This window comes from Bradyrhizobium sp. CCBAU 51745, assembly GCF_028128715.1.
GTDB lineage: Bacteria > Pseudomonadota > Alphaproteobacteria > Rhizobiales > Xanthobacteraceae > Bradyrhizobium > Bradyrhizobium manausense.
The window spans coordinates 111,822-168,827 of the sequence record NZ_LBJP01000083.1; the positions used below are offsets into that span (position 1 = coordinate 111,822).

Annotated in this window: 49 protein-coding genes, 1 tRNA gene and 1 pseudogene (2 of these 51 running past the window's edge); 25 read left to right on the plus strand and 26 right to left on the minus strand. The window is 64.4% G+C overall.

Going from position 1 to position 57,006, the window contains the following annotated elements:
• The 4 genes from XH98_RS24260 to XH98_RS24275 all read right to left on the minus strand — a co-directional run.
• Positions 1–1,146, minus strand: partial view of a caspase family protein gene (locus XH98_RS24260; RefSeq protein ID WP_271620142.1) — the 5' portion only. 276 nt of this gene lie to the left of the window's left edge; 1,146 of the gene's 1,422 nt are visible here — the first part of the coding sequence; the start codon lies at positions 1,144–1,146; the stop codon falls past the left edge of the window.
• Between the two features lie 304 nt (positions 1,147–1,450).
• A complete protein-coding gene (locus XH98_RS24265; protein ID WP_271620143.1) occupies positions 1,451–1,999 on the minus strand; it encodes a hypothetical protein in 549 nt (182 codons plus the stop codon).
• The gene (locus XH98_RS24270) at positions 1,944–2,294 is read right to left on the minus strand and encodes a hypothetical protein (RefSeq protein ID WP_271601225.1); all 351 of its coding nucleotides are present in this window, start codon (positions 2,292–2,294) and stop codon (positions 1,944–1,946) included. Before XH98_RS24270 ends, XH98_RS24265 begins: the two co-directional genes overlap by 56 nt.
• A gap of 197 nt (positions 2,295–2,491) precedes the next feature.
• A complete protein-coding gene (locus tag XH98_RS24275; protein WP_057755630.1) occupies positions 2,492–3,079 on the minus strand; it encodes a formyltransferase family protein in 588 nt (195 codons plus the stop codon).
• 352 nt (positions 3,080–3,431) lie between these two features.
• On the opposite strand from XH98_RS24275, the gene XH98_RS24280 reads away from it, so the two are divergent.
• Positions 3,432–3,650 carry a hypothetical protein gene (locus XH98_RS24280; protein ID WP_271620144.1) on the plus strand — a complete coding sequence of 73 codons (219 nt, stop codon included), beginning with the start codon at positions 3,432–3,434 and terminating at the stop codon, positions 3,648–3,650.
• 4 nt (positions 3,651–3,654) lie between these two features.
• Here XH98_RS24280 and XH98_RS24285 read toward each other — a convergent pair whose 3' ends face one another.
• Together XH98_RS24285 and XH98_RS24290 are read right to left on the minus strand one after the other, a co-directional pair.
• Positions 3,655–3,957 (minus strand): hypothetical protein, encoded by a 303-nt coding sequence (locus XH98_RS24285; RefSeq protein WP_011087444.1) that lies wholly within the window; start codon positions 3,955–3,957, stop codon positions 3,655–3,657.
• A gap of 109 nt (positions 3,958–4,066) precedes the next feature.
• The gene (locus XH98_RS24290) at positions 4,067–6,109 is read right to left on the minus strand and encodes an acetoacetate--CoA ligase (RefSeq protein ID WP_271620145.1); all 2,043 of its coding nucleotides are present in this window, start codon (positions 6,107–6,109) and stop codon (positions 4,067–4,069) included.
• A gap of 266 nt (positions 6,110–6,375) precedes the next feature.
• Between XH98_RS24290 and XH98_RS24295 the strand changes: the two genes are divergently transcribed.
• Positions 6,376–6,621, plus strand: coding sequence for a hypothetical protein (locus XH98_RS24295; protein ID WP_271601229.1), 246 nt, complete (start codon positions 6,376–6,378; stop codon positions 6,619–6,621).
• Positions 6,622–6,635: 14 nt separating this feature from the next.
• On the opposite strand, the gene XH98_RS24300 is transcribed toward XH98_RS24295, so the two are convergent.
• Positions 6,636–6,863, minus strand: a complete 228-nt coding sequence (locus tag XH98_RS24300) for a hypothetical protein (RefSeq protein WP_220004323.1) — start codon at positions 6,861–6,863, stop codon at positions 6,636–6,638.
• Positions 6,864–7,119: 256 nt separating this feature from the next.
• On the opposite strand from XH98_RS24300, the gene XH98_RS24305 reads away from it, so the two are divergent.
• Complete coding sequence (locus tag XH98_RS24305; protein WP_271620146.1) at positions 7,120–8,226, plus strand: AI-2E family transporter; 1,107 nt, start codon at positions 7,120–7,122, stop codon at positions 8,224–8,226.
• Positions 8,227–8,366: 140 nt separating this feature from the next.
• Positions 8,367–8,759, plus strand: a complete 393-nt coding sequence (locus XH98_RS24310) for an NUDIX hydrolase (RefSeq protein ID WP_057755621.1) — start codon at positions 8,367–8,369, stop codon at positions 8,757–8,759.
• A gap of 682 nt (positions 8,760–9,441) precedes the next feature.
• Here the strand turns inward: XH98_RS24310 and XH98_RS24315 are convergent.
• Complete coding sequence (locus tag XH98_RS24315) at positions 9,442–9,684, minus strand: hypothetical protein (RefSeq protein WP_271601231.1); 243 nt, start codon at positions 9,682–9,684, stop codon at positions 9,442–9,444.
• Positions 9,685–9,767: 83 nt separating this feature from the next.
• Positions 9,768–9,938 carry a hypothetical protein gene (locus tag XH98_RS24320; protein ID WP_167354010.1) on the minus strand — a complete coding sequence of 57 codons (171 nt, stop codon included), beginning with the start codon at positions 9,936–9,938 and terminating at the stop codon, positions 9,768–9,770.
• A 390-nt stretch (positions 9,939–10,328) separates the two neighbouring features.
• On the opposite strand from XH98_RS24320, the gene XH98_RS24325 reads away from it, so the two are divergent.
• The 4 genes from XH98_RS24325 to XH98_RS24340 all read left to right on the plus strand — a co-directional run bounded on the left by XH98_RS24325 (position 10,329) and on the right by XH98_RS24340 (position 15,313).
• Complete coding sequence (locus XH98_RS24325) at positions 10,329–10,898, plus strand: hypothetical protein (RefSeq protein WP_333932687.1); 570 nt, start codon at positions 10,329–10,331, stop codon at positions 10,896–10,898.
• 426 nt (positions 10,899–11,324) lie between these two features.
• On the plus strand, positions 11,325–11,549 hold the full coding sequence (locus XH98_RS24330) for a hypothetical protein (RefSeq protein WP_271601234.1): 225 nt from the start codon (positions 11,325–11,327) through the stop codon (positions 11,547–11,549).
• 217 nt (positions 11,550–11,766) lie between these two features.
• Positions 11,767–13,662: a hypothetical protein gene (locus tag XH98_RS24335; RefSeq protein WP_271620148.1), complete on the plus strand. Its 1,896-nt coding sequence runs from the start codon at positions 11,767–11,769 to the stop codon at positions 13,660–13,662.
• 10 nt (positions 13,663–13,672) lie between these two features.
• Positions 13,673–15,313 (plus strand): hypothetical protein, encoded by a 1,641-nt coding sequence (locus tag XH98_RS24340; RefSeq protein WP_271620149.1) that lies wholly within the window; start codon positions 13,673–13,675, stop codon positions 15,311–15,313.
• Between the two features lie 72 nt (positions 15,314–15,385).
• On the opposite strand, the gene XH98_RS24345 is transcribed toward XH98_RS24340, so the two are convergent.
• The 3 genes from XH98_RS24345 to XH98_RS24355 all read right to left on the minus strand — a co-directional run bounded on the left by XH98_RS24345 (position 15,386) and on the right by XH98_RS24355 (position 19,249).
• A tRNA-Lys gene (locus tag XH98_RS24345) sits at positions 15,386–15,461 on the minus strand.
• A gap of 314 nt (positions 15,462–15,775) precedes the next feature.
• On the minus strand, positions 15,776–18,442 hold the full coding sequence (locus XH98_RS24350; RefSeq protein WP_271601237.1) for a glycosyltransferase: 2,667 nt from the start codon (positions 18,440–18,442) through the stop codon (positions 15,776–15,778).
• Between the two features lie 210 nt (positions 18,443–18,652).
• Positions 18,653–19,249: a beta-1-3, beta-1-6-glucan biosynthesis protein gene (locus XH98_RS24355; protein WP_271601238.1), complete on the minus strand. Its 597-nt coding sequence runs from the start codon at positions 19,247–19,249 to the stop codon at positions 18,653–18,655.
• Between the two features lie 329 nt (positions 19,250–19,578).
• On the opposite strand from XH98_RS24355, the gene XH98_RS24360 reads away from it, so the two are divergent.
• Positions 19,579–21,138, plus strand: a complete 1,560-nt coding sequence (locus tag XH98_RS24360; RefSeq protein ID WP_271620150.1) for a glycoside hydrolase family 17 protein — start codon at positions 19,579–19,581, stop codon at positions 21,136–21,138.
• On the opposite strand, the gene XH98_RS24365 is transcribed toward XH98_RS24360, so the two are convergent.
• The gene (locus XH98_RS24365) at positions 21,098–21,478 is read right to left on the minus strand and encodes a hypothetical protein (RefSeq protein WP_027534560.1); all 381 of its coding nucleotides are present in this window, start codon (positions 21,476–21,478) and stop codon (positions 21,098–21,100) included. The two genes, XH98_RS24360 and XH98_RS24365, sit on opposite strands and share 41 nt — an antisense overlap.
• A 395-nt stretch (positions 21,479–21,873) precedes the next feature.
• Positions 21,874–23,337, minus strand: coding sequence for a hypothetical protein (locus tag XH98_RS24370; RefSeq protein WP_271620151.1), 1,464 nt, complete (start codon positions 23,335–23,337; stop codon positions 21,874–21,876).
• Between the two features lie 180 nt (positions 23,338–23,517).
• Here XH98_RS24370 and glmU point away from each other — a divergent pair, with 180 nt between their 5' ends.
• Positions 23,518–24,873 carry a bifunctional UDP-N-acetylglucosamine diphosphorylase/glucosamine-1-phosphate N-acetyltransferase GlmU gene (gene glmU, locus XH98_RS24375; protein ID WP_271601322.1) on the plus strand — a complete coding sequence of 452 codons (1,356 nt, stop codon included), beginning with the start codon at positions 23,518–23,520 and terminating at the stop codon, positions 24,871–24,873.
• A gap of 6 nt (positions 24,874–24,879) precedes the next feature.
• Here glmU and XH98_RS24380 read toward each other — a convergent pair whose 3' ends face one another.
• Positions 24,880–25,101 carry a hypothetical protein gene (locus tag XH98_RS24380; protein ID WP_057755420.1) on the minus strand — a complete coding sequence of 74 codons (222 nt, stop codon included), beginning with the start codon at positions 25,099–25,101 and terminating at the stop codon, positions 24,880–24,882.
• Between the two features lie 223 nt (positions 25,102–25,324).
• Between XH98_RS24380 and glmS the strand changes: the two genes are divergently transcribed.
• The 4 genes from glmS (at position 25,325) to panE (ending at position 29,953) form a co-directional block, all read left to right on the plus strand.
• Positions 25,325–27,151: a glutamine--fructose-6-phosphate transaminase (isomerizing) gene (gene glmS / locus XH98_RS24385; protein WP_271620152.1), complete on the plus strand. Its 1,827-nt coding sequence runs from the start codon at positions 25,325–25,327 to the stop codon at positions 27,149–27,151.
• A 79-nt stretch (positions 27,152–27,230) separates the two neighbouring features.
• A complete protein-coding gene (locus tag XH98_RS24390) occupies positions 27,231–28,001 on the plus strand; it encodes a DUF502 domain-containing protein (protein ID WP_271601242.1) in 771 nt (256 codons plus the stop codon).
• Between the two features lie 108 nt (positions 28,002–28,109).
• On the plus strand, positions 28,110–28,964 hold the full coding sequence (locus tag XH98_RS24395; RefSeq protein WP_271601243.1) for an NAD(P)-dependent oxidoreductase: 855 nt from the start codon (positions 28,110–28,112) through the stop codon (positions 28,962–28,964).
• Between the two features lie 59 nt (positions 28,965–29,023).
• A complete protein-coding gene (gene panE / locus XH98_RS24400; protein ID WP_271620153.1) occupies positions 29,024–29,953 on the plus strand; it encodes a 2-dehydropantoate 2-reductase in 930 nt (309 codons plus the stop codon).
• Here panE and recG read toward each other — a convergent pair.
• A complete protein-coding gene (recG, locus tag XH98_RS24405; RefSeq protein WP_271620154.1) occupies positions 29,950–32,055 on the minus strand; it encodes an ATP-dependent DNA helicase RecG in 2,106 nt (701 codons plus the stop codon). The genes panE and recG overlap by 4 nt on opposite strands.
• A 192-nt stretch (positions 32,056–32,247) precedes the next feature.
• Between recG and XH98_RS24410 the strand changes: the two genes are divergently transcribed.
• From XH98_RS24410 to XH98_RS24420, 3 genes are all read left to right on the plus strand, one after another.
• On the plus strand, positions 32,248–32,538 hold the full coding sequence (locus XH98_RS24410; protein ID WP_271601246.1) for an FAD assembly factor SdhE: 291 nt from the start codon (positions 32,248–32,250) through the stop codon (positions 32,536–32,538).
• The gene (gene mfd / locus XH98_RS24415; RefSeq protein ID WP_271620155.1) at positions 32,535–36,053 is read left to right on the plus strand and encodes a transcription-repair coupling factor; all 3,519 of its coding nucleotides are present in this window, start codon (positions 32,535–32,537) and stop codon (positions 36,051–36,053) included. The genes XH98_RS24410 and mfd overlap by 4 nt, the downstream gene beginning before the upstream one ends.
• 296 nt (positions 36,054–36,349) lie before the next feature.
• Positions 36,350–37,480, plus strand: a complete 1,131-nt coding sequence (locus XH98_RS24420; protein ID WP_271620178.1) for an acyl-CoA desaturase — start codon at positions 36,350–36,352, stop codon at positions 37,478–37,480.
• 127 nt (positions 37,481–37,607) lie between these two features.
• Here the strand turns inward: XH98_RS24420 and XH98_RS24425 are convergent, their stop codons facing one another.
• The 4 genes from XH98_RS24425 to XH98_RS24440 form a co-directional block, all read right to left on the minus strand.
• Positions 37,608–37,961 carry a hypothetical protein gene (locus XH98_RS24425; protein ID WP_271620156.1) on the minus strand — a complete coding sequence of 118 codons (354 nt, stop codon included), beginning with the start codon at positions 37,959–37,961 and terminating at the stop codon, positions 37,608–37,610.
• 677 nt (positions 37,962–38,638) lie between these two features.
• A complete protein-coding gene (locus tag XH98_RS24430) occupies positions 38,639–39,862 on the minus strand; it encodes a GGDEF domain-containing protein (RefSeq protein WP_271601249.1) in 1,224 nt (407 codons plus the stop codon).
• A gap of 85 nt (positions 39,863–39,947) precedes the next feature.
• Complete coding sequence (locus XH98_RS24435; protein WP_271620157.1) at positions 39,948–41,450, minus strand: AMP-binding protein; 1,503 nt, start codon at positions 41,448–41,450, stop codon at positions 39,948–39,950.
• A 4-nt stretch (positions 41,451–41,454) separates the two neighbouring features.
• Positions 41,455–43,299, minus strand: coding sequence for an extracellular solute-binding protein (locus XH98_RS24440; RefSeq protein ID WP_271620158.1), 1,845 nt, complete (start codon positions 43,297–43,299; stop codon positions 41,455–41,457).
• 259 nt (positions 43,300–43,558) lie between these two features.
• Here XH98_RS24440 and XH98_RS24445 point away from each other — a divergent pair.
• Positions 43,559–44,378 (plus strand): annotated as a pseudogene (locus XH98_RS24445) (invasion associated locus B family protein).
• Between the two features lie 161 nt (positions 44,379–44,539).
• Here the strand turns inward: XH98_RS24445 and hspQ are convergent.
• Entirely contained in the window at positions 44,540–44,872 is a 333-nt protein-coding gene (gene hspQ / locus XH98_RS24450; RefSeq protein ID WP_057755286.1) for a heat shock protein HspQ, read from the minus strand.
• A 107-nt stretch (positions 44,873–44,979) separates the two neighbouring features.
• On the opposite strand from hspQ, the gene XH98_RS24455 reads away from it, so the two are divergent.
• The gene (locus XH98_RS24455; RefSeq protein ID WP_271620159.1) at positions 44,980–45,933 is read left to right on the plus strand and encodes an AEC family transporter; all 954 of its coding nucleotides are present in this window, start codon (positions 44,980–44,982) and stop codon (positions 45,931–45,933) included.
• An 18-nt stretch (positions 45,934–45,951) separates the two neighbouring features.
• Here the strand turns inward: XH98_RS24455 and XH98_RS24460 are convergent, their stop codons facing one another.
• On the minus strand, positions 45,952–47,136 hold the full coding sequence (locus tag XH98_RS24460) for a UbiH/UbiF family hydroxylase (protein WP_271620160.1): 1,185 nt from the start codon (positions 47,134–47,136) through the stop codon (positions 45,952–45,954).
• A gap of 140 nt (positions 47,137–47,276) precedes the next feature.
• On the opposite strand from XH98_RS24460, the gene pcsA reads away from it, so the two are divergent.
• From pcsA to XH98_RS24475, 3 genes are all read left to right on the plus strand, one after another.
• Entirely contained in the window at positions 47,277–48,002 is a 726-nt protein-coding gene (gene pcsA, locus XH98_RS24465) for a phosphatidylcholine synthase (RefSeq protein WP_228749685.1), read from the plus strand.
• The gene (locus tag XH98_RS24470) at positions 47,999–48,727 is read left to right on the plus strand and encodes a TerC family protein (RefSeq protein WP_271601255.1); all 729 of its coding nucleotides are present in this window, start codon (positions 47,999–48,001) and stop codon (positions 48,725–48,727) included. Before pcsA ends, XH98_RS24470 begins: the two co-directional genes overlap by 4 nt.
• 75 nt (positions 48,728–48,802) lie before the next feature.
• Positions 48,803–49,777, plus strand: coding sequence for a quinone oxidoreductase family protein (locus XH98_RS24475; RefSeq protein WP_271620161.1), 975 nt, complete (start codon positions 48,803–48,805; stop codon positions 49,775–49,777).
• A 92-nt stretch (positions 49,778–49,869) separates the two neighbouring features.
• Here the strand turns inward: XH98_RS24475 and XH98_RS24480 are convergent, their stop codons facing one another.
• The 3 genes from XH98_RS24480 to XH98_RS24490 all read right to left on the minus strand — a co-directional run bounded on the left by XH98_RS24480 (position 49,870) and on the right by XH98_RS24490 (position 53,219).
• Complete coding sequence (locus tag XH98_RS24480) at positions 49,870–51,066, minus strand: acetylornithine transaminase (RefSeq protein WP_271620162.1); 1,197 nt, start codon at positions 51,064–51,066, stop codon at positions 49,870–49,872.
• Between the two features lie 256 nt (positions 51,067–51,322).
• Positions 51,323–51,964: a hypothetical protein gene (locus XH98_RS24485; protein ID WP_271620163.1), complete on the minus strand. Its 642-nt coding sequence runs from the start codon at positions 51,962–51,964 to the stop codon at positions 51,323–51,325.
• Between the two features lie 106 nt (positions 51,965–52,070).
• Positions 52,071–53,219 carry a tetratricopeptide repeat protein gene (locus XH98_RS24490; protein WP_271620164.1) on the minus strand — a complete coding sequence of 383 codons (1,149 nt, stop codon included), beginning with the start codon at positions 53,217–53,219 and terminating at the stop codon, positions 52,071–52,073.
• A gap of 126 nt (positions 53,220–53,345) precedes the next feature.
• Here XH98_RS24490 and XH98_RS24495 point away from each other — a divergent pair, with 126 nt between their 5' ends.
• A complete protein-coding gene (locus tag XH98_RS24495; RefSeq protein WP_271620165.1) occupies positions 53,346–54,287 on the plus strand; it encodes a hypothetical protein in 942 nt (313 codons plus the stop codon).
• A gap of 263 nt (positions 54,288–54,550) precedes the next feature.
• Positions 54,551–54,979 carry a GNAT family N-acetyltransferase gene (locus XH98_RS24500; protein ID WP_442868628.1) on the plus strand — a complete coding sequence of 143 codons (429 nt, stop codon included), beginning with the start codon at positions 54,551–54,553 and terminating at the stop codon, positions 54,977–54,979.
• A gap of 41 nt (positions 54,980–55,020) precedes the next feature.
• Here the strand turns inward: XH98_RS24500 and rimO are convergent, their stop codons facing one another.
• Positions 55,021–56,346, minus strand: coding sequence for a 30S ribosomal protein S12 methylthiotransferase RimO (rimO, locus tag XH98_RS24505; protein ID WP_271620167.1), 1,326 nt, complete (start codon positions 56,344–56,346; stop codon positions 55,021–55,023).
• 111 nt (positions 56,347–56,457) lie between these two features.
• On the opposite strand from rimO, the gene XH98_RS24510 reads away from it, so the two are divergent.
• A protein-coding gene (locus tag XH98_RS24510) for an ANTAR domain-containing response regulator (RefSeq protein ID WP_271601262.1) crosses the window boundary here: on the plus strand, positions 56,458–57,006 show its 5' portion. Its footprint extends 42 nt past the window's final position; 549 of the gene's 591 nt are visible here — the first part of the coding sequence; its start codon is at positions 56,458–56,460; the stop codon falls past the right edge of the window.

A 57,006-nucleotide genomic window follows, 5' to 3' on the forward strand; every position in this document is an offset into this window, starting at 1 on the left:
GTCATTGAAGACACCGGTGACCTTGGTGTCGAAGCCGAGGCCGGTGAGGCGGCGCTGCACGTCGCGGCGCTGACCCTTGTCGAGGCCGATCTGGTCCTCGGTGAGCTGGGTAGCGTCGTCGGTGAAAGTTGCGGGATCGACGCCGGCATTGAGGTTGCGGGTCGTGGTCGACGGACCGTTCTGGATCGCCGCGAGCCGCGCCATTGCCAGCGGCTTGAACTGGCCGTTGGGATAAGCGGAGAGGTAGGCGTTGAGCTCTTCCGGCTTGTTGGATTCCTTCACCGAGCGCCAGAACTCGACTTCAGCCTCGGAGTTGCCGGCCGCTGCGGCTGGCGCGGCGGTTGCCGTCGGCGCCGCGTTGGCAACCTGGGTCGTCGGCGCCTGGTTGAGATAGACCGCGCCGATCAAATTGGTGTGGCCCCACGGCAGCTGGCCCTTGTGGGTCTCTTCATTGACCTGCGCGCGCACGGAGGTCATCGCCTGCTGGATCTCGACGCCGGGCTTGGTGATGTTGTCGATCAGCGCGCGGGTGAACGGGCTGTTGTTGCCCTCCTGGCCGTCGAGCGCGGTCTGGCCCGGGCCGGTGGCGAACGCGATCAGCGTGCCTTCGCCCGACTTCATCTCGGCTAGGCCGCTGCCGACATTGACGCTGCGGGTGGCCGAGTTCGACTTGATCTTGGCGGCGAACGGGTTGTCGCGGCAGGCGTCGAGGAACACCAGCTTGACCTTGGCATCGCCCATGGTCTGGTCGAGCGTCAGGTCGACGTTGATGGCGGCGCCAAGCTTGACGTCCATCTCCGACTTGATGTCGGCATCGACGGGCAGGAGATAGTTGGTGCCGCTGACGGCGATGCCGTGGCCGGCATAATAGAACACTGCGATATCGGAGCCTTGGGCCTTGCGGCCGAAATCGAGCAGCTTCTCGGTCATCTGGTCGCGGGTGAGGTTGGAGCCTTCGATCACCTCGAAGCCGACATTGCGCAGCGTCGATGCCATCGCCTTGGCGTCGATCGGCGGGTTCGGCAATTGCGCGACGTTCTTGTAGGCGCCGTTGCCGACGACAAAGGCGACGCGGCGGTCGGCCTTGGCGGCGCTGACCGACAGCGCGATGCACATCAGCGAAACGATGATGGTGAGAGTGCGCATCTGAAATCCCCAACAGAATCGAATGACAGGCAGCAACAGATTAGTGTCGAACCTACACGAAACCGCCTGGCCTCGCGCTAGCAAAACGACTGACTCAACCCGCAGCTCTGTGATCGAATGTGCACGATGGAATGCCCCTCCAACGTGATCCAAATCACGCTCGACCACCTGGATTTGTCGCCTCAAGCCGCGCGGTGGTTCACCGGGCGCGGGCGCGAATCGGGGCAGGGCGTTCGTGCCGGGCCCATAAAAAATCGACCCGGCGAGGTCGCCGGGTCGATGGTCGTATCGCCGTGCTGTCGTCCTATTTCGACAGCGAGATATTGGCGCCGCGGAACTGGCTGTCCGCGCGCATCGTAACGCTCTGCTTGTTGCCGCTCGTTCTCAACGCGATGTTGGCGTTGAATCCAGCGGCAGAGGCCACCACTTCGAAGTTCCCGCCGCCGCCGCGTCCCTGAAGCGAGCCGCTGATATTGCGGCTGGCCTCGGACCAGCTACCGGTGATGGCACTCCCCTCGGCCTTGACGCTGGCAGCCAGGTTGAACTTGTAGGCGTCGCTGGCACAGGTCAGCGACATCTCCATGGTCGGTCCGATCGGGGCGTATTTGGCCCGGCAGCGGATCCGCTCGGTCGAGCCGTCATCCAGCGTCACCGTGCCGCCGCCGCTCCAGCTGCCCGCCAGCGGTGCGAAGGGACCGGCTTGGGCCTTGCTCTCCGAGCTGGTGGCAACAGCTGTCACCAACAAAACGGCGGCCGCCGTGAGCAGCCGCCGATTGAGGACACCAGGTCCGAATTGCTTATTGGCGCGATGCTTCCCACCGCCCGCTGCACGGTATACCTGCAGATGCTCCATTCCACTTCCCCGATCCGGCATTGCCGCTGAGTTGACCGTTGGCATATGCACCATTGATCGAAACTTTCACAAGACCCCCACTGCCGATGGTGCCGGAAACGTTAGCGCCGGGTGCGGTGATCTTGCCGTCGGCGACCGTCAGCATGGAGCTTGCGGTCGGCTCGCACGAACCGGTCTTGGTCACGATGGTGACCTGCCAATTGCCGTCATAGGGAGTCTGGGCGAAAGCGGGAGCGGCGAGGCTGGCAGTAACAATTGAAGCGGCACAGAACGCCGCAATGCGACCAAAACGCATGAATTCCGTCCTTGAATGTGTCTGATATGCTGACTGTTATTCGGGCCAAATGTGACGGAAATTTGGTGCGATGCAATTGCGAAAATTGTTCCTGTGGAAACAATGGTTTATTTGCGATTTTGGCTCCGATTTTTGAAGCAGAATCAATGCGGCCTCACGTTCATCCTTAACGCGAGAAGCGACTCAGGAAAGACCTCCTAGGAAAGACTTGGCGCTGAGGTCGCGAACTGCTCGTCCTGAGTCTTGGCCGGCAACGCCTTGTGGACCTTGGCGTAGTCGATCACGTCGGCGAGCAGCTTGAGCCCCAGCGGGGCCAGCGCACGCTCCCAAAGCTCGCGAGCGGTCTCGCCCTTCTTCACGAAGCACCAGTCCTGAGCAGCGATGGCGCCGGCGTCCATACGGTCGGCGAGGTGATAGATGGTGCCGCCGGCGATCGGGTCGCCTTCCTTGATGGTCCATTCCACCGCGGCCTTGCCGCGATGGCGCGGCAGCAGCGAGGGGTGGTAGCCGATCCCGCCGAGCTTGCTGGCTGCGAGCGCGTCCTTGCCAACCCGGGCATGACTGTGGGCGGTGATGATCAGATCGGTGTCGGGGGCAATCTCGGAGGCCACCACCAGCTTGGGATTGGCCTGCACCACCACCTCGATGCCGGCGGCCTTGGCCGTCGCGGCCAGGCGGTCGTCCGCGTCAGCCACCACGACCCGCACGACCCCGACGCCGTGTTCGCGAAGCATGTTCAGGGTGGTCACGCCGAAATGGCGGGAGCCGACGAGGGTAATGCGCATGGGTGTCTGATCCGTCTCGCAACTGCGTCATCCCCCGATAACACGTCCGGGCGCCCTGTCACCACCCGCGCGGCGTTTGCACCGGTTATCAACAATGCAGGGGTGCACAGGACCGATGAACGCGGCGAACGCATCATTGGCCGTTCCGGTGCTTCCATAACCGCACTGTGACCTTGGGCCGGAGCAGCGGCCTTTTCGTTGTCCGCCGCACCGGATCATCAAACGGTAATACGTTCTCAACCCAGTTGTCGTATCGACGAATCCGTCGCGGATTTGTATTGCGTACCGCGACACCAAAAATGTCCCGCCGGCGTGGGTGCGCCGCGCGGGCATTTTTGCAGGGACCGATGTCATGTCGAACGCAATTGCGCAGATCGTGGACGCCTATGTGCGGCTGAAGAACCGCCGTGGCCTCGACGAGCTGATGATGCACAGGCAGCGGCTCGCCGTTGACCTGAAGGGCAGGTCAGGCGCGTACGATTTGAGCCTGCCGATCAGCAAGATCAACGAGGAGATCGCGATCATCGAGGAAGGTCTCAGCCGGCTGAAGGCTGAATCCACGGACAACTGACGCTTTAGTCGCGCCGTCCGCCATCGATCACGGTGAACAGCGGCCGCGCCGGGGTCGGCTCGACCAGCAATTCCTCCACCAGCGCGGTTGCCGCATCGACATATTTGCGCGTGGGCTTGTCGAGCTCGCGTTTGGCCTCGTCATCGAGCGCAACCTTGGCGGCCTCGACCAGCTTGCGCATCCGCGCCGCGTGGTCGTCGCCTGCCGTCAGCGTCGCGCGCGCCAGCGAGCGCAGCACGAACAGCTCGCCTTCGAGGCGAAGCAGGCGGTCGTTGAGCCGGGTGAGGACAGCGTTGAGGTCGGCCATAGTGTGCTGTTCTGGCGTGCTGCTCGTTGCAGGGATCCTGACCCGTCTAGCTGTCATCGATGAACGGAGTGCAAATGCCGAAGGCGCAATTGGTCCGATCAGCCCGGGATCAGGCCGCGGTTCGGGCCAGATAGTCCCGGGTAAACGCAAGATACCAATCAAGGCAGGCCGGATTGGCCATCGCTTCCTTGTTGATGACCTTCTCGACGGGCTGGCCGAGCAGCAGCTTCTTGATCGGCAGCTCCTGCTTCTTGCCCGACAGCGTGCGCGGGATCTCGGCGACGGCAAAGATCTCATTCGGCAGGAAGCGGCGTGACAGGCGGGCCTCGATCGCCTTGTTGATCTTCGCCTGCATTGCGCCATCCAAGGCGACGCCCTCGCGCAGCACGACGAACAGCGGCATGTAGCTTTCGCGGCCGAGATATTCGAGGTCGACGACGAGGCTGTCGAGCACCTCCGGCAGCGCCTCGATGGCGGAATAGAGCTCGCTGGTGCCCATGCGCAGCCCGTGCCGGTTGATCGTCGCATCGCTGCGGCCGTAGATCACGCAGGAGCCGTCCGGATTGATCTTGAGCCAGTCGCCGTGCCGCCACACCGGGCCGCGGCCGCTGCCGTCGAAATGATCGGGATAGGTCTCGAAATAGCTGGCGAGATAGCGCGCGTTGCCCCTGTCGTTCCAGAAATAGAGCGGCATGGACGGCATCGGCTCGGTGCAGACGAGCTCGCCGACCTCGCCCGTCACGGCGCGGCCCTGTTCGCTGAAGGCTTCCACGGCCGCGCCGAGCAGGCGGCATTGCATCGCGCCCGGCGTCTGCGGCAATTCCCTGTTGCCGCCGATGAAGGCGCCGGCGAAATCGGTGCCACCGGAGATGTTCGCCCACCAGATATCGGCCTGCGCCTTGCTGCCGTTGAGCTTCGACAGCGCAGCGAAGCGCGCGTTGAACCAGGCCTGGGTGTCGGCGCTGAGCGGCGAGCCGGTCGAGCCGAGGCAGCGCAGGCGGCAGAGATCGCCCGCGGCCGTAAGGTCGATCTCCGCCTTGGCACAGTTGGCGAAGAACGCCGCGCCAGCGCCGAAGAAGGTCGCTTTCGATTGCGCCACGAAGCGCCACAACGTGGACCAGTCGGGCTTGTCCCTGGTGCCGCCGGGGCTGCCGTCGAAGATGCAGCAGGTGGTGCCGCTGAGCAGGCCGCCGACCTGCGAATTCCACATGATCCAGCCGGTCGACGAGTACCAGTGATAGCGCTCGCCGAGCGAGTTCTCGTGATAGGAACAGCCGATGTCGTTGTGTAAGCCGAGGAGCGCCAGCACCACGATGACGATGCCGCCATGGCCGTGCACGATCGGCTTCGGCAGGCCGGTGGTGCCGCTGGAATAGACGATCCAGAGCGGATGATCGAATGGCAGCCATATCGGCTCGAAGGCGTCGACCGCCGTGCCCGTCCTTGCGGTGATGTCCGAGAGCAGGGCGTCCGGTGCGGCGGACGCTTCGCTGTGCAGGATCACATGCTCGACCGTCGGCAGCGAGCGGCGCAACTCGGCGACGACGTCCTTGCGGTCATGCCTGCGCCCGGCATAGGTGACGGCGTCACAGGCGATCAGCACTCTTGGCTCGATCTGCTTGAAGCGGTCGATCACGGCGGGCGCCGCCATGTCGGGCGCGCAGAGGCTCCAGACCGCGCCGATGCTGGCACTCGCGAGAAACGCGATGATGGTCTCGGGAATGTTGGGAAGGTAGGCCGCGATGCGGTCGCCGGGCTTGATCCCCTTGTTCTTCAGATGCAGCGCCAGTGTGGCCGCCTTGCGCTTGAGCTCCGGCCAGCTGGTTTCCGTGAGCTTGCCGTCCTCGCCGCTGGAGACGATCGCGGGCTGGCCGGCGCCGTGCGCGGCGTCCACATGCCGGAACACCTGCCGCGCATAGTTCACCTGCGCGCCAGGAAACCACACCGCACCGGGCATCTTGCGCTCGGTGATGACGGCCGCAAACGGCGTTGGCGATTGCAGGTCGTAATAGTCCCAGATGCTGCGCCAGAACGCATCGAGATCCCGCACCGACCATTGCCGCATCGCCTCGTAGTCAGCGAAGGTGAGGCCACGCTGCTTGGCAAGCCAGTCGCGATAAAGGGCAATCTGCGGGACGAAAGGAGCGGTCATTGCATAGCGGCTTCGGTTGCGGAGAGGGCGAACTTAACCGGTGTCGCCCTTCAGCAAAAGCCGCGCATCGTCCGCCGAATGGCAGGCATGACATCGCGGCCGCGGCGGCTTTCGGTCAGCTCCGATGCCGCACCCACCGTTGATCTAGGTCAACATTGCCGGTGCACCGCGACGCACGTTGCCTCTGGCCGGGCTGGGGCGGCAGCCATCATCATCCACGCGTGCAATGAGGGAGGATCGCCATGCGCCGGAGCAAGCGTCGTTCGATGAAGTCAGTAGCAGTCGCAGCGCTTGCGGCTGCGGGTCTGCTGGGGACGGCGGGGGTGACCCTCAGTCCGACACCCGCGAAGGCCGTGGTCTATTGCCAGTATGTCGATTATCCGCCGTCCTGCGTCGCACGCGCTGGCGTGGTGCTACGGCCGCGGCCTGTTGCACGTGCCGCGGTTCGTGCCGGCACCGTGAGCGGGACCAATCTGAATGGCGGCGTCAACCGCGTTGGCGTGCGCCGGTAAGCCATCTGCCGGCGCTACCACTGCACTCCGGCCCAGCGCCGGCCGAACACGGCCGGCTTGGACTTCACGGCCTGCCAGCCGAAGAAATGGTGCTTGCCGGACCAGGAGTGTACCACGCCGCTGCAGATGCTGCATTTGAACTGGCCAGCGTGTGGCTCGGCATGCTCCTCCCGGGTCGCGGTGTAGTTCATGCCGCAACCAGGGCAGGTGAATTCTTCGATCGTCCAGATGGTATTGGCCATTGCACCGCGAGTGTTTTTGGGACCTTGCGGCAAGGATAGACGCGAGCCTTTGCATCGGCGTAAATTGGTCGGCTGAAATCCGGTTAAATGCCGTTAGGCAATGCGGGCACACGTGGCGGATCTTGCCGGATTTCCCGGATCTGGCGGACCCCGGCGGCTCGAGCCCGTCTCCGGCCGGCTTGACGCCCGGCCCGGGGCTCGCAATAACCCGGGGCCGCGCAAGCGCCGGAGCTGCGTTGATGCCGCAAGGAAAGCCGTGCCTGTGAAAAGTCTGCGTCAGCTCCTGACGGGCGAGGACGTCATCCAGCTGGTGATCCGGCTCGGCCTGTTGGCGCTGTTGATCGTCTGGACATTCCTGATCATCCGGCCGTTCGTGCCGATCCTGGCCTGGAGCGGCGTGCTCGCGGTCGCGTTCTATCCGGCCTTCAACTGGCTGGCCAAAGTGCTTGGCGGCCGGCCCAAGACCGCAGCCGCCATCCTCACCTTGGTGACGCTCGGCATCGTCCTTGGCCCGGCGACTTGGCTCGGCGTGAGTGCCGTCGACGGGGGCAGGGAGCTGGCGCATCAGCTCGGCACCGGTGACCTCGCGCTGCAGTCCGCTCCGGAACAGATCAAGTCATGGCCGCTGATCGGCCCGACATTGTTCGAGCTGTGGGACCAGGCCTACACCAACATCCGCGCGGTGCTGCGCGAGGTGGCGCCCTATCTCCAGCCGCTGGCAGGACCGCTGCTGACGCTCGCTGGCGATGCCAGCCTTGGCACGCTCCAATTCCTGGTCTCGGTGTTCGTGGCCGGCTTCCTGTTTCCCCACGGGCCGCGGCTGGTTGCCGCCGGGCGCGGCTTCCTGTCGCGCATCGTGCCCGAGCAGAGCGAGCATTTCCTCACGCTTGGCGGCGCCACCATCCGTGCGGTGGCGCAAGGCGTGATCGGCGTTGCCATCGTGCAGGCGCTGCTGGCCGGCATCGGCTTCAAGCTCGCGGCCGTGCCGAGTGCCGGCTTGCTGGCCTTTCTCGTGCTGCTGTTGTCGATCGTGCAGATCGGCGCCTTCCTCGTGCTGCTGCCTGTCATCATCTGGATCTGGACCGCCAAGGACGTGACCACGGCGCTGGTGCTCACCGTGTTCTTCGTCGTCGTCGGCTTCATCGACACCATGCTGAAGCCGCTCGTCATGGGACGCGGCCTCAACACGCCGACCATCGTCATCTTCGTCGGCGTGATCGGCGGCACGCTGGCCCATGGCATTGTCGGCCTGTTCATCGGGCCGATCATCCTGTCGGTGGCGTGGGAGATGGCGGCGGCGTGGATCGGGAGCGAGACGGGGAAGCGGACGGCTGTATCACCCGCTTCCGACGAGGTCCGATAGCGCCTTAGGCGCTGACCAAACGCTTTTCGCAGAGTGTGGACAATTGGGGATGGCGGTGGCCTTCACGGCGGCCGTGTAACTTGTCTAATGAATTAGACAAGTTACGATGGCCGCAGATTCTTTTTCGGTTTGCGACAGGAATGGCGAAGTCTTCCAAGCTGGTCGCCGCCAAGCGCGGCAAGGTCTTGTTGGTCAGGAGACGGTCGGACGGCCTCTGGATGTTCCCGGGCGGCCGCAAGCGCGCGCGCGAAACCGAGAAGGCCTGCCTGCGGCGCGAGATCAAGGAAGAGCTGCCGAAGCTGAAACTCGGCCGGATCAGCCTCTGGAAAGAGGTGAAGGCCAAGAACAAGCGTTCGGGCCGCAAGATGAGCGACGCGATCTTCATCGCCAAGAGCGCCAAGGGACGCCTTGCGATCGGCGACAAGAAGGAGATCGACCGCGCTGCCTGGCAGAAGCCGCGCGGCATCCGCCTGACCGCGACCTCGCGCTACATCAGGGATCGCCTGTTTCCGCGGAAGTCGCGCCGGAGCTAACCGCGAGGGGTGTGCGACAACCGCGGGCGTGGCAGCCAGGAGTGTGACAAAGAGTCCGACCGGGCGCGCATCGGGTGTGAACCAGTTCACAAGCCGCCACGGAGAGGGCTGCTATAGAGGTGTCATTGCCTTACTTATTTATAGTCTCTGAAATTTATAGTCTTTGAAACCCCCCAGTGTCCCCAAGCACTGGGGTTTTTCGCATCCAGCCCACTGTTGCTACTGCCGCAGCGCCGGGATCTGGATCGAGGCAACGTCGGAGGCCGAGCAGGCGCTACTCCGGTCTTCCCAGCACCCGAGACCGCCCCGTCGATGACGACCTCGACCGCGGCGCCACACGCGGTTCTGCCGGCGCCGCGATCCTGATCGCCTCGGCTTCGCGCTGCTCTCTGCGCGCCTGCCTTGCGCTTTGCATCGCGCGCTTGATGAACGGATGTTGAGCGTCGTCAGCGAAGAACAGCACGACCTCGCAACAGGGACATTGCCTTGAATAGCCGTCCTGCAGCCGTCCCGCGCGATCGCGAAACATCGTCTTGCAACGCGTGCACTGGATCTGGACGAAACTCATGCGCCGGCGACAATGATGATGGAAATTGACAGCCACGGTGAGCCGAACATCTGAAGAAACCATCAACGCCGGCTGCCGCTTTGTCGTCGCCGGCGCGCGATCCCGTGCGAGGCGCTATTGCTTCGCCACCTGCCCATCCAGGCAGTGAATGAGAAAGTCGGTCCGGTCTCGCGGCAACACCTTCACCAGATCCGCCTTCTGCGCGCATTCGCGCTGGCGGATCTGCTCGGCGCGGCGCTTTTCGGCCGCCTCGCGGTATTCCGGCGCCACCTTGCTGGGATCGACGAGGGCTTGTGAGCGGGCAGACGAGGTGGAGAGCAGCGCTAGGACTGCGACAGCACTAATGACCTGTTTCAAATGAGCCTCCGCAAAGGCTCACCCTAGCGGCCGTTGTCGGGCCGCTCAACGGTGCATGCGTTGGGGAGGGAGGGTGAGGCGGCTTAGGCGGCCTGCTCCTCAAAGGAGGTGTGGACCCGCCCATCGGGATCGACGATCCGAACGTCGCGGCACCCGTCCTGGATCAGCTCCCTGGCCTTCTTCAGGGCGGCGGCGAGGGACTCCCGCTTGAGGCTGACGACGCCTGCCGTGTCGAAACCGGTGATTTCAAACATTCCGTTCCCTCCAGTTTTGTCGAATCCTACACTTTTCGGGTCTGATGTCTCCTGGCTTTTTTGGACCAGGCGGATGGAACGGAATTGAGCGTCTGCCGCCGCAAGCCCATCGCAGCGTCCACGTCATCGGCCGGGGTCACGGGACATGCCCGGCGCTAACGTGGAATTAATCCAAAAAGCTCACAATTTTAGACAGTTGTGTAAGTGAGTGCTGCGTAAAGGAGGCGTCGAGAGGACGTTCCGGCGACGGCCTCCTTTTGCTCGCTCATGAGGTCAATGCGCATGACCACGACATCCGAAACGCTCGGCTTCGCCGAGCACCTCGACGCCGCGGCACTTGCAGCCGCCGCATCTGAATCCCGGCCTGAGCTCGAGACCCAGGACGCTCCAGTGCCGCTGAAGCGCTCCAGCCGGAAGTCGGTCCTGGCCTTCGCGGTGTGTGCCCTGGCGATCAACGGCGCCGCGGCCGTCTACACATTGCCCTTTGATCTGCCTTCGCCGGACATCAGCAACCTGGCCGCGCTGTTTCCGCGCCAGCAAGAGCCCGCGCCGAAACCCGATGCTGTTGCCGTCGCCCTGAAGGAAATCCAGTCGGCCCAGCAGCAGCAGGCCGCCGCGCTGCAGGAGATCAGTTCATCCCTGCAACAGAACACGGCGCTGCGTCAGGAGGATTCGACGACCCTGATGTCGCTCCGCCAGAGCATCACCGACGAGCGCGGCGATGTGAAGAAGATATCGCCGCAATTGTCGACGCTGATCGCGAAGATCGACACGCTGCAAAACACGATGATGTCTGACGTCACGGCCTCCATCCCGCGCTTGCGCGCGCGCGATCGGCTGTTGCTGCGCAAGCGGATGGTTCGGCAGCCGAAGTCGATCGGGCCGGTTTCGATCGGGCCGGTGTCGGTCGGTGGCGCTCCGCTCAGTGCGCCGGCGACGGTTGCGGGGCCGGAAAGCTGAGGGCCGGGCAGATCGCCTGGGGCGATGTTGCGTGAACCGGCGGGTTCACGCTGAAGCTCGACTTGAATTCGTGGATGAGAGAGATTTGGCCAGCGCCGGATCGGCGGCGTGACGCTGCCGCCGAAGATGCGACGAAAGTCGTCGAGCGGCGGACTCCTACATGGAGGAACTACTGAGGGATCCGCAAGGCTGACGAGTTAGCACATGCTCGTGCAAGTCCTCGAGCACGTGCCCATTCCAGCATTGATGGTGCTTTTGGGAGTAGGCAAGCCAGACCATAAAACCCACAGCGACCACAACGCATCCGGTGACGAAGTTCTGCATCATGCACTCCAGAGCAAACTGTGAGTGGCTACCCGGGGACATCTTACCGCACCCAGCAGAAATGCAAAATCCACGCGTGAGGGCTTCACGGGTGATCGCGACATGGGACGGCATCAGCACGACATCGACGAACTCGCGCGCATGGAGGGCATCTGCCAACAGCTGGCAGGGCAGGCGGCCATGCCGGAGCAGCGCGCGGGATTGCTGGCGCTGGCAGTCAATTATCGCGGCACCATCCTCGACGCGCAGGCCCGCGATCGGTTTGCAGACACGACGCAGACACCGCAGACATCAGGGTATTTTCGGCCGATCGCCACTTTGCCGTAAGTCATTGATTTGGCTTGTCGCGGGGAAAACCGGCTGTTTCCGGATCATGCTTTCGGCCCGCGCCGGCTACGGCTTCGTTGTTCTGGGCAAACAGTGACGCGGCACCGCCGCCGATCCGGATGGCGCGAACTGAAGCCGCCTTGCCGCGACCGGGCTGATTTGCTTAAAGCGCACGCAACTCCCTTCCCGACCGGCACGGGGCCGGCCTTGGATTGCCATGACATTCTTTTGGGGCGCGGTCGGCTACATCTTCGGGGCCTTTGCTCCCGGCTATCTGATCGTCCGCGCATTTCGCATCGAGCGGCTGCTGCCGCCGCTGGCCGGCCCGTTCGCCCTGAGCGTGATCGCGAGCGGCGTCATGGTCGAAACCGCGGTCTGGTTCGGCTTCTACACGACGGCCGTCGCCCGCGTGATTGCCGGCGCCGTGGTGGCGGCGGCATTGGCAACCCTGATCCAGGACAGCAGGCTCGCCTTCGATAGGGTTGCCACGGGCGCTCGCGCGTCATGGTGCGGGCTTTGCAATGCCGTGAAGCCGCCCGGCGGCCGCCTGCAGCCGTTGCCGCTTGTGAGCTGTCTGGCCGCCGTTCTGGTTTTCCTCTACACGCTAAACCTGTTGGCCGCCTCGTTCGGATCGATCCTGGTCGGCTACGATCCGGTGGCACAGTGGAATTTGTGGGCGCTGGACTGGGCGGCGAACCGGCTGCCGAACCGGATTTACCACTACCCCCAGCTCATCCCACAGCTGTGGTCGGTTCCTTATGTCTTGATGGGCGACTCGACCGTCGAGTTCTTCTCTTCCTCGTTCAAGTTCGTGTTCTGGCTGCTGACGTTCGAGACGCTGGCTTTCGTCGCGGTGCGCTCGCGCGATTTCGTTCTGCTGCTGAGCATTCCGATCGCGTTCGTCCTGATGCGGTGGGGCATCGGCGGCACATCCGTGCAGGATTTCATCGATGTCCCGGTCGCGTTCTTTGCTCTGCTCAGCACGGTCACTATTCTGCTGTTCGCTTCGTCGCACGAGCGGCCGCGCGCGATTGCGCTGGCCTTGCTGCTGGCCAGCGGCGCGGCCATGACCAAGCAGGTCGGCCTCTACATGATCGGCGCCGTGCCGCTGCTGTGCCTGTGCTGGACCTACGAGGAAAAGCGGCGACTGGCGCCCGTGTTCATGGAAGGTCTCGGCCTGACCTGGCGGACGGCGCTGGCCATCGCGCTGTGCGCTCCGATCTACGTCTATGCCTTCGTGACCATCCGCAATGGCAGCAACAGCTCGGAACTCGGCTACCTGTTCGAGGGCATCTATGAAAACCGCAGCCAGCTGACGCGCGCCGTCGACGCCATTGCCTTTGTTTACGCGTTGCTCGGCTTTAGCAGGTTCGCGGTGATCGGGATTGGATTGGCGGGCTTCATTGCCCTCAATGTCGCAGTGTTGTTCAATGCGCGCTATCGCTGGATCCTGCTCGCCGTCAATATTCCGTTCAGCACTTTATGGGCGGTGTATTTCAGCTATGACCGGCGCAATCTCGCGCTGGCGCTGCCGCTGTACGCGCTGACGTCCAGCGCCGGCGCGGGCGTGTTACTGCGGCGCTTCGCGAGCGCGCGGGAGCGCCCCCTGTCTTGTCTTGCATCAGAACCGCAGCCCCCGGCGGCAAACCGCGGTTACGCAAGTCGACATGGTCTGGCCGCAACTATTGTCGCGGTCGCGTCGGCCCTGGTCATTGGCGCCAGCATGACCTTCACCGCCGAACGGATGCACCAGCGGCAAAACGCAATCGAGCTGCGAATGCTGGCGGCGGAAGAACCCGGGCCGGTCGAGCCGATGCTGTCGTTCATGCAGCAGCTTGGTCCGCGCCTGATGATCTTCTCCGAATGGCGCTGGGCCTGCGCCTTTCATTTCAACCGCGGCTCCGAGAAATGTCTGAGGATCACTCCGGATGATTTCTTCCGTGCGTCGTCGGCCCCGTTGGCCGCACACCCAGACCGGCCGATTCTGCTGATCCTGTATCCGGCCACGGTCACGACAGATCGGGAACGCTGGATGCGTGACGCGGGCTTTGTCGAAAAGCCTGTCGGCGCCGGTGCCGGTGTCCGGTGCTTCGTTCGCTCAGGCCAAACTTGAAGCACGGTACATGTCTGACACTCCCTCTTTCCCAGACGTGCGCATTCGCCAGTCGACCAGGACTCTACTCATCCTTATCTTGCCGTCGCTTTACCTGGCGGCGACGCTGCTCTATTCGTCGTGGCAGGCCGTCTGGGGTCTTCCGGTCGATCCGGAATCGGCCTACACGATGAACGGACTCGTGGCGGCCGCCGGATACGGCTCGATGAAGTTCGACCATCCGGGAACGACGACGACGCTGCTCGTCGAGCTGATCATCAGGGTGTGGGGCCTGATGTCGCGGGCCGAGGACATCGTCGCGTTCGGGTTCAAGCATTACGATGCGATCACATGGGCAGCGCGAACCAGCGAGGCGCTGGTGCTTGCCGGCGCGCTGCTTGCAGGCGGGCTCATTGTCGGACGGACGACGCAGAGCGCGATCGCTGCGATGCTGTTTCAGGCCGGCGCGTTCGTGCATCCCGAAGTGTTTCACCTCCAGACGATGCTCGCTCCGGAAAGCCTGTTGGCGGCGATCGCACTATTCGGGATCGCGATCGTGATCAAGACTGCGCTCGACGAGAAGCCGCCGGCAACCGGCCTCGGTGTCGTCGCGGGGGTGATCTTCGCGTTGGGGTTCTCGACCAAATATCTTTATCTCCCGCAGGCCCTTTTCGCCGTGTGCCTGCTCGGAAACAGGCGCGCGTTCGTTGCCGCCGCGATTTCCGGTGCGGTCGGGTTTATCGGCTTCAATCTGATCTTCAATCCGGGAACGATCACGCGCGGCTTCGGATGGCTGGCGCAGATCGCCACGCATAAAGGACAGTATGGCGAGGGCGAGCGCGGGTTCATTGACTTCGCATCGTTCTGGTCGAACATGGCCGAGATCATCAAAGCCGCGCCGCTCGTGTTCGGGGTCTACATGGCGGCTGCGGGCACGGCGCTGACCTGGAGCGTCAGGACCCGGAGCTGGCGCGATCCGCTCAGCCTGACGCTCGGCGCCGCCGCGCTGATCTATGCTGCGCACCTTGTGGCGACGTCGAAGCATTTTGCGCTTCACTACATGCTGGTCCCGTGGGTCCAGACCGGGGGGGGGCTGGTGCTGGTCCTGGTGCAGCTCAGGCGGCTGGTGCCGACGCTGCGGCCGATCGCGCCGAGCCTGCTGGCGGGCTGCCTGTGCGCCGTCACAAGCGTGACGACGCTGATCGGGGCCAGCGCTCTTGCGCGGGAATGGTCGGCCCTGAACGCGGTCGGGGCGAGGCTCTCGAAGGCCGTCCTCGCGGCCGGACCCGCCTGCGCCAATGTTTCCGGCATGTTCGTGCGCGCGCCGGAGAACGACATGAACCACGGCTGGGACATGACCTTGCAGCTCTGGGGCGACCAGGCGATGCGAGAGAGGTTTTCGGCGGCCTACGCCAGCGCCTTCACAGTGCCGCTGCTGGACCACAACACCTATACGCACGTCCTCAAGAACAACTTCCGTCCTGAGAGCTATGCGAAGCTCGCGGCGGACTATCCCTGTATCGTCGTCCGCTCGGCCACGGCACTCGACGACGCGAATGCGATCGGGCTCCTGTCGCTCCATCCCGACCATTGCGTGATCGAGGGGATCCACGTCTACACGGTCGGGCTCGCCTGCGCGAAGGTGCGCGGCAGCTTTGAGGCGCAGCGGTGAGGGGGCGAGGCATTCCAACAATCGAGCCCCGCTGTGACACTCGGAGTCAAATTATCAATAGCGATTTCAGCTTGGTGAGCGCGCTGGGGCTCGAACCCAGGACCCCGTGATTAAAAGTCACGTGCTCTACCGGCTGAGCTACGCGCTCCCATGGCCGCTGATGGCTGCGAGATCGCCATCGTCTTCGGACATTCGAGAAGCATGTCTTGCCGCTGCGCTTCAGTTTGCGTCGCGGGGAAAACCGGCTGTTTCCGGATCATGCTTTCGGCCCGCGCTGTGTAGGGGGATGGGGCGCTGAGGTCAATAGCGAGGCTGGCTGCCAAAACACGCGGCAGAGGCGGGGATTTGCTTGGCGATTCCACCGCTTAGGCCGAGGTTTTGAACCTGTTTGGCGGGGCGTCATCCACGCCCAAACACCTCATAACTTTCATTCGCGGGGGGAGCGGGTGCCGATCCGCCCCCTCAGTTCGCCTCCCGCTGCACCTCGCTCGGCACGGCCTGCGCGTTGCCTGGCCCCGGCAGGGCGACGGGGCGGAGACCGATCAGCTCGGCGGTGCGGATCGCGCTGTCGCGCCAGAACTGGAACGAGTTGATGCGGCTGAGCTCGAGGATCGCGATCGCAACCGCGGCCAGGAACGGCAGGCTCTGCAGCACCAGCACGCCGGCGAAGATATAGATCTCGGTGATCTGCCGGAAAGAGTTGGAGGCGATCAGCACGCCGGCGCCGACCAGAAGCAGGACACCGATCACGGCCTCCCAGAACGCCTGGAACTCGATCGACATCCTGGAGAGGCCACCCTTGGAGGTGCGGGCGAACGCAATGTGTTCGGTGATCAGGCCCTGCGCGACTGCGCGCGACACCGTCCATTGCACGCTCATCGCGGCGATCATGGCGCCCAGCATCTGGCCGGGCTTGATCGCGACCCGGGCGCGATACATCGACAGGAAGTGCGCGAGCGAGACGATGAAGGCGCCGATGATCGGCAGCGTCAGGATCTTGTCGGGAATGGCGATGTCGGCGAAGGCGACGATCGGCACCCAGACGAGGTTGAGCAGCGCCACGACCACGCCGAGGCTTTCGGCTCCCAACCAGTTGAGCCAGCCAAGGCCGTATTCGCGCTTCTGGTCGGGCGTCAGCCGGCTCCGTCCGGGCAGGAACTGCCGCCAGTGCTTCTTCACGATCTGCAGGCCGCCATAGGCCCAGCGGTGGCGCTGCTTCTTGAAGGCCTCGTAGGTGTCGGGCAGCAGCCCCTTGCCGTAGCGATAATTGGTGTAGTGGGTGGTCCAGCCGAGCTCCTGGATCGCAAGGCCGAGATCGGAGTCCTCGCAGATCGTGTCGGATGACCAGCCGCCGGCCATGTCCATCGCGGCGCGGCGAATCAGGCACATCGTGCCGTGCACGATGACGGCGTTGAGCTCGTTGCGCTGGACCATGCCGATGTCGAAGAAGCCGGCATATTCGCCGTTCATGATGTAGTGCATGATCGAGAGGTCGCCGTCGCGATGCTCCTGCGGCGCCTGCACCAGGCCCACGCGCGGATCGGCGAAGGCTGGCACGAGGTCCTTGAGCCAGTCGGGCTCGACCACATAGTCGGCATCGAGGATGCCGATGATCTCGGCGTCAACGGCGGTGCGGTCCATGGCGATGCGCAGCGCGCCGGCCTTGAAGCCCTGCACCTTCTCGGCGTTGATGAACTTGAAGCGCTCACCGAGCGCGCGGCAATGATCCTGGATCGGCTGCCAGAACGCCGGGTCCGGCGTGTTGTTGATGATCACGACGCATTCGTAGTTCGGATAGTCGAGCCGCGACAGCGCATCGAGCGTCTGCTTGAGCATCTCGACCGGCTCGTAATACGCAGGGATATGGATCGAGACCTTCGGATAGTAATTCTCCGGCACGTTCTCGATCGCCTTGCCCTTGGTGAGCAGCCGCTGCGGCGGCCGTCCGAAGGCGACGGCCGCGATCTCGTCGATGCGGGCCATCGCGATGAGGACGAGAGGAACGAGGAGAATCATGCCGAGCGTCAGCGCGAAGGCCGAGCCGAAGATGAAATAATGGCCGTTCCAGAATGCGAACACGGTCGCGGCCCAGGCGCCGACGCCGTTGGCCGTGGCCGACAGCAGGAAGGCCTGTTTTGCGGTCGGCTGCTCCAGCCGCAGGATCGGCAACGACATCAGGATGCCGACCAGGAGCGCGATCGTCATCAGCTTCCAATAATCAGGGTTTTCGACCGGGCCGGTCCAGGCGAATTTCGGCTCGCGGCTGGCGTTGAGGATGCCCCAGTACGGACCGACGCCGCCTTCAAAATATTTCCAGGGCTGATCGATCGCTTCGACGATGTTGTATTCCATGCCCATGGCTTCGGCACGGCTGACGAAGTTGCGCAGCGTCAGCGCCTGCTGGAACGGGCCCGGGTCGGCGTTGCGCAAATTGTAGCCCGCGCTCGGCCAGCCGAACTCGGCGATCACGATGCGTTTGCCCGGGAACAGGTTGCGCAGGAGGTTGTAGCGGTCGACGGCCTGATCGACCGCCTGGTCCGAGCGGAAGTTCTCCCAATAGGGCAGCACGTGCGCGGCGATGAAATCGACGTTGGAGGCAAGGTCGGGATTGTCGCGCCAGATGTTCCAGATCTCGCCGGTGGTGACGGGCACGCGCACCGCGCTCTTCACCTTCTTGATCATCTCGATGAGGTCTTCGACCTTCTGCTCACCGCGGTAGATCACCTCGTTGCCGACGACGACGCCGTTGACGTTGCTGTTCTTGCGCGCGAGCTCGATCGCGGCCTTGATCTCGCGCTCGTTGCGATCCGGGTCCTTGTCGATCCAGGCGCCGACGGTGACCTTGAGGCCGAACTCGGCGGCGATCGGCGGCACCAGCTCCACACCGCCCGTCGACGAATAGAGGCGGATTGCGCGCGTCATCGTCGACAGCGTCTTCAGGTCTGAGCGGATTTTCTCGATGGTCGGAATGTTGTCGATATCAGGATGGGCCGAGCCCTCGAACGGCGCGTAGGAGACGCTCGGCAACAGGCCCTTGAAATCAGGCGCGGGTTCCCGGTCGCGCAGGACTCCCCAGATGCCGGCGTGAAGGACGGACACGAGCAACAGAACGGCGGCGACAACGCGCATCGCGGCTAAACCAATAGGGGCTGAAATGGCAGGGCTGCGGATCCGACCCCGAGATCCGACCGAGTCCGCGGCAAAGGGAGCATACCTCTGCCGCGCGGTTTCTCAACTGTCATGGCCTCATGTCCTTATGAGGGCATGGCCTTTTCGGAGCGGCAGTGCCAACCCCAGCTATCGCCGATCGTTCCTGAACGACAGGTGAAACGATCGCGGCTATTTCTGGGGCGCGGGCGAGGGGCTTGCCGCAGGTGCCGGGCTCGCGGGCGGCTGGGGTGGCTGCGAATTGCCGGTCGTGGGCGCCGGAGGCTGGGAGGCTGCAGCCGCCGCCTGCTGCGGCTGGGCGGCTGGATTGATCCAGCAGGCATGGACGCGGCTGTCCAGGGTCTCGGCGACCTTGGGATCGATCTGGGCGCCGAAGCGGGTCAGGCAGCGGAACGCAGCCTGGATGTGGCCGCCGGGGCAGCCGAAGCGATCATAAAGGTCGAGATGGCGGAACGCGGTATCGAGGTCATCCCGCCACATCAGCCGCACCACACGCCGGCCGAGCCAGACGCATTCGGGATTGCCGGCCGGCCCGTTGATGGCCTGGGCGGCCTCGGCGAATTCGTCGGTGCGGCGCTGGTTCTGGGCGGTGGCGTCCTTGGCGGCGTCGGCAGGCTGGGCAGCGGCCTTGCCCTGGTCGGGGGCGGGCGTCCCGCTCTGGGCGGAGGCACCGTCGAGGCCGGCCAGAAGGACAAGGGAGGAAACGGCCAACGAGGCGGCGAACTGCCGCAGGACCGCATTTCGTAACTCGAACACCCGTCGCCGCATGAATTCCCCAATGTCTCAGCCGTCCGCCCGCGGGAGGACCTCGCGGACGCCGGTCGTGATGGCGTCCAAATGGGTCTCCAATGCGGCGGAAAAGTCCCGCGAAATCCATTGGCCTGTATTTGGATTTTTGTCCAGCAAAGTCACGATCCTAGGGAATGGTCGAACCGCCGCAGCCTAATTCGTCGGGGAGAGGGCGCGTGCGGCCCCGGTCCCCCCTTGGCAGACGGCGTGCGAGCGGGTAATCGACGGACCCTTCGCGGAGGACGGAACAAATTTCACTTCGTACGCCACTGGCGCTCCTGCTCGTCTCACTGGGTGCGATCGCTGCCGTGTGGTGGTGGCTTGCCACGCCGATCACGCTCGCGCGCGCCCCCATCGATCCCAATGACAAGGTCCAATGCGTCTCCTATGCGCCGTTCCGCGGCGAGCAGACGCCGTTGAACGCGTGGACTCAGATCGAGGCCGACCAGATCGAGCAGGATCTGCGCCAGCTCAAGGAGATCACCGACTGCGTCCGCACCTACTCCATTGAGAACGGGCTCGACCAGGTGCCGGCGGTTGCGACCAAGGTCGGCGGGCTGAAGGTGATCCAGGGCATCTGGCTCGGCAGCAACCGTGCCAAGAACTTTGCGCAGGTGGCGACCGCGGTCCGCCTCACCAAGGAATTCCCCAACACCATCTCCGCGCTCGTCGTCGGCAACGAGGTGTTGCTGCGCGGCGAGATGACGACGCAGGATCTCATCGCGATCATCCGCTCGGTGAAGGCGCAGGTCACCGTGCCCGTGACCTATGCCGACGTCTGGGAATACTGGCTGAAGAACCGCGAGGTCTATGACGCCGTCGACTTCGTCACCATTCACATCCTGCCTTACTGGGAGGACATGCCGGTGAAGGCGAAATTCGCCTCGTCCCATGTCGAGGCGATCCGCGAGCGGATGGCGGTGGCGTTCCCTGACAAGGAAATCCTGATCGGTGAAACCGGCTGGCCGAGCGAGGGCCGCATGCGCGAAGGCGCGCTGCCGTCGCGCACCAACCAGGCGCGCGTCGTCTCGGAGATTCTGGCGCTTGCGAAGACGCTGAAGTTTCGCGTCAATCTCATCGAGGCTTATGACCAGCCATGGAAGCGGCGGCTGGAAGGCACCGTCGGCGGCTATTGGGGTCTGCTCGATTCCGTGCGGCGCCAGCTGAAATATCCGCCGGGCGAGCCGATCAGCAATTTCCCCCTCTGGAAATGGTACATGGGGTCAGGCATGGGCCTCAGCGTGCTGGTGTTCGCGGTCGCCCTCATCACGCTGCGGCGCCGGCCCTGGACGCCGCGCTTCTCGGCCTGGCTCGCCGTCGGCATCTCCGCGACATCGGCGGGCATCCTGCTCGGGATCGCCGCCGACAAGATGTACTACGAGAGCTATGGCTGGGGTGGCTGGCTGCAATGGGGCGCGCTGCTGCTCGCCGGCATCTTCTCGCCGATCTTCTGCGCGCAGGCGCTTGTGATCGGTCGCAATCTGCCGAGCTTCCTCGACCTGCTCGGGCCGCGCGAGGGACGCAAATGGTCGAAGCTTTCGGCCGTGCTCGGCCTGACCCTGGCGGTGACGGCGGTGATCGCGGCCGAGACCGCGCTCGGCTTCGTGTTCGATCCGCGCTACCGCGACTTCCCCTATGCCTCGCTGACGATGGCGGTGGTGCCGTTCGCGCTCTTGATGTTGAACCGGCCGCAGATCGGCGCGCGGCCGATCGCGGAAGCGGTGTTCGCGGGGCTATTGGCGGTGTCGGCGGTCTACGTGCTTCTGAACGAAGGCCGCGACAATTGGCAGGCGATGTGGACCTGCGCGATCTATCTCTTGTTCGCGCTCACGCTGTGGCGGGCGCGGGCCGAGCAAAGCCAAGGATGAGCAGGCCGATTGCAAGGCCCGACAGCACGATGTTGTAGAGCACGATGCCGAGGCCGGCTGCGACGACGCCGAGTGTGAGCAGCACGATCGAAGGCCGCATCAGGTTCAGCGTGGCGATGACAAGCGCGACGATGCCGAACACCGAGTTCTTGAACAGCGACGTCGACACCGAGCGCGCCTTGCAGATCATGGTCTGCAGGCCGGCGTCGCATGCGAGCGCGACTTGCGAGAACTCGATCGCGAGATAGCGCACATAGAGCGCCCAGCCGACGGTGACGAACCCGACGACGATGAGAAACTGGACCTGATAGGGCGTGAGGCGAAACGGCTTCTTTGTCATGCCGGCAATATGGTCGGGATGGCGGGAGGGAGCAACAGGGGGCGGGGCATTTTTACACCGGGGGCATCCCTCGGGTCGCTGGCTTTTTTGCTGCACTCCGCGCCTCGGAACCGTAGCGATACGGATTTGCGAAAGTTTCGACCCGGCCTAACGTTCGACGTGAACGCGCCGAGCGTGACTGCTGATTCGATCAGGAGCGGATCACCCTCGTTCCAGAGCGCGCTGAGGAGGACGCGAGAGGATTGGCAATGACTGAAGCGTTGCAGATCAATTTTGCGCTGTGGGGCATGATCATCTGTGCGGTGATCAAGATCAGCCAGCTGACGGCCTTTTAGCCGAACGCGTCGCTCACGCGACGCTGAGCTCCGGCTCATGAATCAAGCGTCCTGATAGCCCTATCGCCTGAAGAAGGATGATATCGTCGATCCCGCCGACGCCGTCTCCGGTGGCTTGGCTGCGGCCGGCGCTGGTTGCGGCGCGGGCGCCGGCTCCTCGCGCTTTGAGCGTTTGGAGGAGTAGCTGCGGCGATGCTTGTCGGGCTTGGCGGTCGGCGCGGGCGCGGGGGCCGTCTCGGCTTGCGGCACGGAGTCTTGCGCCTTCTCGGAGTTCTTCTCCGACCCCTTGTCCTGGGATTTCTCCTGGAATTTCTCTTGGGATTTGTCTTGGGATTTGTCTTGGGATTTCTCTTGGGACTTTTCTTGGGATTTGTCCGAGCCTCCGCGCATCGACAGGCGCTGGCCGTCGAACACCGTGGTCTCGCAATGGCGGTCGCTTTCGGCAAGGCCCGCACAGAGCTTTGCCGCGGCGGCGGCGTTGATCAGGGGACCTGCACCGAGGCGGAGCTGCATGCCGAGACCGTTCGTGCCTTCCTTGATCATGATGATGGGCCGGAGTGCGGCGATCTCGGGGTTGGACTTGCTCAGCCCGCGCCAGAGCGCGCGTAAGCCGTCGACCGAATTCGCACCGCCGAGCTCGATGGCAAAGCGCGTCTGCTGAACAGCGATGGCGGGGACCTCGGCTTCTATCGCCTCAGCTGGCTTGGCTGCTGCGACTTCGGTCGGAGCTGGCGCCGGCTCGGGCTTCTTGTCGGCGGCCTTCTCGGCTGGCTCCGGCTGGATCAGTTTCGACGCGGCAGGATCGGGCGGTGCCATGATCGACTTCGATGGCAGCAGCGGAAGCATCGGCGCTGCCGATGGCGTTACCGGCGCCTGCTGAACCAGCGAGGCGGCAGCCGCTGTCTGTGGCGACGGGCTCGGCTGATCCTTCGCAGCCTCTTTCGAGCTGTCCTTGCTCGAACTGTCCTTGTTCGCGACGTCCTTGGGCTCCTTGGCGGACGTGACGCGCGGCCTGTCGACCAGCGAGGCGGCCGTCGAGGCAACCGGTGCGACCTCCGGTGCCGGGGCCGGGGGCTGTGCAGCGGCGACGGGAACGTCCTGCGGCTTCGAGGCTGGCGCTGGCTGCGATGTCGCGTTCTGCTTGGCGATGGCGCCTGTGACGGAATCGAGCCCCTGCTCGAGCACCGTGACGCGCGAATAGAGCCGGTCGCGATCGGTGTTCAGCGTCTCGATCGCGGAGGCGAGGCGGCGGGCTTCGAGCTGGATTTGCTTGGTCAGCACCTGAATCTGGTCGGACTGGCGGGCGAGGTCGGCGGAGGCGACCTGGTCGCGCCGCCAGCCGAGCTGGGCCTGGTTGGCCATCACGGCGACCACGACGGCGCCGACCGCGGCGACGCCCCACGAGCCCAGCCGCCACAGCAAACGACGATCGAACGCGCCTTCCTCGGCCAAAAGTCCGGAGAACAGCCCGCCGGTCTCCTTGTCGCCGAAGGCATCCGCCAGTGGGTCGGAATCCCTTGCCATGAACGTTAAGTGCCCAGCCCTGTCTGGCTTCCCCGAATCAATCAAGGAACATTAACAGGAAAACCCACGCGCACTTGAATTCCGGGCGTTTGCGGGGGTAGCAAGGCTGAAAGCTCAGGCGGCGTCGGCGTGCCGCCCGCCGATGTGATGATCGATTCGGCCGTATTTGACAGGATTGCGATGACCATCCGCTCCAGCCTCACGATCGTGCTCGCCGCCGGCGAGGGCACGCGCATGCGATCGAACCTGCCGAAAGTGCTGCATTCCGTCGCTCACCAGTCGTTACTCGCCCATGTGCTTGGCGCCGCTCCGCAGGGAACCGGCACAGCGCTTGCGGTCGTGATCGGCCCCGATCATCAGGCGGTCGCGGACGAGGCCAAGCGTATCCGCCCCGATGCGCTCATCTTCGTGCAGGCCGAGCGGCTCGGCACGGCGCATGCGGTGCTGGCGGCGCGAAAGGCGATTGCGCGCGGCGTGGATGACGTCCTGATCGCCTTCGGTGATACGCCACTGATCTCGGCCGAGACCTTTGCGCGGCTGCGCGCGCCGCTTGCCGGCGGGGCCGCGATCGCCGCGCTCGGCTTCCGCGCCAAGGATCCAACAGGCTACGGACGCTTCATCGTCGAGGGCAATCGCCTGGTGGCGATCCGCGAGCATGCCGATGCCAGCACTGATGAGCGCAAGATCGATCTGTGCAATGCCGGGGTGATGGCGATCGACGGCCGCCGCGCGCTCGCGATCCTCGACAGAATAGGCAATGCGAATTCCAAGGGCGAGTATTATCTACCCGATGCGGTCGGCGTGACCAACGACAATGGATGGGAGTCCGTGGTGATCGAAACCAGCGAGGACGAAGTGCGCGGCATCAACACCAAGGCCCAGCTTGCGGAAGCGGAGGGCGTGATGCAGACGCGGCTGCGCAAGGCCGCGATGGATGCGGGCGTGACGCTGATCGCCCCCGAAACTGTCTTTCTCGCCGCCGACACCGTGTTCGGCAAGGACGTCACCATCGAGCCGTTCGTGGTGATCGGCCCCGGCGTCTCGATCGCCGACGGCACCGTGATCCATTCCTTCTCGCATATCGTCGAGACCACGCTCGGCAAGAAGGTTTCGGTCGGGCCCTATGCGCGGCTCAGGCCCGGCACGTCGCTCGGCGACGGCGCGCGGATCGGCAATTTCGTGGAGACCAAGGCGGCGACGCTCGAGGCCGGCGTCAAGGTCAACCATCTTTCCTACATTGGCGATGCCACCGTCGGTGCCGCCTCCAACATCGGCGCCGGCACCATCACCTGCAACTATGATGGCTTCAAGAAGCACAAGACGGTGATCGGACAGGGCGCCTTCGTCGGCACCAATTCCTCGCTGGTCGCCCCGGTCAAGATCGGCAACGGCGCCTATATCGGCTCGGGTTCTGTGATCACGAAAGATGTGCCTGACGATGCGATGGCGCTCGAGCGCAGCCAGCAGACCATCAGGGAAGGCGGCGCGGCGCGCTATCGCGAGATGAAGAGCGGCGGGAAGAAGGCTGAAAAATAAGACGCGTTATTCGTCGTCGGCGAATTCGGAAAAGATCGCGCGCGTCAGGCGCCAGCCGCGCGGCTTGGCGCGCTTGATCGGCTCGCCTTCGGGATGCTTGATGAAGACAGGCTTGCTTTCCTTGCCGCGCTGGGGCGGCGGCCAATGCGCTAGGTGCGTGCCGGAGGTCTCACTGGCACGAATATACAGCGATGACCGGCCTTTGCGGTCGGACGTGGTGGCTTTCATGGCCTTGATCTCCTGGGCGGGAATCGTTGGCCAAACTTCTTGACGTCGGGTTAATGTGCGAGGTTAAAAGCCGGTCACATCGATACGGGACCCGGGATTGCCGTCAGCGGACGCTTGTCGCAATCGGTCATAATTGTTGAGTATCTGGTTCCTTAGGAACTTGGCTAAAAACCGAACGCGTCGTTTAGGCGATTTTTCGACGATTTGGGGGATATTGATCCGCATGTGCGGGATTGTCGGCATTCTCGGGCGCGAGCCGGTTGCGGAGCAATTGGTGGATTCGCTCAAACGTCTCGAATATCGCGGCTACGATTCCGCGGGCGTCGCCACGCTCGAAGGCAAGCACCTCGCGCGCCGCCGCGCCGAGGGCAAGCTGAAGAACCTGGAGAAGCGGCTGGAAGCTGAGCCGCTTCTGGGCACCACCGGCATCGGTCACACCCGCTGGGCCACCCACGGCAAGCCGACCGTCAACAATGCCCATCCGCATGCGACCGATCGCGTCGCGGTCGTGCATAACGGCATCATCGAGAATTTCCGCGAGCTGCGCGAGGAACTCGAGACGAAGGGCACGGTGTTCCACACCGAGACCGACACCGAGATCGTGCTGCACCTCGTCGACGATCTCCTGACGCGCGGCAGCAAGCCGGTGGAAGCAGTCAAGCTGACGCTGGCGCGCTTGCGCGGCGCCTTCGCGCTCGGCTTCATCTTCGCCGGCGACGACGACCTCATGATCGGCGCCCGCAACGGGCCGCCGCTCGCGATCGGCTATGGCGACGGCGAGATGTATCTTGGCTCGGATGCGATCGCGCTCGGCCCGTTCACCGACACGATCAGCTATCTCGAGGATGGCGACTGGGTGGTGCTGACCCGCAAGAGCGCCACGATCTTCGACAAGGACGGCAAGGCCGTCGAACGCGACAAGATCAAGCACGCCGCCTCGACCTCGCTGGTCGACAAGGCCAACTACCGCCATTTCATGGCGAAGGAGATCCACGAGCAGCCGGAAGTGGTCGGCCACACGCTGGCGCGCTATGTCGACATGGCGACCGAGCGCGTCTCGCTGCCGGTCAAGCTGCCGTTCGACTTCAAGGATATCCAGCGCATCAACATCACGGCCTGCGGCACCGCGAGCTATGCCGGCATCGTCGCCAAATACTGGTTCGAGCGCTTTGCGCGCCTGCCGGTCGAGGTCGATGTCGCCTCCGAGTTCCGCTACCGCGAAGCGCCGCTGCGGAAGGGCGATCTAGCGATCTTCATCTCGCAATCCGGCGAGACCGCCGACACGTTGGCGGCGCTGCGCTACGCCAAGGCGGAGGGCGCGCACACCATCGGCATCGTCAACGTGCCGACCTCGACCATCGCGCGCGAGAGCGAGACCGTGCTGCAGACGCTGGCCGGCCCCGAGATCGGCGTCGCCTCGACCAAGGCCTTCACCTGCCAGCTCATGGTGCTGGCAAACCTCGCCATTGCCGCGGGCAAAGCGCGCGGCGTATTGTCCGATGAGGACGAAACCAGGCTCGTTCACGGCCTCGTCGAGATCCCGCGTCTGATGTCGGATGCGCTCACCAATGAGGTTCAGATCGAGAAGCTCGCGCACCGGATCGCAAAATCCCGGGACGTGCTCTATCTCGGTCGGGGCACCAGCTTCCCGCTGGCGCTCGAAGGCGCGCTGAAACTGAAGGAAATCTCCTACATCCACGCCGAGGGCTATGCCGCCGGAGAGCTCAAGCACGGCCCGATCGCGCTGATCGACGAGACCATGCCTGTTGTCGTCATCGCGCCCTACGATCGCGTGTTCGAGAAGACCGTCTCCAACATGCAGGAGGTCGCCGCCCGCGGCGGCAACATCATCCTGATGACGGACGCCAAGGGTGCGGCGGAAGCGACGGTGAATTCGCTCGTCACCATCGTCTTGCCCGACATGGCCGCGGCCTTCACTCCGATGGTCTACGCCGTTCCGGTCCAGCTGCTGGCCTATCATACGGCTGTGGTGATGGGCACCGACGTCGATCAGCCGCGCAACCTCGCGAAATCGGTGACCGTGGAATAGGCAGAAGGGATCACGTCGCACTCTTCCAAAACCTGCTAGAAGCCCCTAGCTTGGACGAAGCGACCGACCTGGAACCCGAATGACCCCCCGCGACGACGCGCCTGCGCCACTTGATCCCATCCCGGAACCGCATACCGGCCTGATGGGCCGTTTTCGCAATTATTTCCTGACCGGGCTGATCGTCACCGGTCCGATTGCAATCACGCTGTATCTGGTCTGGTGGTTCGTCACCTGGGTCGACGGCGTGGTGCGACCCTTCGTGCCGCAGGCCTACCGGCCGGAAACCTATCTTCCTTACGGCGTTCCCGGCTGGGGACTGATTGTCGCATTCTTCACGCTGACGCTGGTCGGCTTCCTCGCGGCGAACCTGATCGGCCGCACGCTGGTCGATGTCGGCGAGACTTTCCTCGGCCGGATCCCGGCCGTGCGCGCCATCTATCGCGGCCTGAAGCAGGTGTTCGAGACGCTGTTCTCGGGCAAGGGTTCGAGCTTCCGCAAAGTGGGCCTGGTCGAGTTTCCTTCGCCCGGCATGTGGTCGATCGTGCTGATCTCGCAATCGCCGAACGAAGAGATCTCGCGCAGCCTGCCAGGGCAGGACGAACATGTCTCGGTGTTTCTGCCGTGCTCGCCGAACCCGACCACCGGATTCTTCTTCTACGTGCCCAAGAGCAAGATCATCGAGGTCGACCTCACCGCCGAGGATGCCGCAACGCTGATCATGTCCGCCGGCGTGGTGCAGCCCGGCTCGGCACCCGACCCGAAGAAGGCCGCCGCGCTCGCGGGCATGGCCAATGCCGCGCGCATTGCCAATGCCTCCACGCTCCAGCCTGAGCCTGCGAAGGCGGAGTAGGGCTATTCCCCGGCGGGATGGCCTGCGGTCACGCTGGCGTTCGCGTCCTCTGCTATTGTTCCGGTCGGACCGAGCGCAGCGCTCGGACGTCGAACTGGAGTGCCCCCGATGCCAACGACCATTGCGATCCTCGCGCCCGGGGCCATGGGCAGCGCGGTGGCCCGTCGCCTGAGCGAGAACGGCGCGCGCGTGCTGACGTCTTTGAAGGGACGCAGCGAGGCGACGCTGAAGCGCGCGGCGGATGCCGGCATGATCGGCGCCGAGGACGATGCGATCGCGGATGCCGATATCATTCTCTCGATCGTGCCGCCGGGCGAGGCGGAGAGGCTGGCGGAGCGGCTGGCCGCATTGATTGTGAAGCGCGACAAGAAGCCGGTCGTGGTCGACTGCAACGCCGTCAATGTCGACACGGTGAAGCGGATCGAGGAGATCATCGGCTCGGCGCAGGCGCCCTTCGTCGATGGCGGCATCATCGGCTTCCCGCCGCAGCCGGGCGGCAAGAGCCCCGCCTTCTACATGTCCGGCGAGCACGCCAGGGATCTCGCCGTGCTCAAGGATTTCGGGCTCGACATCCGCATCGTCGAAGGTCCGGTGGGTGCTGCCTCTGCGCTAAAAATGTCCTATGCTGGCATCGTCAAGGGCCTCGCCGGCATCGGCTCGGCCATGGTGATCGCGGCGACCAAGGCGGGGGCCGCCGATGCACTGCACGACGAGCTCGCGCTCAGCCAGCCCGCGATCCTGGCCCGGCTCGAGGTCGCGCTGCCCGACATGATCCCGAAGGCCTATCGCTGGGTCGCGGAGATGCAAGAGATATCGGGCTTCCTCGGGCCCGATCATCCGGCGAGCCAGATCTACGAAGGCTTTGCCAGATGGTTCGAGCATCTGGCCGCCGATGCCAAAGGCGAGGCAGTCGATGCGTCGCTCCTGAAGGCGTTCGCGACCGGTGCTGCAAAGAAGGCCTGATCTTCACTTGTTCGGCGGCCAAAGCTTTGGCCTGCCGGGAACATGGCACAGGAGTTCAGATGAGAGTGCTGGTGATCGGCGCAGGAGCGCTCGGCGGCTATTACGGAGCTTGCCTGGTCCGAGCGGGCGCCGACGTGACCTTTCTGGTGCGGGCCGGGCGCGCCGAGCAATTGCGGCGGGATGGATTGCGGATCAAAAGCCCGCACGGCGACTTTGCCGTGCAGCCGAAGATCCTGATGGCGAACGAGCTCAGCGAGCCCTTCGACGTCGTGCTCCTCGGCGTGAAGGCCTATTCGCTCGACGACGCCATGAGCCAGTTTGCCCCGGCCGTTGGCCCGAGCACGATGATACTGCCGATCCTGAACGGGCTGAAACACATCGACGCCCTGACGGCGCGGTTCGGTGCTGAGCCCGTTCTCGGTGGGCTCGCCAATGTCAGCGCCGGGCTCGATGTGGATGGCCGTGTCGTTCAGTTCATGGCCAATCAGACCATCGTCTTCGGGGAAACCGAGGGTTCGCTGAGTGAGCGCACGCTTGCCCTGGAGAAGCTGTTCCAGGTCCCTGGGATCGACGTGCGCGCCAGCGAAGCGATCATGCAGGACATGTGGGAGAAGTTCGTCCAGCTCTCGACGCTCGCCGGCATTACCTGCCTGATGCGCGCCAGCATCGGCGACATCCTGGCTGTGCCGAACGGCGAGCAATCGATCTTCCGCCTGTTCGCGGAATGCTGCACTGTTGCGACCGCCTCGGGTTTCGAGCCGCGCGCCCCGTTCATCGAGTTTGACCGAAAACTGTTCACGACCCTGGACTCGCCGCTCAAGGCTTCGATGCTGCGCGACATCGAGCGCGGCTCGATTACCGAGTCCGAGCATATCCTGGGTGATATGGCCAACCGGGCCCGCAAGCTGAATGTCGACACGCCGCTGCTGGATCTGGCGCGAGCGCATGTGGCGGCCTATGAAGTCGGGCGGCGGCGAGCGGCGAGCTAACCCGCCCCGATCAGCGGGATCGCCTCGTCCCGCTCGTAGAGATACAGCAGGCAGCGCAGCGCTTCGCCGCGCTCGCCCTTCAGTTTCGGATCGTCCTTCATGATGCGCAGCGCCTCGTCTCTCGCCTGCGTGATGAGCTGGCCGTGCACCTCCGAGCGCGCGATGCGGTAGCCGGGCAGGCCGCTCTGGCGGACGCCCAGCACGTCGCCTTCGCCGCGGAGTTTCAGGTCCTCCTCGGCGATGCGAAAGCCGTCGGTGGTCTCACGGATCACTTTCAGCCGCGCCTTCGACATTTCGCCGAGCGGCTCGCTGTAAAGCAAAATGCAGGTCGAGGCCTCCGAGCCGCGGCCGATGCGGCCGCGCAGCTGGTGCAGCTGGGCGAGGCCAAAGCGCTCGGCATTCTCGATCACCATGATGGTGGCGGCCGGCACGTCGACTCCAACCTCGACGGTGGTCGCGACCAGAAGGCCGATCTCGTGGGCTGCGAACTGGCCCATGACACGATCCTTCTCGGTGCCTTTCATCTGGCCATGAACCAGACCGACACGATCGCCGAAACGCTTTTGCAGGCTGTCGAAACGTTTCGTTGCGTTGGTGAGATGCTCGGTGCCCTCTGCCTCGGATTCCTCGACGAGCGGGCAGATCCAGTAGACCAGCTTACCGGAGTCGAGCGCGCGGCCGACGCCATCCATGACCTCACCGAGCCGGCTCATGGCGACCGCGCGGGTGTCGATCGGCTGGCGGCCGGCGGGTTTTTCGCGGAGCTCGCTGATGTCCATGTCGCCGAAATAGGTGAGGACCAGCGTGCGCGGGATCGGCGTTGCGCTCAGCACGAGAACGTCGACGGCTTCGCCCTTTGACGTCAGCGCCAACCGCTCGCGGACGCCAAAGCGGTGCTGCTCGTCGACGATGGCGAGGGCCAGACCATGGAAGACGACGTCGTCTTGGATCAGCGCATGGGTGCCGACGAGCAGATCAATCTCGCCCTCGGCGAGCTGGGTGATGATCTCGCGCCGCTCCTTGCCTTTTTCGCGGCCGGTGAGGATCGCCACCCGCATGCCGGCGCGCTCGGCCAGCGGTGCAATGGTCTTGATGTGCTGGCGCGCGAGAATTTCCGTCGGGGCCATCAACGCGGCCTGCTTGCCGACCTCGGCAACGGCCGCGGCGGCCAGCAGCGCCACCACCGTCTTGCCCGAGCCGACGTCGCCCTGGAGCAGACGCAGCATGCGCACGGGCTGCTTCAGGTCGTCGGCGATGGCCGCGGCGGCATTGCGCTGGGAAGGTGTCAACGCGTAGGGCAGGGCGTCGATGATCTTGTTGCGCAGATGCCCATCGCCGGCGTTGCGCACGCCGGCAGGCCGCCGCAACTGCGCACGGATCAGAGCGAGCGCGAGCTGGCCGGCCAGCAACTCGTCGAAGGCCAGGCGCGACCAGAAGCGCTGATCGGGCAGGATGTCCGTCAACTCGACCGGTTGGTGCACGCGATGGAGCGCTTCGGTCACAGGCGGGAAATTGCAGCGGCGCAGCACATCCGGGCTGATCCATTCCGGCAAGGCCGGAAGCTTCTGCAAGGCCTGCGCAATGGCGCGGCGGAGCGAGCCGAGCGCGAGACCCTCGGTGAGCGGATAGACGGGATCGATCCCGGAGAGTTTTGCGATCGCTTCCTCGTCCAGCACGCGGTCGGGATGGACGATCTGCGGGATGCCGTCATACATCTGCAGCGTGCCGGAGACGTAGCGCTTTTCGCCCACGGGCAGCAGCTTTTCGACATAGCCGGGCTTGGCACGGAAGAACGTCAGCACGACGTCGCCGGTATCGTCGCTGGCGTAGACGAGATACGGCGCGCGCGCATTGCGCGGCGGAGGCGGGCGGTGGCGCTCGACGGTGACCTCCAGCGTCACCATGGTTCCAACGCTGGCGTCGCGGATCTTCGGCCGCGCCCGGCGGTCGATGACCTGGCTCGGCAGATGCAGGAGCAGGTCGACCAGCCGCGGCGTCTCGCTCCGGCTGAGCAGATATTGCAGCAGCTTGTCCTGCTTCGGACCGACGCCGGGCAGGCTGGTCACGGGAGCAAACAGCGGATTGAGCAGGCTGGGGCGCATTCTCGCAACATTCGTCATGCGCGGGCTTGACCCGCGCATCCATCTTTCAATGACGATGGATTGCCGGGTCAAGCCCGGCAATGACGGTCTCCAAACAATTGCAATAACAAAGGGCTGACACAGCCAGTTCCAATGGCTATATCACCCCGGCCCGGCACGTCCGGGCTTTCGGCGTTTGACTGGATTTGAGACATGACGGGAACGACACGATCGAGCGACGGGCTGGACGATCGCCGCAAGCGGCTTCTGTTCCGCTGCTGGCACCGCGGCACGCGCGAGATGGACCTGATCCTCGGCCGCTTCGCGGATGCCGAGATCGGCAACCTCACGGACGAGGAGCTGACCGAGCTCGAGACCCTGCTCGAGGTCAACGATCCCGATCTCTATGCCGCCATCACCGGTGACAAGCTGCTGCCAGAAGATGTCACCGGCGCGCTGTTCGCCCGCATCAAGGCCTATCCGATCGCGGACGGCAATTTATGAAGCAAGGAATGAAATCACCGGCCGAGCTGCTTACGCCCGGCCGCGCGCTGACGCTTGCCAACGTCGCCGAGGGGGCCGAAGGCCTTATCGTCTCCGATCTGGCGCGCGCGATCGCGGCACGGCCGAAGCAGCCGGCTGTCAGCCTCGCGGTGGTCTGCCGCGACGGCGGGCGGATGCAGCAGCTCGAACGCGCGCTGCAATTCTTCGCGCCCGACCTGCCGGTGCTGACCTTTCCGGCCTGGGACTGCCAGCCCTATGACCGCGTCTCGCCGCACGGCGGCATTCTGGCGCAGCGCCTGACCACGCTGGCCCGGCTCGCCGCGCTCACCGGCAGCGACAAGCCGCTGATCGTGCTGACAACGGTGAACGCCGTCGTGCAGCGCGTGCCCGCGCGCGAGCTGGTTGCGGCGCAGGCGCTGTCGGTTGCGCCTGGCAACGTCGTGCCGATGGACACCATCGTCGCCTGGCTCGAGCACAATGGCTACGTCAGGTCGTCCACCGTGCGCGAGCCCGGCGAATATGCCGTGCGCGGCGGCATCCTCGATCTGTTTCCGGCCGGTCTCGAGCAGCCTGTTCGCTTCGACTTCTTCGGCGACAGCCTGGAATCGATCCGTTCGTTCGACGCCGAGACGCAGCGCACGCTGCTCGACATGCGTTCGCTCGATCTGGTGCCGATCTCGGAATTCCAGCTCGTCACCGACACGATCCGCCGCTTCCGCATGGGCTATGTCGCCGAATTCGGCGCGCCCGAGCGCGATGATGCGCTGTATGAAGCGGTCAGCGAAGGCCGCCGCCATCCCGGCATGGAGCACTGGCTGCCGCTGTTCCAGGACCGGATGGATACGCTGTTCGACTATCTGCAAGGTGCCGCCGTCGCGATCGAGCCGCAGGCCGAGGACGCCGTCCGCGAGCGCTTCAAGCAGATCCAGGACTATTACGAGGCGCGCCGCGATGCGATGGAGCATCCGGGCGGGGGCGCCATCTACAAGCCGCTGCCGCCTGATAGGCTCTATCTGACCGAGGAGGAATGGGGCAAGCGCGAACGCGATATCCCGCTGATCCGGCTGACCGCATTCTCGGTGCCGGCCGACGGCACCAGCGTCGTGGATGCCGGCGCGCGCAAGGGCCGCGATTTTGCGCCTGAACGTAACGACTCCAAGGTCAACGTTTTCGAGTCCGTCGTCGCGCATGTGATGGCCTTGCAGGCCCAGCGCAAGAAGGTCGTGATCGCGCTGTGGAGCGAAGGCTCGCGCGACCGCATGACCTCGATGCTGCGCGACCACAAGCTGACCCACACCACCAGCGTCAATTCCTGGCGCACGGTGCAGGCGACGCCGCGCAACGAGACCATGCTCGCCGTGCTTGGCCTCGAGAGCGGCTTCGAGACAGACGAGATCGCCGTCATCAGCGAGCAGGACATTCTGGGCGACCGCCTGGTGCGGCCGCGCAAGGCCAGCCGCAAGCTCGACAATTTCATCTCGGAAGTCACGAGCCTCACCGCCGGCGACATCGTCGTCCACGTCGACCACGGCATTGGCCGCTTCATCGGCTTGCAGACGCTGGATGTCGCCGGCGCGCCGCATGATTGTCTCGAGCTGCATTATGCCGCCGAGACAAAGCTGTTCTTGCCGGTCGAGAACATCGAGCTCTTGTCACGCTACGGCTCCGACCAGACCGATGTCGAGCTCGACCGCCTCGGTGGTTCCGGCTGGCAGACCCGCAAGGCGAAGCTCAAGAACCGCATCCGCGAGATCGCGGGCGAGCTGATCAAGATCGCAGCCGCGCGCCATCTGCACGAGGCGCCGAAGCTGCCGGTGCAGCAGGGCCTCTATGACGAGTTCTGCGCGCGCTTCCCCTATGACGAGACCGAGGACCAGCTTGGCGCTATCGAATCCACCCTCAAGGATCTCGAGCTCGGCCGTCCGATGGACCGGTTGATCTGCGGCGACGTCGGCTTCGGCAAGACCGAGGTTGCTTTGCGCGCGGCGTTCGCCGTCGCACTCGAGGGCAAGCAGGTCGCGGTCGTGGTGCCGACCACGCTGTTGGCGCGCCAGCACGCCAAGACCTTCACCGAGCGCTTCAAGGGCTTTCCGGTGAACGTGGCGCAGGCCTCGCGCCTGATCCCGGCCAAGGAGCTGAACCAGGTCAAGAAGGGCATTGCAGACGGCTCCGTCGACATCGTCGTCGGCACCCATGCGCTGCTCGGCAAGGCGATCAAGTTCCGCGACCTCGGCCTCGTCATCGTCGACGAGGAGCAGCATTTCGGCGTCACCCACAAGGAGCGGCTGAAGGCGCTGCGTTCCGAGGTGCACGTGCTGACGCTGTCGGCAACCCCGATTCCGCGCACGCTGCAGCTGGCGCTCACCGGCGTGCGCGAGCTCTCGATCATCGCTTCGCCGCCGGTCGATCGCCTTGCGGTGCGTACCTTCGTTGCTCCGCACGATCCATTGATGATCCGCGAGGCGCTGCTGCGCGAGCGTTATCGCGGCGGCCAGGCGTTCTACGTCGTGCCGCGCATCGACGATCTCGCCGAGGTCAAGGACTTCCTCGACAAGAACGTGCCGGAGATGAAGGTCGCGGTCGCGCACGGCCAGATGCCGCCCGCCGTGATCGAGGACATCATGACCGCGTTCTACGATGGCAAGTTCGACATCCTGCTGTCGACCACGATCGTCGAATCCGGCCTCGACATTCCCAACGCCAACACGCTGATCGTGCATCGCGCCGACATGTTCGGCCTTGCCCAGCTCTACCAGCTGCGCGGCCGCGTCGGCCGCTCCAAGCTGCGGGCCTATGCGCTGTTCACGCTGCCGTCGCAGCAGAAGATCACCGCGCAGGCCGAGCGCCGCCTCACCGTGCTGCAGTCGCTGGAGACATTGGGCGCCGGCTTCCAGCTCGCTTCGCACGACCTTGATATCCGCGGCGCCGGCAATTTGCTCGGCGAGGAGCAGTCCGGCCACATCAAGGAGGTCGGCTTCGAGCTTTACCAGTCGATGCTGGAGGAGGCGATCGTCAACCTCAAGGCCGGCGTGTCCGAGCCCGCCGCCGACCGGTGGTCGCCGACCATCACCATCGGCATGCCCGTGCTCATTCCGGAGGACTATGTCGGCGATCTCTCGGTGCGGCTGTCGCTCTATCGGCGCCTCGCCGATCTCGACAGCGAGGAGGAGATCGAGAATTTTGGCGCCGAAATGCGCGATCGTTTCGGCGTGCTGCCGGACGAGGTGCGCTATCTCTTCAAGGTTGCCGCGATCAAGGCGTTCTGCCGAAACGCCAATGTCGAGAAGATCGATGCTGGCCCGAAGGGCGCCGTCATCACCTTCCGCGACAATTCCTTCGCCTATCCCGATCGCCTGGTGTCGTTCATCAAGAGCCACGGCCAGGCCGCCAAGGTACGGCCCGACATGAAGGTGGTGTTCCTGCAGGATTGGGAGACACCGGAAGAGCGGCTTGCCGGCACGACGGAAATCATGCGGCAATTGGCGCAGCTCGCGACGAGCAAGAAGGCGGCGTAGCGTCCGTAGTATTGCGGAGGCGGCGCACCAGGATACAGGCTGCGCCGCGCCAAGCCTGAAAACAGTGACATAGGGCCACTTGCGGAATGACGAAGCAGCCGCCAGATTCCGAATTCGCTAACTGAGTCCTGCGTACCGTATCCGTCGATCCGCGACTGGTTTACCGGCCGCGGTTTTTTTACACCGGTTTGCGGGTTGGCCCGCACGTCGAAACAGTCGAGGTCGCGCGCGTGTCTATCAATACCGGGTCGGGCCGGGAATCAGAGCATGAAACAGAGCACGGCCACGACGATATCATGTATCCGCAGGTGCTGCCGTTCGTCTTGATTCACGCGGGATGCGTTGCTGCGATCTGGTCGGGCATCACGTGGCAGGCGGTTGCGATGTGCGCCACGTTGTACGGGTTGCGCATGTTCGGGATCACCGGCGGATATCACCGGTACTTCTCGCATCGATCCTACACAACGAGCCGGGTGTTCCAGTTCATCCTGGCCTTCCTTGCCCAGAGCAGCGCCCAGAAGAGCGTGCTTTGGTGGGCCGCCAAGCACCGCCATCATCATCTGCATTCGGACACAGTGCAGGATGTACATTCACCCCGGCACAAGGGGTTTGTGTTCAGCCATGTCGGCTGGATCTTTTACCGGCAGCATGATGCGACTGACCTGGTGAAGGTCGCAGATCTGGCCTCGTATCCCGAGCTGATGTGGTTGCACCGGCTGGAGCTGTTGCCTCCCGTCGTGCTCGCCGTGTTGTGCTTCCTTGTTGCCGGATGGTCGGGGCTCGTCGTCGGATTCCTCTGGAGCACGGTGCTGCTCTATCACGCCACATTCTGCATCAACTCGCTCGCGCATGTTCACGGGCGCAAGCGTTACGTGACCGGCGATGACTCCCGCAACAACTGGCTGCTTGCTTTGCTGACGATGGGCGAGGGATGGCACAACAACCATCACGCCTATCAGGCCAGCGCGCGGCAGGGTTTCCACTGGTATGAGATCGACCTCACCTATTATGTGCTGGTGACGTTGTCCTGGCTCGGCATTATCAGGGACATGAAGATGCCGCCCAAGCAGGTGCTGCGCAATGAGCATCGGTTGGGGGCACGGGTAATCAAGCAGGCGGCCGAACAGCTCGCAGCCCGCTTCAATCCCGAGCACATCGCGCATGCGATCAGAACGTCGATCCAAGAGACCGAATTGTCGGTTCGGGACACGCTCAGTCAGTTGCAGCACCAGGCCGATCTGCGCCTGTCCAGCATGCCGACGCGCGAGCAGTTGCTCGCAGAAGCGCAGCGCATGTTCGCCAAGACGATCTCGCTCGACGACATTGTCGACCGCGCCTACGAACTGCTGCATGACTCCGTCGGGATTTTCCTGGCCGCGCCCGCTCCCGCTTTGGTGACCAACGCTAAGTCCAGGGGGCGCGTTTAGCGGGCGGATATTTCTTTTGGAGGTGGTGTTCCTCCAGAATTGGGAGACGCGCAGTTCGCGCAAAAGGCGGCGTAAGAATCTCCGCCTGGGTTCCCACGGGACGACGTCCGAACCCCTGCTGAGACGATCAATCGAGGTGAAATCCCAGGTAAAGGTTTCCAGCCGGTTCATTCTGGAAATACAAGAGCCCTCGCGCCGCCGCGCCGGTAAAGAAGCGAAGCTTCGGTGGCGGGTTGCTGGGCGCGATCCCCTGTGATCGCGCGCCGAGTTCGAAGAAGCAGCAGCCGGGCTTGCCCTCGATTTGAATGCGTGCATGGCCAAGGTCATCGCGAGACAGGAAAATGATGATCGTCAGGTTCAGCTTGTCGACCTTCACGCGGCAAACCCCATAGGGGCAGACCGTCGAACCTGCATCGCTGTCGGTCGACGTTTCAATGCCGTAGTCCACCCTGTAATCCTTGGCGCAGGCGGCAGACGCCATGAGCAGAGCCCCAGCCATGAATGCCGTTGCGAATTTTACAGATTGCGCCGCAGGCCAAGACATTGAGGCGCATCTAACTGTCATGCGTTTTTCACCCAAAGGTTGTTCCAAACGCGTTTGGAACATATAGGGAACATTGTCAATCGGTTCATGACATCAGCGCTTTGGTGACAGCGCTGATGTCGTTGCGGGTGCCCAGCATCTGATGGACTATCTCAATCCGGGACAATCCTACGGAGAACACGAATATTCGGGTCGGGACGATCCGGAGCTTTCTCGCCTCGGGGTACGAGGAGAGGGCGATTGGCCGGAGCTGCCGAGAGCACGCCCTGATTTGTCGGCGCTGCAAGAATTGGCATTCTCCCGTTAGCCGTGGGCGCCGCAAAGATTGGCGGGCGCGCTCGCATGATCGAATCTCGTGGGTCGTGCGGACGGATCTCACTAAAATGAAAAAGCCCGCAGCGGATTTCTCCGCGCGGGCCGACTGACCTGTTTCGATGATGCCACTATACTGCTGCTTTGCCCGACGGGTCAAATACATTTCGCAAAATCCGCAGCATCTCACCTCTAGCCATTGACGGTACTTTGCATGGGGTTGATTTTCAGATTCTGTGGGATCTCATGGGCAGCCCAAGGTCCTATGAATGGGTGATCCGTAAAATCAGGTGCGGCAAAAACTACGACGCTGCCCGCGACGCGTCCGCCGACAGCCGTGCCAGCAGCGACCTTGCCGTATCCGACGGCGACAGCGAATCCACCGATACCACGGGATCGCTGCGCATCTCGTGCTTGCCGTTCGACGTGTGCTTCATCACCGCCGACAGTCGGCGGGCGATCATGTGCGCCGTGCGGAAGTCGGTCTCGGCGAACACCACGATGACAGAGCCGTCCTTCTGCGCCGTGCCAAAGTCCATCTGCCGCATCAGCCGGCTGAGGATCCGCGCAGCATCGAGCTGCGCGCGCGGATTGCCGGGATCGAAGGCGAAGCGCGCGACCGACAGGCCGCCGCCGCGGGCGAGCGTCTGCTCCACCGCCTTGGCGAAATCGCGCGCGAAGGCTTCTACCGTCAACAGGCCGCTGCGCGGATCGAGCCAGCCGCCGGCATCGATCGAGCGCAGCGTGCGGCTCAGTTGCGCCGCCATGGCGTGCTGGCGGATGAGGGGCAACGCGTTGGCGGCGATCTTGGCGGGCTCGCCCGGGATCAGCTCGAGATTGGGCAGGTCGTAGCTCTGCGTGAGCTGGTGCGCGGTGACGACAACCGGCAGGTTGCGGAAACGCGTATCCTCCGCGAGCACCGTGAGAAAGGCGTCGGTGACGCGGGGGGTGAAACCGTCGGACAGAACCACACCGTCGATCTCACGCGTATTGAGATGCTTGGCGGCAGCCTCGATCGAGAGCGCGCCGACGACCCCGGTGCGTTCGCCGAGCGCAACCGATAGCGCGGGGTAGGCGGCGCCGCGACCGATCAAGAGCACGATGGCATCGCGCACCGGATCGGCCTCCGGCATCGTAACCCTCACTTCCGGCAGGCGGCGCAGCACGGTGGCATGCAGCGTGCGGACGCGGATCGCGGCGCGCAGGCGGGCGATCAGGCGCTCGGCGGCATTGCCGCGTGTGGCGAAAGGCAGCGCATTGTGGGGCAGCGCGCCTGGCGCATCCAGCGCGACCAGCGGCAGATAGAGCGGCTGATCGGCGATTTTCTTCGCGAGCAGGGGCATGTACGGCTCGTGTCCGCCGGACATCGCCGCAAGGACCGCGGCCGGCTGCACCTCCTCGACGGCGCGCGACGCGCTCGCCCAATCGCTGTCGACAACAGGAAACAGACGCGCCTCGTCCAGCGCCGCAATGAAGGCCGGGCGCTCGGAATTGGACACAAAGAGGATCGGGCCCGCCTGGGACATCAGGAAACTCTGATCACGCAATCGATGCTGCGCAATCTAGTCCGGCCGCCTTAATGCGGCGTCAATGTTCCCGGCAAAACTGCTCTCAAACCGGGCCGGAGCGGTCGCGAAAAGCCTCAACCATCAGAGGGTTAAGCCCGAGTTCGCTGAGCGCCTCCCGGGCCCTTGCATTGTCCTGGGCCCGGCCCGCCAGCCGGTGACCCGAGAGCCGGTCGGGCAGGGCCGTCAGCAGCGCGCCCTGGCCGAGCCGTCGCGCCCATTCCTGCAGGTCGTTGGACAGGAAGCGATAGCCGCCGACCGCCATGATGCCCGATGGCGGCGCCGTGATGCAGATCGCAGCGCTGGCGCGGTCGATCCGGGCGGCGTAGCCGGTATCGACATAGTCGCGAGGCGGCTGCGCCGTCAGCGTCTCGCCGACCGGCTGCGGCGGCGCATAGGCCGCGATCGGCACCATCGGGCCGCGCAGGCCGAGCGTGCCCTTCGGCGTCAGCAGGATCTCGCCCGCGATCGAGGAGCCGGACTGTTCGCGCGGCGCGCCGTGCGGGCCGGGCATCACCGCGACGGGCACGCCATCCTCGCCGCGCCTGGCGCCGAACAGCCCTGCCTCGCCGAACAGATAGACATCCGTGAGCGGCGCATGCGGCGCGATCCAGGCCTCGCTCGCCGCCACCTGCTCCGGCGCGCGCCAGAGACCGATGACGTTGCGCAAGGTCGGCATCCGCGCCGCCAGACCGGAATCGCCGAGGCGCAGGGCGAGTTGGGCCGGCGCAATCAGCACGTCGCAGGCGTGCTCGTTGACCTGCTGCTCCAGCACCTCGCTCTCGAACGGATGGTGCAGCGCCAGCGTGCCGCCGCACAGCAGCCACACCGCGAGCGAGGAGGCGAGACCCGCGAACGACATCGGCATAAATGCCGACATCACGGTCGCGCCCTGCTTGATGTCGGCCTCCAGCGACATCGCGAGCCCGCCCGCGATCAGGCTGAAATGTGGCCGCGGCACCGGGCGGAAGCCTTCCGCCGTGACATCGAAGGAGATCATTGCCGCCTTGCGGCCGTCCTGGATCACGGCGCGGGTGGTGCCGGGCGGCCGCGCCAGCACCTCGTCGAGCGAGGCCATGCCTTCGGGCAAATCAGTGCCGAAGCCGTACACGTGGCGAATCGAGAACGCCTCGGCGGCTGCGTGCATCGCGAGGTCGGCATAGCTGACGCTGTCGACCTTGCTCATGGTGACGATGGCGCGCGCCGCCGTGCGGTTGAGCGCGGCCGCCAGTTCCGCCTGTCGCCACAGCAATGGCAGCACGGCCACGACCAGGCCGGCGCGATGGGCGGCGAGCACCGTCAGCACGAACTCGACGGTCGAGGGCAACTGGATCGCGATCACCGAATTGGCCGGCAGGCCCGATTCGACGAAATGCGCCGACAGTGCCTCGATGGCGGTGTCGGCCTCGGCGTAGGTCATCCGCCGCGGCTGGTGGCCGGTGATGCGGGACTTGTTGAGGGGGTCGAGCAACGCGGGCGCGTGCGGCTGCCGTATCAGCGTCCGCTGGAACAGCGTGTCGAGCGTCGGTGATACGGCTGGCTGGTTCACGGCGTCACTTCGCTGGACTGGCTTGAGGCTCACCCTTGGACCACCAGGTCTCCGGCAAATAGCCTGAGAGCGCGGTGGCTTGTGGCCGTTCTATCCGATTCCAGCGCGCGATCCATTGCTCGGATACGTTAAACAGGGGGATTGTGTAGAAGCCGGCCATCAAGGCGCGGTCGAGCGCCCGCACCGCATCGACGAAATCCGTATGATCACGGGCCTCCAGCAGGGCCTTGATCATGGCATCGACCGCGGGATCCCTCGCGCCCATGTAGTTGCGGGTCCCCGGATTGTCGGCGGCGGCGCTGCCCCAATAGAAATACTGCTCGTTGCCGGGCGACAGCGACTGGTCCCAGCGGTTCTGGATCATGTCGAACTCGTAGGACAACCGGCGCTGATCGAATTGCACCGGATCGACCGCGCGGACGCTCACATCGATGCCGGCACGCTTGAGGTCGCGCTGGAACGCGAGCGCGATGCGCTCCTGGTCGCGGGTCGTCACCAGCATCTCGAAGGTGAAGTGCGCTTTTGTCTGGCGGTCGCGGAGCACGGTGCCATCGAGATCGTAGCCGGCGTCCGACAGCAGCTTCAGCGCCGCACGCAGCGTCGTGCGGTCGCGGCCCGAGCCGTCGGTGACGGGCAGACGATAGCTGCCATCCATGATGTCTTGGGGGATCTGCGCGGCGAAGGGCTTCAGCAGGGCGCGCTCGCGCGCATCCGCGGGCCGCGCATAGGCCGAGAGCTCGGAGCCGGCAAAATAGCCGGCGACGCGCGAATAGAGCGAGAAGAAATAGTTGCGGTTGACCAGCTCGAAATCGAACAACAGCGTCAGCGCCTGGCGCACACGGATGTCGGCGAAGACAGGGCGCCGCGTGTTGAACACCAGGAATTCGGAGGGCTGCGGTACGCCCGGCTTGAAGGTATCGCGGATCACCTCGCCGCTTTTGGCAGCGGGAAAATCATAGCCGTCGTGCCAGCGCAACGGTTCGTTCTCGACGCGGAAATCATAGAGGCCGCGCTTGAAGGCTTCGAACTGGCCGTTGGCCTCGCGATAATAGTCGAGCCGGATCTCGTCGAAATTGAACAGCCCGCGATTAACAGGGAGATCGCGGCCCCAATAATCGGGATTGCGTGTGAGGGTCACGCTGGCGCCGGGTTTCACCGCCGTGACGCGGTAGGGGCCGGAGGCGATCGGCCCTGACAGCGTCGTCTCCTCGAAGGTCGCGACGTCGACTGCGTGCTTCGGCAGGATTGGCATCAGCCCGAGGATCAGCGGTATCTCGCGGTCGTTGGCCCCGGTGAGATCGAAGCGGACGGTGAGGGGATCGGGCGCCTCCGCCTTGGCGACCTTGGAATAGTACTGCCGGAGGTTGGGACGGCCGTGGTCGCGCAGCAGCTGCCAGGAGAACAGCACGTCCACGGCGGTGACCGGCTTGCCGTCGGAGAAGCGGGCACGGGGATCGATGTGGAATGTGACGTAGCTCCGCTCGTCATCGGTCTCGACGGATTTGGCGAGCAGGCCGTAGAGCGTGAACGGCTCGTCCTGGCCGCGGGCCAGCAGGCTTTCGACCACGTAGGCGCGGATCGGCTGCACCGCCAATCCCTTCACGATGAACGGATTGAGACTGTCGAACGTGCCGAGAATGCCCCAGGTCAGCCGGCCGCCCTTGGGGGCGTCAGGATTGGCGTAGGGCATGTGGGTGAAATCAGCCGGCAGCGCTGGCTTGCCGTGCATGGCGATCGCGTACGCCTCCTCGGCGTGCCCAGCGCTTGCAATCAGCCCGACGCTGAGGATCACGGCGAGGCTGCAAAGACGGAGACCGGGCCCCTCGAGCAGGCGCTGGAACATGAACATTCGGACACGTTGATTCGAGGGGTGGTGTGGGCGAATCCTATCACAGGGATTTCACTGGGCGCCCAGTCGGATGTGGCCAAAGACGCTTGTCGGCATTGATCTTTCCGTCGACCACGTTAAGAAGGCACGCAATCGCGCAAGAGCGCCGAACCCGTCACTTATCCGCCTCAATTGACGGGGAGAGAGCCGCGCCCAAGGCGGCTTGGTTCGGTGCTTCGGAGCGGTTCGGGCACTTCCCGTTCAGAAAGGGTTTTCTGCAATGAATTTCCGTTATTTGGCCGCGTCCGTCCGGCCGCGCGGGCGAGTTCTCGCTCTGTTGACGGCGACGGCATTGGCCATCCCGTTTGCCGCCGAAGCCCAGACCCCCGCACCGGCCCCGGGCGCGCCCAAGGCTGCCCCGAAAGCCGCTCCGAAGGCTGCCCCCAAGGCTGCTCCAGCCCCGGCGCCCGCGCCGGCTCCCCAGGCCCAGCAGGCTCCGGCCCAGCAGGGCGCCCCGGCAGCGCAGGGTGGCCAGCCCGCCGATCAGCAGATCCAGCTGATCTACGCGCCCTGGACCAAGTTCTGTCTCAAGGGCCAGGATGCCAACGCCAAGCAGGTCTGCTTCACCGGCAAGGACGGTCGCATCGAATCAGGCCAGCCGGTCATCGCTGCTGTGATCATCGAGCCGGAAGGCGAGCCGAAGAAGATCCTGCGCGTGACGCTGCCGCTCGGCATGCAGCTCGTGCACGGCACCCGCATCATCGTCGACAACAACCCGCCGCTGCAGGGGGTATGTGATCTGCTTCCAGAACGGCTGTATGTCGGACTACGAGGCAACGCCCGACCTGATTGCCAACCTGAAGAAGGGCCAGAACCTCGTGGTGCAGGCGATCAACGCCAACGGCGCGCCGCTGACCCTGCCGCTGCCGCTCACCGGTGAATTCCAGAAGGCCTATGACGGTCCGCCGACCGATCCGAAGGTGTTCGAGGAAACCCAGAAGAAGCTGCAGGAAGAGCTTCAGAAGAAGGCCGAAGAGCAGCGCAAGAAGCTCGAGCAGCAGGGGGGCGCACCCGGCGCAGCTCCGGCCGCTCAGAAGTAGTCGGGCTCAGATCCCGGACATGAAAAAGGCGCCCGATCGGGCGCCTTTTTTGCTGGCCGCTGTTAGTCGACCACGCGCCATCGTTGGTTGGAGGGCTCGGTCCACCTCTCCCCAGCGGGGAGAGGTGGACCCGAGGCGCGATCACACGACTCTCTTGCGCTTCAGTTCAGCGAAGGATTGCGCGGGCGGTAACCGCCATCCTTGTTCTTGATGAAGATCTCGGCCACCTGGGAATGCCGGATCGGCTCGCCGGAGTCGTCGGGCAGGAGGTTCTGCTCGGAGACATAAGCCACGTATTCGGACTCCGCGTTCTCCGCGAGCAGATGGTAGAACGGCTGATCCTTGTGGGGCCGAACCTCTTCGGGGATCGACAGCCACCACTCCTGGGTGTTGTTGAATTCCGGATCGATGTCGAAGATCACCCCCCGGAACGAGAAGATCCGGTGGCGCACGACCTGTCCGATCTGGAATTTGGCTGTCCGCGCTTTAATCATCCTCCGTCGATAGACCAGGATTGTGGCCGATGCTAGTGGCCTAAAGCTGGAATTAACCTACCGTTAAGGGGCGGATAGCCCCCAAGCCTTCAGAAAACACTTTATCAATGGCCGATATCCTCAATCTGGCGCTACCTTATTTCGGCTTGATCTTCGTTGGTTTCGCCTGCGGTAAGGTCAAGTCGCTGCCGGAATCGGGGCTCGCATGGATGAACTTCTTCCTGCTCTACGTCTCATTGCCCGCGCTGCTGTTTGCGATCATGTCGAAGACCCCGTTCTCGGAGTTGAACAACCCTCCGTTCTTGGTGGCGACCACGATGTCGACGGTGGCGGCGTTCACCATCGCGCTGGTGGTCGGCAAGGTGCTCGGGAAGCTGACGTTGCGTGAGGCGACGCTCGCCGGCCTCTCCGGCGGTTACGGCAATATCGGCTATATGGGGCCCGGGCTTGCGCTCGCCGTGCTCGGGTCAAAGGCGGCGGCGCCGACCGCGCTGATCTTCTGCTGCGACAGCATCTTCCTGTTCACGATCGTGCCGCTTCTGATCGAGCTGTCAGATCGCGACCATCCCTCGATCATCCACGCCTTCGGCGTGGTGCTGAAACAGATCGTGCTCAACCCGCTGATCATGTCGGCGTGTTTTGGCGCCGCCGTCGCCGCGTTGCATATCGAGCTGCCGGTCGCGCTCGACCGCACCATTACCTTCCTTCAGAACGCGGCTGCGCCGACCGCGCTGTTCGTGCTCGGCGTGACGGTAGCGCTCCGGCCGTTCGATCGCGTGCCCTGGGAGGTGCCGGGTGTGATCGCGGTCAAGCTCCTGATCCATCCGCTCGCCGCGTTCGGCCTGATGCTGGCGTTCGGCCCGTTCGCGCAGCCCTGGGCCGCCACCGCCGTCCTGATGGCCTCGCTGCCGCCGGCGCTGAATGTGTTCGTGATCGCCCGGCAAAACGATGCCTGGATCGAATCCGCCTCCGTCGCCGTGCTGCTCGGCACGTTCGCGTCGGTCGTCACGCTGACCAGCGTGATGTGGCTGCTGCAGACGGGACGGCTGGTGTTTCCGTAGTCAGCTATCGCCGCCAAATCATTTGCGCCACGTCGGCGTCAGCCCTTCGCGCATGGCGAACCGGCGGAGCGGCCCGATGGCACCCAGCAAATGCATGCCGACGGCGCGGACGGGCTGGAGCGGCAGGAAGTCGTTGAGCAGCGAGCGATTGGCGATGTCGATCGCAAAGGTCCGGCTCAGAATGTCAGGCCGCCGCGCCCGGTCGTAACGCCTGAGCACCTCATTCGAGCCCGGGTCCTGTCCTGATGCGATGGCCTCGCCGGCGAGCCTGGCGATGTCGGCCGCATCGCGCAGGCCGAGATTGAGGCCCTGGGCGCCGATCGGAGGAACCACATGGGCGGCTTCGCCGACCAGCGCGATGCGGTCGCGGGCGAAGGATTGCGGCCGCTCGATCGCCAGTGGAAACAGATTGCGGCCCGGCTCGACCGTCATGCGGCCGAGGATGGAATGCGACTGCTTCTCGATCGCGGCGGAGAGACCATCGTCGCTGAGGGCGCGAAGCCGCTCGGCCTCGGCGGGGACGGAGACCCAGACCACGCTGGAGCGGTTGCCGGGCAGGGGCACGAACACGCAGGGGCCGTGCGGTGTGTGGAACTCGGTCGACACGTTGCGGTGCGGCCTGACATGACCGACGTTGAAGGTCAGGGCGGTTTGCGTGAGTTCGCGCCGCGTCATCGCAATGCCGGCGGCCTCCCGGCACAGCGAATGCCGGCCGTCGGCGCCGACCACGAGCCGGGCGCCTAGAAACTGTCCGCCAGCCGTGCGGATCGCGACGTCGTCGGCTTCGATGACGACGCTCTCGGCCTCGTCGTCGAAACGGGTGAGATTGGGCAACTCCGCCGCACGCGCTTCGAGCGCCAGCATCAGTGAGCGGTTGTCGATGTTGTAGCCGAAGGCGTCGAGCCCGATCTCGTGACAGGAGAACCGGACCTCCGGCGCGCGGAACAGGCGGCCAGTGTCGTCGACGAGGCGCATGACCTCGAGCGCCGCGGCCTTGTCACTACAGCGGGACCAGACGTCGAGGCTCTCCAGCAGATCGACGGAGGCACCGAGCAGCGCGGTGGTCCTGTTGTCGGCATAGGGCAGGCGCCGGGCGACTAGCGCGGTGCGCGCTCCTTGCTGCGCGAGCGCAATTGCCGCGGCAAGGCCGGCCGGCCCACCGCCGATGACGCTTGCGTCAAAAAGTGTCGATGCGTCTGTCATGGAACGACATTTGACACGCCCTGCGGCAAATTCAAGCCCACCTATTTTGCTGCGTTTTATGACTGGTTGCGCGGCGCAATGCCGCGCTGGCGGATGTGCAAACCGGTCCCGTTCTGGTAGCAGAAGTCATGGAAACCCAGATGGACAGCCAAGAGGATTCGCTGAAGCCGACGCCGGTGGTCCGTGCCGCGGCGTTTTCGGTGCACATCTTCACGGCCTTCGGCGCGGCGATCGCGTTGCTCGCGATGCTCGAGGCCGTGCGCGAGCATTGGGCCGCGATGTTCGGTTGGCTTGGCGTTGCCCTGATCATCGACGCCATCGACGGGCCGATCGCGCGCCTGCTCGACGTCAAGACCGTGCAGCCGAACTGGTCCGGCGACGTGCTCGACCTCGTGGTCGATTTCGTCACCTATGTCTTTGTGCCGGCCTATGCGATCGTTGCGAGCGGCATGCTGCTGCCGGTTGCGGCGCCCTTGCTCGGGATCGCCATCATCGTCACCAGCGCGCTGTATTTCGCCGATCTGCGCATGAAGGCGGACGACAATCATTTCCGCGGCTTTCCGGCGCTGTGGAATGCAGCGGCGTTCTATTTGTTCCTGCTGCACTGGCCGCCGCTGTCGTCGACGCTCCTGGTCGCGGCGCTGGTGGTGCTGACCTTCGTGCCGTTCCATGTGCTGCATCCGGTTCGCGTCGTGCGACTGCGCTGGCTGACGATGTCGCTGATCGTGCTGTGGGGCGTGCTCGCCTTCTACGTGCTGGAGATGGATTTCCGTGTCGGCACCGGCGTGACGGTGGCGCTCTGCGCGATCGCGTTCTGGATCGCATTCAGCGACGCCTTGATCCGCCTTGTGAGATCGTTCGGATGATGCATCTGTTAACCAGCCCCGAGGCCTGGGCAGCGCTGCTCACCCTGACCTCGCTCGAGATCGTGCTCGGCATCGACAACGTCATCTTCCTGTCGGTGATCGTCTCGCGCATCCCCGAACCGCAGGCCCGTCGCGCCCGCCAGATCGGGCTGGCGCTGGCGCTGGTCTTCCGCATCATCCTGCTCAGCGTGCTGGTCTGGCTGATCGGCCTGACCGCGCCGGTGTTCTCGCTTCAAGGCTACGACTTCTCCTGGCGCGACCTCATCCTGATCGGCGGCGGCCTGTTCCTGATCGCGAAGGCGACGCACGAGATCCATGCTGAAGTCGACGCCGACGAGGAGGAGGGCGAGGGCAAGTCCGCTGGCAGCGCTTTCTTCTGGGTAATCGTCCAGATCGTCATCATCGACATCGTTTTCTCGCTTGACTCGATCATCACCGCGATCGGCATGGCCCAGGACCTCGAGATCATGATTGCGGCCGTCGTGATCGCCTGCCTGATCATGTACATTTCCTCAGGACCCGTGGCGCGATTCGTCGCCGAACATCCGACCACCAAGATGCTTGCCCTGGCATTTCTGGTGCTGATCGGCGTCGCCCTGGTTGCGGACGGATTCAAATTCCACATTCCGCGCGGCTACATCTATTTCGCAATTGCGTTCTCGGCGGCGGTGGAATTCTTCAACGTGCTGGCCAAGCGCAACCGCAGGAAGGCCGGCAAGCCGTAACCGTTCCACTCTGGGGCGAGTTGACAAGGCGGGCGTGATGTCTTTCGCTGGCTGATGCGAAGAGGAGGTCAGGTGATGACCAAAGCGGTCCGTGTGCACAAGGTCGGAGGCCCCGAAGCGCTGGTCTATGAGAGCGTCGAGCTGCCGGCGCCCGGACCCGGCGAGGTGCGCATCCGCCAGCACGCGGTCGGCCTGAACTTCATCGACGTCTACTATCGCACCGGCCTCTACAAGGCGCCGGCACTGCCCTTCATCGCGGGCAACGAGGCCTCGGGCGAGGTCGTCGCCGTCGGGCCGGGCGTGACCAATTTTCATCCAGGCGATCGCGTCGCCTACTACCACAATCTCGGCGCATACACGAGCGAGCGCAACATCCCCTGGGAGAGGCTGGTCAAGCTGCCCGATCACATCACCCACGAGCAGGGCGCCGTGCTGATGCTGAAGGGCCTGACCGTCTGGTATCTGCTGCACAAGACCTTCAAGGTCGAGCCGCATCATCGCGTGCTGATCCATGCCGCTGCCGGCGGCATCGGCCTCTTGGCCTGCCAATGGGCGAGGGCGCTCGGCGCGCATGTCATCGGCACGGTCGGCTCGCGCGAAAAGGCCGAGCTCGCGGAGGCCAATGGCTGCGATCACGTCGTCCTCTACAACGAGGAGGACTTCGTCGCGCGCGTCAAGCAGATCAGCCGCAACGAGGGCTGCGACGTCGTCTATGACGGCGTCGGCAAATCGACCTTCCCGGGCTCGTTGTCGTGCCTGAAGCCGCGCGGCATGTTCGTCTCGTTCGGCAACGCCTCGGGCCCGGTGCCGCCGTTCTCGATCGCCGAGCTGAACAATCACGGCTCGCTGTTTGCGACCCGGCCGAAGCTCAACGACTATATCGGCACGCGCAAGGAGCTGCTGGAAGGCGCCGATACGCTGTTCTCCGCCGTCATCAACGGCAAGCTGCACGTGCCGATCAACCACGCCTATGCGCTGAAGGACGCGGCGAAGGCGCATATCGATCTGGAAAGCCGCAAGACGACGGGCGCGTCGATCCTGAAGCCGTAAGCTCGTCGTTCCGGGGCGATGCGAAGCATCGAACCCGGAACCTCGAGATTCCGGGTTCGGTCCTGCGGACCGCCCCGGAATGACGATCCGTCTCACGCAACCCTTCTCGCCGCGCCGGCCTTGGTCAGGATCTCGTCGAGACAACCGATCATCTCGGCGATCTCAGCCTTCGTGACGTTCAGCGCCGGCATGAAGCGCAACGTGTCGAGCTGCGGTGCGTTGAGCAGCACGCCGGCCTCGAACGCCTGCGCAACGATGCCGGGTGCGATCGGCAGCTTGAGGTCGAGCGCGAGCAACAGGCCGCGGCCGCGCACGCCGCCGAGGCCGTGCCGCGCTGATACTTTTTGCAGCTCGCTTTCGAGCAGCAGCCCGGCCTCGGTCACCTGTTTCAGGAACGCCGGCTTGCTGACCTGTTCCAGCACCGCGAGCCCGGCCGCGCACATCACCGGATTGCCGTTGAAGGTGCCGCCCTGGTCGCCGTGCTCGAAGCAGGAGGCGCGTTCGGTCGCAAGCAGCGCCGCGAGCGGCACCCCGCCGCCGATGCCCTTGCCGAGCGTCATGATGTCAGGCGCGATGCCCGTGTGCTCGTAATGGAAGAGCTTTCCGGTCCGGCCCATGCCGGTCTGGATCTCGTCAAGAATGAGCAGCACGCCGTGCGCCTCTGTCAGCGTGCGCAGCTCCCGCAGGAACTGATCGGTCGCCGGCCACACGCCTGACTCGCCCTGGATCGGCTCCAGCATCACGGCCACGGTGTTGTCGTTGATCAGCGTCTCGACCGAGGCGATATCGTTCAGCTTCGCCTTCTTGAAGCCTGATACTTTCGGCTCGAACAGCGGCTCGAACGCCTTCTTGCCGGAAGCCGACATCGTCGCCAGCGTGCGGCCGTGGAAGCCGCCTTCGAAGCTGATGATCTCGAACGCGCCGCCTTTGTAGAGGCTGCCATATTTGCGCGCGAGCTTGATCGCGCCCTCATTGGCCTCGGCGCCGGAATTGGCAAAGAACACCTGGTCGAACGCGCTGGTCTCGACCAGCGCCTGCGCCAGTTTGAGGCTCGGCTCGTTGTAGAAGGCTGGGCTCGGCGTCAGCAGCCGCTTGGCCTGCGAGGCGAGCGCATCCGCAACCGCCGGCGGGGAATGGCCGAGGCAGTTGACGGCCCAGCCCTGCACGAAGTCGAGATAGCGCTTGCGGCTGTCGTCCCAGAGGTATGAGCCGGCGCCGCGAACAAACACGGCCTTGGGCCGTGCAGTGATGTCCATCAGCGCGTCATACGGATGGGTGGCGGTGGTCATGTCGAGCTCCTCTGGAAGCGGGTTGAAAACGGGACGCAAAAAGCAAGAAGGCCGCACTTTGCGGGTGCGGCCTTCTCGAAAACTGAAGCTGAATTGCTGGTTCAGCGGCGTCGTCGGACATGGCGCAACCCATCATCGTCGCTGGAGCGACGACGGAAAGCTGCGCGGCGGTGGGTCCGAGAGTTGATCATGAGGCGCGTCCGTACAGCCGAAGGACAGGTCTGTCAAGCCGGTCGTTTTGGCTGCCATGTATCGCTCAGGTCGGATGCGCGGCTTCCTCGGGTGCCTCGTCGCCCCAGTTCGCATCGGCAATCGCGCTGTCGATCAGCTCGCCGCGCATCAGCTTGAGCGGCGAATTCCAGTACAGCGCGATGTTGTGGAAGGGATCGGTCAGCACCTTGAAGCCCCACACCAGTCCCGTCGCGACGCCGCGTGCTACGAACAGCTGCAGCATGCGCGCCAGGGCGCCACTGACGCCGATCGCGAGCCAGAGCACGCCGACATGGCGCATGAAGTCGAGGCGATCGACCGGTGCAGCAAACAGGCCGAACAGCCTCGGATACGCATACAGCGCAATCGGCGCGCTGCCCCAGACCAGCAAGAGGATGATCTTGCGGGTCTGGTTGTAGCCGACCTTCACCGCCTCCTTGTATTCATTGCTGACGTCGTTGACCGCGTCATAGCCGTTCGGCTCGAAGAAGAAATGCCCGGTCTGCCGCGTCAGCATCGCGAGCCAGCCGACCAAACCGGCGAGCGCGGGATCCCTGAACAGCAGCGCATAGCAAGCCAGGAAGATGATCGCGCTGAACAGGTGCAGCGTCTGATTGACGGTGCTCTGGTGGTAGAAGCGGTAATCGTCGAAGCGCTGCGTGCGCAGCATGTCCGGGAGGCGGCTCATCAAAATCCTCGCTCGCGTTGAAAGCGCGCGAGGATTAGGACGAGTCCGTGACCTCTGCGTGAATGCACTATAGTGTCACATTCGCACGCGAAGACGGCAGTGAGGGCTAATCGACACCGTAATGCGAAAATACCTCGGCGATCCCGGCGTTGATCGCCTTCGCCGCCGCGATGTCGCGTTCGGCGCCTGCGGTGTCGCCCTGCTTTCGCTTCGCAAGCCCGCGTCCGTACAGCGATGAGTCGAGCTTCGGCTTTGCGCGCAGCGCGGCGTCGTAGTCGGCAATCGCCGCGTCGAGATTGCCGAGCTTGAGATAGGTGAGGGCGCGGCTGTCCAGCGTATCAGGGTCGTTCGGGGCCATCCGCAGCGACTGCTCGCAATCGGCCAGCGCCTCCTGGAGACGGCCAAGGATCGCGCGCGTCATGCAGCGCGAATTGAACACGCCGGAATAGCTTGCATTGGCCTTGAGCGCGCGATCGTAATCCGCGAGCGCCAGCGCATAATCATGCGCGTCGAAATACATGTTCGCGCGCGCATAGAAATCGCGGTCGTTGTCCGGCTTGAGCTCGATCGACTTGGCGAAATCCGCGAGCGCACGATCGCGATCGCCGCGATCGCGAAAGATGCGCGCACGGTTGCCATAGGCCGGGCCATAGGCCGGATCGAGCTTGATCGAGATGTCGAGATCGGCCAGCGCGCGATCGGCCTCGCCATGTTCGCGATAGGCGCTGCCCCGGTTGTAGAAGGCGAGTGCGAATTTCGGATCGAGCTTGATCGCCTTGTTGTAGTCGGCGAGCGCATGCTCGTAGTCGCCTTTGCCGATGTAGGAATTGCCGCGGTTGTTGTAGTACCAGGCGTCATCGGGAACGAGGCGGATGGCGCGGGTGTAGTCCATGATCGCGTGGTCGCGGTCGCCGAGATCGTCATGGACGATGCCGCGATTGAACCACGCGATGGCATCGGTCTCGTCGAGATCGACCGCGCGGTTGAGATCGGCCAGCGCGCGCTCGGTCTCGCCCTTGCGCCGATAGATCTCGCCACGGTTGGCGAGCGCGCGTTGATTCGACGGATTGGCCTGCAGCACGGCCGAGCAACCGGCCAGCCGCTGCTGGTCATTGACCTCCTTGGAACCGAAGCACCATTGCCGCGCCTGCGCGGCCGATGGGGATTGCGCGGCGGCCGGAAACGCGAGCAAGGTCAAGGCGGTTGCCAGTGCGCACAACGCTGGCCGGATATCGATCTTGTGATTGCATGTCATCTGATTGCTGCGCAGAAACCTATGAGCCTCTAGCGCGTTTGTGATCTCGGGATACGAATTGGTTCGAACCGGACTTGGGCCGGGGCAGACCAAGAGGGGACGGGACCACCAAGATAGTTTTCAGCCTTGTCCGACACGCCTTACCCGATCGACCTCGACAGCATTCGCGGCGCGTTCCCGCCGGGCATCGAGGCGCCGCCCCTGCTGCTGGATTTTGCCGGCTGGCTGAACGGTCGCCCCTGGGGCAGCGTCGGCTGCTTCTCCCTGCAAGGCCAGTTCTCCGATCAGGCCCCGATCTTCGATGGCAGTCCTTTGCGCGATCGCTTCGCGCTGTTCATGCGCCTGCCTGACGGCTCAGCCGTCGGCGGCTGGTATGGCGCTGGCCTCGACCGTGATGATCCCCCGATGGTGGGGCTGGGCTCGGAGGGCGATTATGAGCTGCTGGCGCCGTCGCTCGACGCCTTGCTTGCGAAGCTGACGTCGCAGCAATTCGACAAGGCCTGGCACGATTTGCGGCCGCATGACGAGGTCGAGCCGCAGACGGTTGAGCTTGCGCAATGGCTAGCCCGGCGCCCGGCCGGCGAACCTGTTGCTTGCGAGGACGGGGAGCTGCCCGACTTCCGCGGTTTCGTCGAGAAGTGGAGCCGGGACCGCGAGGAATATTGGGCCAATCACCAGATGATGGCCGAGCTCGGCTGGCGCCTCGCCGCGCATCTGCCCAAGGGCAGGAATGCCTGGGACAAGACCCATTTCGAGGTCGCGATCGTTGGTCAGCAATACGAGGCCCGCGTGCTATCGCGCGGCCCGCAGCCCTTCGAGGAAGCCGCCTCGATCGAATCCCTGCTACGCGATCTGCGCGAGGAAATGCGCCGCGCCCAGCCCGAGCTCGGCCTGTGGTACGCGATGAAATTCGGCCTCTATGCCGACGGTCGCGTCATGCCGAATTTCGAATACGATTTGCGCCCGGTCATCGCCGGCGAGCCCGCGCTGCTGTCCGAAGCCAAGGCCGATCTCGCCCGCGCCCCGCGGCCGGAGCGCTGGGTGCCGAAATGGCTGGTGGAAGCCTGACTGCCTCCACATCGTCATTGCGAGCGCAGCGAAGCAATCCAGGCTGTCTCCACGGAGGGACTCTGGATTGCCGTGCCGGTCGTATTCGTCTTCGATCCCCCTTGTTGAGCTGAAGATGGTTGGTCTCTTCCTGACCAGGGCCGTCTATGTCAAACTTCCGCGCTGTGGCGGCTGAAGCGTTGGCTGGCCACGAGCATCGACGCGCGAATGAGCCGTAAGCTGTGACCACACTGCGAGAGATTGAAAGCGCCGATTTCGAGGCGATGGCCGACGCGTTGATTGAAATGCAGGCGTACTATCGCGTCCCTTGTCCGCCGCGCGATGCGATCATCGCGGGGTTGAACTCAACGCCTGCGGGATCACGTATCCTGCTGGCCTATGAGCACGGCAAACTCGCCGGCTTTGCCTGCTTCAGCGCCATTTATCCTGGGCCCGGTCTGACCTCGGGCTTCTTTTTGAAGGAACTCTATGTTCGCGGCGCCTGGCGCGGAAGCGGCCTGGGCAAAAAGCTGATGTCACGCCTGGCCGTCATCGCACGGCAGGACGGGCATGGCCGCATCGATTGGACGGTCGATGCAGACGATCTGAGGCTTCAGCACTTCTACGAGATGCTCGGCGGCCAGGCCCTACCGGCGAAACTGGTTTTCCGGATCACCGGCGCAGAGCTGACCGCGTTGGCTGACAAAGCCTGACGGCGCTCGCCCGTCAGCCGGGCTGAGACGGGCTGAGGACCTCAGAACCCCGCGACGCTGCCGTGCAGATCGTACGCGTCCGCGCGTTCGATCTTCGCGGTGACGATCTCGCCGACGCGCAAGGGGCGGCGGCTTGACAGATACACCGCGCCGTCGATCTCCGGCGCATCCGCCTTGGAGCGGCCTTTCGCGACCGTCGGCCCAACCTCGTCGATGATGATCTGCTGGCGCGTGCCGACCTTGCGCTTGAGGCGTCGCGCGGAGATCTTCTGCTGCCGCGCCATCAGCGCGTTGTAGCGCTCCTGCTTGATCTCTTCGGGCACGGGATTGGCGATCGCGTTCGAGGTCGCGCCCGCGACCGGCTCGTATTTGAAGCAGCCGAGCCGGTCGATCTCGGCTTCATCGAGCCAGTCGAGCAGGTAGGCGAAGTCGGCATCGGTCTCGCCGGGGAAGCCGACGATGAAGGTCGAGCGCAGAGCGAGATCAGGACATTCCTCGCGCCAGCGCTTGATGCGCGCCAGGGTCTTGTCCTGCGCGGCCGGGCGCTTCATCGCCTTCAGCACTTCGGGGCTCGCATGCTGGAACGGGATGTCGAGATAGGGCAGCACCTTGCCCTCGTTCATCAGCGCGATGACCTCGTCGACATGCGGGTAGGGGTAGACATATTGCAGCCGGACCCAGGCACCTAACTCGCCGAGCTCGCGCGCGAGATCGAGGAACTTGGCGCGGACCTGGCGCTCCTTCCACGGGCTCTCGGCATATTTGAGATCGACGCCATAGGCCGAGGTGTCCTGCGAGATCACCAGCAGCTCCTTGACGCCGGCGCCGACGAGGCGCTCGGCCTCGCGCAGCACGTCATTGGCCGGACGCGAGACCAGGTCGCCGCGCAGCTTCGGGATGATGCAGAAGGTGCAGCGGTTGTTGCAGCCCTCGGAGATCTTCAAGTAAGCGTAGTGGCGCGGCGTCAGCTTGATGCCCTGCGGCGGCACCAAATCGAGATGCGGATTGTGCGCCGGCGGCAGCGCGCGGTGCACGGCATCGAGCACGCTCTCATATTGCTGCGGACCCGTGATCGAGAGCACGCCGGGATAGGCCTGTTCGATCGCTTCCGGTTCCGCACCCATGCAGCCCGTGACGATGACCTTGCCGTTCTCGGCCATGGCCTCGCCGATCGCCGAGAGCGATTCCTGCTTGGCGCTGTCGAGGAAGCCGCAGGTGTTGACGATGACGATATCGGCCCCGTCATGCTTGCGGGCGAGTTCGTAGCCCTCGGCGCGCAGGCGCGTGATGATGCGCTCGGAATCCACCAATGCCTTGGGACATCCGAGTGACACGAAGCTGACCTTGGGCGCAGCCGTCTGATCCATATCTAAATCTGCCTGATTGACAGGCCTGAGCTAGTCCCAATTGCTCATAATTACAACCCTTTGCATGGCGCTCCGGCATGCTATGGATGAATCGCCTGCCGTGAGTGAGCCATGAGCGCCGAACAGTCGCCCAAGATCGTGATCGTCGACGAAAGCCCTGTCAGGGCCGCGATCCTCGAGGAGGGCTTGCGGGAGGCCGGATTCACGCAAGTGGTCCATATCCGCGAGATGCAGAGCCTGCTCGCCCGTATTTATGCGGTGGACCCCGATATCATCGTGATCGATCTGGAAAACCCCAGCCGCGACGTGCTGGAGGCGATGTTCCAGGTCAGCCGTGCCGTGAAGCGGCCGATCGCCATGTTCGTCGACCAGAGCGACTCCGCCTCGATCCAGGCGTCCGTCGAGGCGGGGGTATCCGCCTATATCGTCGACGGGCTGAAGAAGGAGCGGATCAAGCCGATCCTGGACCTCTGCGTGTCCCGCTTCAACGCCTTCGCAAAACTCCAGGAGGAGCTGGAGCGGACCAAGTCGCAGCTCGAGGACCGCAAGGTCATCGAGAAGGCCAAGGGCATCCTGATGAAGGTCAAGGGCCTCACCGAGGACGAGGCCTATGTGCTGCTGCGCTCCACTGCCATGCGCGAGAAGAAGAAAATCGGCGAA

Excerpts from the sequence above, each read along its gene's own strand:
- XH98_RS24265 (WP_271620143.1), bottom strand. The coding sequence starts at position 1,999 with ATGGAGCATCTGCAGGTATACCGTGCAGCGGGCGGTGGGAAGCATCGC.
- XH98_RS24270 (WP_271601225.1), bottom strand. The coding sequence starts at position 2,294 with ATGCGTTTTGGTCGCATTGCGGCGTTCTGTGCCGCTTCAATTGTTACT.
- XH98_RS24275 (WP_057755630.1), bottom strand. The coding sequence starts at position 3,079 with ATGCGCATTACCCTCGTCGGCTCCCGCCATTTCGGCGTGACCACCCTG.
- XH98_RS24280 (WP_271620144.1), top strand. The coding sequence starts at position 3,432 with ATGTCGAACGCAATTGCGCAGATCGTGGACGCCTATGTGCGGCTGAAG.
- XH98_RS24285 (WP_011087444.1), bottom strand. The coding sequence starts at position 3,957 with ATGGCCGACCTCAACGCTGTCCTCACCCGGCTCAACGACCGCCTGCTT.
- XH98_RS24290 (WP_271620145.1), bottom strand. The coding sequence starts at position 6,109 with ATGACCGCTCCTTTCGTCCCGCAGATTGCCCTTTATCGCGACTGGCTT.
- XH98_RS24295 (WP_271601229.1), top strand. The coding sequence starts at position 6,376 with ATGAAGTCAGTAGCAGTCGCAGCGCTTGCGGCTGCGGGTCTGCTGGGG.
- XH98_RS24300 (WP_220004323.1), bottom strand. The coding sequence starts at position 6,863 with ATGGCCAATACCATCTGGACGATCGAAGAATTCACCTGCCCTGGTTGC.
- XH98_RS24310 (WP_057755621.1), top strand. The coding sequence starts at position 8,367 with ATGGCGAAGTCTTCCAAGCTGGTCGCCGCCAAGCGCGGCAAGGTCTTG.
- XH98_RS24320 (WP_167354010.1), bottom strand. The coding sequence starts at position 9,938 with ATGTTTGAAATCACCGGTTTCGACACGGCAGGCGTCGTCAGCCTCAAG.
- XH98_RS24330 (WP_271601234.1), top strand. The coding sequence starts at position 11,325 with ATGGGACGGCATCAGCACGACATCGACGAACTCGCGCGCATGGAGGGC.
- XH98_RS24335 (WP_271620148.1), top strand. The coding sequence starts at position 11,767 with ATGACATTCTTTTGGGGCGCGGTCGGCTACATCTTCGGGGCCTTTGCT.
- XH98_RS24340 (WP_271620149.1), top strand. The coding sequence starts at position 13,673 with ATGTCTGACACTCCCTCTTTCCCAGACGTGCGCATTCGCCAGTCGACC.
- XH98_RS24350 (WP_271601237.1), bottom strand. The coding sequence starts at position 18,442 with ATGCGCGTTGTCGCCGCCGTTCTGTTGCTCGTGTCCGTCCTTCACGCC.
- XH98_RS24355 (WP_271601238.1), bottom strand. The coding sequence starts at position 19,249 with ATGCGGCGACGGGTGTTCGAGTTACGAAATGCGGTCCTGCGGCAGTTC.
- XH98_RS24365 (WP_027534560.1), bottom strand. The coding sequence starts at position 21,478 with ATGACAAAGAAGCCGTTTCGCCTCACGCCCTATCAGGTCCAGTTTCTC.
- XH98_RS24370 (WP_271620151.1), bottom strand. The coding sequence starts at position 23,337 with ATGGCAAGGGATTCCGACCCACTGGCGGATGCCTTCGGCGACAAGGAG.
- glmU (WP_271601322.1), top strand. The coding sequence starts at position 23,518 with ATGACCATCCGCTCCAGCCTCACGATCGTGCTCGCCGCCGGCGAGGGC.
- XH98_RS24380 (WP_057755420.1), bottom strand. The coding sequence starts at position 25,101 with ATGAAAGCCACCACGTCCGACCGCAAAGGCCGGTCATCGCTGTATATT.
- glmS (WP_271620152.1), top strand. The coding sequence starts at position 25,325 with ATGTGCGGGATTGTCGGCATTCTCGGGCGCGAGCCGGTTGCGGAGCAA.
- XH98_RS24390 (WP_271601242.1), top strand. The coding sequence starts at position 27,231 with ATGACCCCCCGCGACGACGCGCCTGCGCCACTTGATCCCATCCCGGAA.
- XH98_RS24395 (WP_271601243.1), top strand. The coding sequence starts at position 28,110 with ATGCCAACGACCATTGCGATCCTCGCGCCCGGGGCCATGGGCAGCGCG.
- panE (WP_271620153.1), top strand. The coding sequence starts at position 29,024 with ATGAGAGTGCTGGTGATCGGCGCAGGAGCGCTCGGCGGCTATTACGGA.
- recG (WP_271620154.1), bottom strand. The coding sequence starts at position 32,055 with ATGCGCCCCAGCCTGCTCAATCCGCTGTTTGCTCCCGTGACCAGCCTG.
- XH98_RS24410 (WP_271601246.1), top strand. The coding sequence starts at position 32,248 with ATGACGGGAACGACACGATCGAGCGACGGGCTGGACGATCGCCGCAAG.
- mfd (WP_271620155.1), top strand. The coding sequence starts at position 32,535 with ATGAAGCAAGGAATGAAATCACCGGCCGAGCTGCTTACGCCCGGCCGC.
- XH98_RS24420 (WP_271620178.1), top strand. The coding sequence starts at position 36,350 with ATGTATCCGCAGGTGCTGCCGTTCGTCTTGATTCACGCGGGATGCGTT.
- XH98_RS24425 (WP_271620156.1), bottom strand. The coding sequence starts at position 37,961 with ATGGCGTCTGCCGCCTGCGCCAAGGATTACAGGGTGGACTACGGCATT.
- XH98_RS24430 (WP_271601249.1), bottom strand. The coding sequence starts at position 39,862 with ATGTCCCAGGCGGGCCCGATCCTCTTTGTGTCCAATTCCGAGCGCCCG.
- XH98_RS24440 (WP_271620158.1), bottom strand. The coding sequence starts at position 43,299 with ATGTTCATGTTCCAGCGCCTGCTCGAGGGGCCCGGTCTCCGTCTTTGC.
- hspQ (WP_057755286.1), bottom strand. The coding sequence starts at position 44,872 with ATGATTAAAGCGCGGACAGCCAAATTCCAGATCGGACAGGTCGTGCGC.
- XH98_RS24455 (WP_271620159.1), top strand. The coding sequence starts at position 44,980 with ATGGCCGATATCCTCAATCTGGCGCTACCTTATTTCGGCTTGATCTTC.
- XH98_RS24460 (WP_271620160.1), bottom strand. The coding sequence starts at position 47,136 with ATGACAGACGCATCGACACTTTTTGACGCAAGCGTCATCGGCGGTGGG.
- pcsA (WP_228749685.1), top strand. The coding sequence starts at position 47,277 with ATGGACAGCCAAGAGGATTCGCTGAAGCCGACGCCGGTGGTCCGTGCC.
- XH98_RS24470 (WP_271601255.1), top strand. The coding sequence starts at position 47,999 with ATGATGCATCTGTTAACCAGCCCCGAGGCCTGGGCAGCGCTGCTCACC.
- XH98_RS24475 (WP_271620161.1), top strand. The coding sequence starts at position 48,803 with ATGACCAAAGCGGTCCGTGTGCACAAGGTCGGAGGCCCCGAAGCGCTG.
- XH98_RS24480 (WP_271620162.1), bottom strand. The coding sequence starts at position 51,066 with ATGACCACCGCCACCCATCCGTATGACGCGCTGATGGACATCACTGCA.
- XH98_RS24485 (WP_271620163.1), bottom strand. The coding sequence starts at position 51,964 with ATGAGCCGCCTCCCGGACATGCTGCGCACGCAGCGCTTCGACGATTAC.
- XH98_RS24490 (WP_271620164.1), bottom strand. The coding sequence starts at position 53,219 with ATGACATGCAATCACAAGATCGATATCCGGCCAGCGTTGTGCGCACTG.
- XH98_RS24500 (WP_442868628.1), top strand. The coding sequence starts at position 54,551 with ATGGCCGACGCGTTGATTGAAATGCAGGCGTACTATCGCGTCCCTTGT.
- rimO (WP_271620167.1), bottom strand. The coding sequence starts at position 56,346 with ATGGATCAGACGGCTGCGCCCAAGGTCAGCTTCGTGTCACTCGGATGT.